This window comes from Naasia sp. SYSU D00948 (assembly GCF_017916515.1).
Classification (GTDB): domain Bacteria; phylum Actinomycetota; class Actinomycetes; order Actinomycetales; family Microbacteriaceae; genus Naasia.
On record NZ_JAFMTA010000001.1, the window covers coordinates 2,545,900 to 2,603,570 of the forward strand.

Below are 57,671 nucleotides of genomic sequence, written 5' to 3' on the forward strand. Positions count from 1 at the left end.
TCGCGGAGTTCCTCGGCTTCGTCGTCTGGCAGCTCTGGTCGATCGTCGTGGTCTCGCTCCCCGCCGCCGGGTTCTCGCTCGACACCGGGCAGATCTTCTGGCTGATCTCGATGCCGGCCCTCGTCGGCGCGACGCTCCGCTTCCCGTACACCTTCCTGGTGCCGAGGTTCGGGGGCCGCAACTGGACGATGATCTCGGCGGCGCTCCTGCTCCTGCCGGCGATCGCGCTCGCGTTCTGCGTCGGCAACCCGGACACCCCCTTCGGCGTGCTGCTGCTCGTCGCGGGCCTCGCCGGACTCGGCGGCGGCAACTTCGCCAGCTCCATGGCGAACATCACGTACTTCTATCCGCAGTCCGAGAAGGGCTGGGCGCTCGGCCTCAACGCCGCAGGCGGCAACCTCGGCGCCTCGGTCGCGCAGCTCGTCGTGCCCGTCGCGGTCACGATCGGCGCGGCGGCGACCGTCAACCTGCCGCTCGCCGGGTGGATCTGGGTCCCGCTGATCCTCGTCGCCATCGTGGGCGCCTACTTCCGGATGGACAACCTCTCGAACGCGAAGGCCGACCTCGCGGCGTCCGTCGCGGCCCTGCGCGAGCCGCACCTCTGGATCCTCGCCGTCCTCTACATCGGCACGTTCGGCTCCTTCATCGGCTTCGCGGGCGTCTTCCCGAAGCTCATCGCCGACTCGTTCCCCGAGTTCTCGGCGTTCGCCGTCGGCACCGCGACGCTGTCCCTCGCCTTCCTGGGCTCCCTCGTGGGCTCGCTCGCCCGGCCGTTCGGCGGCCGGCTCGCCGACCGTTTCGGCGGCACGCGCGTCACCATGGCGGCGTTCGTCGTGATGGGCCTCGGCGCCGTCAGCGTCATCGTGACGCTTCCGCTCGCGAGCTTCCCGGTCTTCCTCGGGTGCTTCCTCGTCCTCTTCGCGGCGAGCGGCATCGGGAACGGCGCGACCTACCGGATGATCCCGACCGTCTTCGCCCTGCGCGGCGGCACCAAGGATGCGCACCGCAACTCGGGGTCCGTCAGCACGCAGCGCTCCACCGCGGCGGCGCTCGGCATCATCTCCGCGATCGGCGCGTACGGCGGCTTCCTCATCCCGCAGCTCCTCGGCTACTCGAAGACGACCTTCGGCGACTACACGACCGCCCTCGGCTGGTTCGTCGCCGCGTACGCCCTGCTGCTCGTGCTCGTCGCGACCGTCTACCTCCGCGCGGGCCGCCGTGCGGGCATCCGCATCTGAGCCGGAGGACACCGTGACCGCCGCCGCCACCCACTGCCCGTACTGCGCACTGCAGTGCGCGATGACCCTGCGCGCCGACGCGTCCCCGTCAGCGGAAGCCGGCGACGGAACGCCGACGAAGGCGGGCGGCGCGAGGGCCGGCGGTCCCGTGACAGTCGAGGGACGGGACTTCCCGACGAATCGTGGCGGGCTGTGCAAGAAGGGCTGGACCTCCGCGGAGCTCCTCACGTCGCCGGAGCGGCTCACCCGCCCGCTCGTCCGTCGGCCGACCGGCGAGTTCGCCGAGGCCTCGTGGGACGAGGCGCTGGACCTCATCGCATCCGCGCTCCGGGACAGTCGGCAGCGGTTCGGCGCGGACTCCGTCGGCGTGTTCGGAGGCGGCGGCCTGACCAACGAGAAGGCGTACCAGCTCGGGAAGTTCGCGCGGGTCGCGCTCGGCACGAGCCGGATCGACTACAACGGCCGGTTCTGCATGTCGTCGGCGGCCGCGGCCGGCAACCGCGCGTTCGGCATCGACCGCGGGCTGCCCTTCCCGGTCGAGGACCTCGACGATGCGGACACCGTCCTTCTGATCGGCTCCAACGTCGCGGAGACGATGCCTCCGTTTCTCGGACACCTGAGCGGGGTGCGGTCGCGCGGGGGACTGATCGTCGTGGACCCCCGCCGGTCGGCCACGGCGCGTCTCACCGAGGACGGCGCCGGATGGCACCTCCAGCCGACGCCCGGCAGCGACCTGGTCCTCCTCCTCGGACTCACCCATCTCGTCCTCGCGGAGGGCCTGGCGGACCTCGACTACCTCGTCGAGCGCACGGAGGGCTTCGACGAGGTCCGGCGCTCGGTCGGCGCCTGGTGGCCGGAGCGGGTGCAGGCGAGGACGGGCGTGCCGGTGGCACGGCTCCGCGAGACGGCTCGCCGCCTGGCGAGCGGGCGCGGCGTCTTCGTGCTCACGGGGCGCGGGGTGGAGCAGCACGTCGACGGCACGGACACCGCGACCGCCGCCATCAATCTCGCGCTCGTGCTCGGGCTGCCGGGACGTCGTGGCTCCGGCTACGGGACGCTGACCGGCCAGGGCAACGGGCAGGGCGGCCGCGAGCACGGCCAGAAGGCCGACCAGCTGCCGGGCTACCGCAAGATCACCGACCCCGCCGCCCGCGCGGCGGTGGCCGACGTGTGGGGCGTGGACCCCGGGACCCTCCCCGGGCCCGGTGTGCCGGCGGTGGAGCTGCTGGGCGAGCTGGGGCAGCCCGGGAAGGTGCGCTGCCTCCTCGTGCACGGCTCGAACCCCGTCGTCTCGGCGCCCGACGCAGGAGCCGTCCGGGCGAATCTCGCGGCGCTCGACCTCCTCGTCGTCGCCGACTTCTTCCTCTCGGAGACCGCGCGTCTCGCGGACGTCGTCCTCCCCGTTCCCCAGTGGGCCGAGGAGGAGGGGACGATGACCTCCCTCGAGGGGCGCGTGCTCCGCCGCCGGAAGGTCCGCGATGCTCCGGGCGACGTGCGCAGCGAGCTCTGGATCTGGGCCGAGCTGGCCCGGCGCCTGGACGCGCCGTCCGAGTGGCCCACCGAGCCCGCCGCGGTGTTCGCCGAGCTCGCCCGGGCGTCCGCGGGCGGCCCCGCCGACTACTCGGGCCTCAGCCACGAGCTGCTCGACACCGGGATCGCGGCACACTGGCCGTTCCCGGCCGGCAGCGCGGGCACGCCGCGCCTCTTCCTGGAGCGCTTCGCGCATCCGGACGGCCGAGCCCGCCTCGTGCCGGTGACCCCGACGGCGACGGAGTCCTCGCCCGCCCGCGGGTCGGCGCTCACCCTGATCACGGGCCGGTACCTCGAGCAGTACCAGTCGGGCACCCAGACGCGCCGCGTCGCCGAGCTCGACGGTGCGAAGCCCGAGGCCCGGCTCCAGATCCACCCCGCCACGGCTGCACGGCTCGGGATCGCGGACGGCGCCGCCGTGCGGGTGACGAGTGCGCGCGGAATCGCGAGGGCGCGCGCGGACGTGACGAGCGGCATCCGCCTCGACACCGTCTTCCTTCCGTTCCACTACGCGGGCGAGCAGTGCGCGAACCTCCTCACCGAGGGCGCTGTCGACCCGATCTCGGGGATGCCGGAGTTCAAGCGGACAGCGGTGACCGTCGAGGCGATCGGAGCGGACCAGTGACCGCGTCGGGGCCGCTCCGCGTTGTCGTGCTCGGCTACGGACCGGTCGGTGCGCGCCTCGTCGAGGAGCTCCTCCCCGCGGTCCGGCGGGGCACGGCCGCGCTCACCGTCGTCGGCGCAGAGGAGGAGGACGCGTACAACCGCGTGCTCCTCGCCGAGTACGCGGTGGGCCGAGCCGCTCGCGAGCGGCTGGACGTCACGGACACGGCGGCCGCGCGCGCGGCAGGAGCCGACATCCGCCTCGGAGCCGCCGCGCTCGGCATCGACCGGGTCCGCCGGGTCGTCCGGCTGGAGGGCGGGGAGTCGCTGCCCTACGACCGGCTCGTGTTCGCGACCGGGTCCCGGGCCAACGTCCCGACGCTGGGCGGCCTCGAGACCGCGCGACGCGCGCGCTCGGCGCCGCCGGCGGGATCCGCGGTCCTCGACCAGGGTCCGGCGCCGCTGCCGCGCGGAGTCGTCGCGCTCCGCGACCTCCGCGACGCCGAAGTGGTCCTCGAGGCCGTCCGCGACCGCCGCCGCATCGTCGTTCTCGGGGCCGGCGTGCTCGGGATGGAGGTCGCCCTCGCGGCTCGAGAGCAGGGCGCGGAGGTGAGCGTCGTGTACCACGGCGACGTCCCGATGGCCCGGAACCTCGACACCGGCGGCGGACGGATGCTCGCGCGGGCCGCCCGCGCGGCGGGAGTCCCCATGGTCGCCCACGCCCGCGCCGAGAGCGTGCTGACGCGCACCGACGACGACGGACGCCAGCGCTTCGCGGCGCTCCTCTGTGCGGACGGCAAGGAGATCGCGGGCGACCTGCTGCTGCTCTCGTGCGGTGTCTCCGGGAGGGCCGAGCTCGCTGCGGCGTCCGGGCTTCCGGTCTCGACCGGAGTCCTCGTCGACGAGGACCTGCGCAGCTGGGGCGACGACCGGGTCTTCGCGATCGGCGACTGCGCGCATGTGGCCTCACCCGGGAGCGCGACACCGGACGGTCGGGTGCCCGGCGGGCCGGCGGGCCTCATCGGCCCCGGCTGGCGACAGGCCGACCGGCTCGCCCGTCGGCTCATCGGAGAGGCGGAGGACCGGACGGCGTCCGCCGTGCCCCTGCTTCCGGACGAGCGGCCGGCGGTTGTGATGCTCAAGGCGGAGAGCGTCGACGTCGTCGCCGGCGGAGCGGTGACGGCCGAGCCGTGGGACGATCCGGATCCGGAGCCGACGAGTCACGCGGCCGGCTGCCCGGCGCGACATGAGCGGCAGGTGGCCGTGTGGTCGGACCCGGCTCATGGCGGCTACCTGAAGATGGTGACGCGTGACGGCGTGCTCGAGGGCTTCGTCGCCGTCGGCCTGCCGCGCGCGGCGGCCGAGCTCACTCTCCTGTTCGAGCGCGGCGACGAGCTGCCGGCGGACCGGACCGCGCTGCTGCGGCTGGACGCGCCGGACGCGCAGTCGATCTCGACCTCGGACCCGTTCGCGCCGGAGTCCACCGTGTGCTGGTGCAACGGCGTGACGGCGGCCGCGATCGGGGACGCGGTCTCGGCTGGCAGCACAACGGTCGAGTGCGTCGGCGCGGCGACTCGCGCCGGCACGGGGTGTGGCGGCTGCAAGGGCCGCATCGCGGAGCTCCTCGCGCGCCTGGGGCCGGCGGTGCCCACCGGGTGAGGTGCCTCGGGCCGGGGGGCGGCCGGCGCCCGCGTGTTGCATCCAAGGTCGCCCTCTGCAACCGCACACCGTTGTGTCCGTCCGGTTGCGAGACGGCGGCGCGCAGGGTCGGGGCAGCTCGATCAGGGCCCGAGGCGTGAGGCCGCCGCTGACTGTGCACGGCCGGATGCGCTTGCTTTCGGGCGGCGCAGTGGCAGGATCACCCGGTATGGGACGAGCAGCGCGACTGACGGGGATCCTGGCCGTCGCGGGACTCCTGCTGACGGGGTGCGCTGCGGCCGCCCAGGGAGCAGGCACGGAGCTGCAGGGGGAGTGGCGGCTCACCTCCGCCTCGGACGGTCAGGGTGAGATGGATCTCAAGGGGTCCTCGGTCACGCTGGCGATCGAGCAGGACCGGGCGCGGGGCGACGGCCCCTGCAACATCGTCGAGCTCGAGATCACGGGCGGCCCCGGTCCGGTCGACGTGACGGTCGGTGCGATGACGGAGCGGGCCTGCCTCGACCAGGACCTCATGGTGATCGAGAGCCGCTACATCGAGACCCTCTCCGGCGTGACGACGGCCGAGGTGGACGACGGAACCCTGACCCTGAGCGGCGACGCGGGCACCCTCACGTACACCCGCCTCTGACGCCCTTCAGGACGCGCTCACACCCGCCGAAATGCCACCTGGTGCTCCCATCGCGCACGGATGACAGCACCAGGTGGCATCTCGACGAGGGGAATCAGCTGCCCCAGACGACGAGGAAGCATCCGCTGAGAGTCAGGAGGCTGAGGACGCCGACGGTCGCGGCAGCAAGGGCTCGTCTCATCCCGCGACCCTAATGCGGACGCCGCTCAGCCGGCACCGGGTTGCGATCCGCGCCCGCGACCCGTGCCTGCATCGCCCTGCGAGGCCGCGCCCGCTGCTGCCCGTGGCCCTCGAGACGGAACGAGGCCCCGGGGAGGAGCCGACTGTTCACCCCTTCTTCACCGACGGGGCGCACAATCGGTCCATGTCGATGGCCGAACCCCTGATGCCTCATCCGGACGCCGCGGACGAGTCCACTGTCGCCGCCGAGCCGGGCCCCGCGGGCCCTCCCCCGCGCTTCCCGGAGGAGCCCGACGTGCTGCCGCCCGGTCCCGCCGAGATCCAGGACGCAGCCGCGGCGGACGAGACCACCCCCGTGTTCCGCAGGCCGACGCCCGGCGAGCGGCTGCACCCGGACGAGCTCGCGGCCGAGCTGGGCGCCGAGGACCGCGACGGCGCCTGACCCGCCCGGGGTCCTCCCGGCACCGGCGCTCTCACGCGCTCGAACATCCGCCGAAATGCCACTTGGTGCTGTCAGCGGGCCCGAATGAGAGCACCAAGTGGCATCTCGACGGGTCAGGGCAACCCGAGTACGCCGACGCACGAACGAGGGCACCCGGAAACGCGGAAAGGGCCGCGACCCGTAGGTCGCGGCCCTCCTGTCGATCGCGTCGATCAGACCCCGTAGTACAGCTCGTACTCGAAGGGGTGCGGACGAGCGGCGAGCGGCTTGAGCTCCTTCTCGCGCTTGTAGTCGATCCACGTGTCGATGAGGTCCTCGGTGAACACGCCACCCGCAGTGAGGAACTCGTGGTCCGCCTCGAGCGCGTCGAGGACGAGGTCCAGCGAGCCCGGAACCTGCGGGATGAGCTTCGCCTCCTCGGGCGGGAGCTCGTAGAGGTCCTTGTCGACCGGCTCGTGCGGCTCGATGCGGTTGCGGATGCCGTCGAGGCCCGCCATGAGCTGCGCCGCGAACGCGAGGTACGGGTTGCCGGAGGCGTCGGGCGCGCGGAACTCGATGCGCTTGGCCTTCGGGTTGGTGCCCGTGATCGGGATGCGGATCGCGGCCGAGCGGTTGCCCGCCGAGTAGACCAGGTTCACCGGCGCCTCGAAGCCCGGCACGAGACGGTGGTAGCTGTTCGTGGTCGGGTTCGTGAACGCGAGGATCGACGGCGCGTGGCGGAGCAGGCCGCCGATGTACCAGCGCGCGAGGTCCGAGAGCCCGCCGTAGCCGGCCTCGTCGTAGAACAGCGGCCGGCCCTCGCTCCAGAGCGACTGGTGCGTGTGCATGCCCGAGCCGTTGTCGCCGAAGAGGGGCTTCGGCATGAACGTCGCGGTCTTGCCCCAGAGGTGCGCCGTGTTCTTGACGATGTACTTGAACTTCAGGATGTCGTCCGCGGCGTGGACCATGGTGTCGAACTTGTAGTTGATCTCGCCCTGGCCGGCGGTGCCCACCTCGTGGTGGCTGCGCTCGACCTCGAGGCCCGCCTCGATCAGCTTGAGCACGATGTCGTCGCGGAGGTCCGCGTGCTGGTCGACCGGGCTGACCGGGAAGTAGCCGCCCTTGTAGGGCGTCTTGTTGGCGAGGTTGCCGCCCTCCTCCTCGCGGCCGCTGTTCCACGCGGCCTCGGAGGAGTCGACCTTGTAGAAGGACGAGCCCTGGTTCACCTCGTAGCGGACGTCGTCGAAGATGTAGAACTCGGCCTCGGGCGCGAAGAACGCGGTGTCGGCGATGCCGGTCGAGGCCAGGTACTTCTCCGCCTTCTTGGCGACCTGGCGCGGGTCCTTCGAGTAGATCTCCCCGTTGCGCGGGTTGTAGATGTCGAAGACGCAGATGAGGGTCCGCTCGCTCCGGAACGGGTCCAGGTACGCCGTCGAGATGTCCGGGATGAGCTGCATGTCGGACTCGTGGATGCTCGCGAAACCGCGGATCGACGAGCCGTCGAAGAGCTGACCCACGGAGAAGAAGTCCTCGTCGACCGTCGCGGCCGGGATGTTGAAGTGCTGCTGCACCCCGGGGAGGTCGGTGAAGCGGATGTCGAGGAACTTGACGTCCGTGTCCTTGATGAACTTGATCACCTCGGAGGAGTCACTGAACTTGGGATGCGACATAGGGGGATGGAACTCCAAACAGCGGGTCGATGGGCTGAGTGCTCAGCCTCATCGACCCTAGGTGGGGGCAGTTTCGACCCAGTGACGGGTTTGTTTCGAGCGTGTTACGGCGGGCCGCATAGTCTTTGGGAGTGCCGAACGCGACCGCATCGCCTGCCGGGCGGTGGCCGGGCGACCGCATGGGCAGGCCCCAGTCCGGACCCGGGTCCATCGCTCGGCCGGGGGTCCGGATCGCCGCCCTCGCCATCGACTTCGCCGTCTGCTTCGTGGTCTACGCCCTCTTCTTCTACGGCAGCTCCTGGGCGAGCCTCGTCATCTTCATCGTCCTGCAGCTGGCCTTCCTCATCCCCTTCGGTGGAAGCATCGGGCATCTGGTGATGGGGATCCGGCTCGTGAACCTGCAGAACCGGTGGGCGGGCGTGTGGCGGCCGATCGTGCGCACGCTGCTGCTCGCCCTGCTCATCCCCGCACTCATCTGGAACGCGGATCAGCGCGGACTGCACGACGTGTTCGCCGGGACGGTGCTGGTCCGCGTCCGCTGACCGTCGTCAGGGCTCGGCGGGGACCTCGACGGTCACGCCGCGCAGGTTCTGCACGAACTCCGTGCGGAAGCCGTCCTGGATGGTGACGACCAGGACGACGATCACCGCGAGGACGAGGAAGACGAGGAACGTCGACCACGCGCCGCGCACGGGCTCCGTCCGCACGATCCGGACCGGCCCCGCCGCGACCTGGGGCGACCCGGCCGGCATCGATCCGCGGGCCGCCACGAGCACATCCCGCGCGTCGCGCAGCTCCGCGAACCGGATGCCGGCCGCGTGCCGCTCCTCGTCGGTGGCCTCGGCCATCAGGTCCGGGTGGCTCAGCCGCGCGTGACGCGCGAACGCGTGCTGGATGTCCGGGATGCTCGCATCGGTCGCCACGCCGAGCAGCTTCGCGGCGTCGGCGGGAGACATGGGCTCAGCGCATCCTCTGCGGGCGCACGCGCAGCGGGTCGATGCCCTTGGGGATCGGCAGCTTGTTGGTCGAGAGCGAGTCGAGGCGGTTGCTGACGGCCAGGACCTCGGCCCGCGTCAGCGTCTTCTTCAGCCCGCCGAGGCGCTTGTTGATCTGGTGCAGCTTGACGGAGTCCTTGTCGGGCCCGACCTGAAGCGACGACACGGGGACGTTCGGAAGGACGCGCGCGACCTTGCGCTTCTCGTCCTCCAGCATCCGGCTGGTGCGGCCCTTCGGACCCTCGGCGATGAGGACGACGCCCGCACGACCGACGGCCCGGTAGATCGCGTCCTGGGTCTTCGCGTTGACGGCGACCGGCATCTCGCTGCCGCGCCAGCCCCGCCGGAGCGAGCTGCGCAGGATGGCGCCGACGGCCCCGGGCTGGCCCTCGATCTGTGAGTACGCGGCGCGCTCAGCCCGGCGACCGAGCACGATCAGGAAGAGGAGCAGGCCGAGCAGCACTCCGGAGATGATCCAGAGGGCGATCGTGAAGCCGTTGCCCTCTCCGACGACGACGCCGAGCACGATGCCGAGGACGATCGGCAGCGCGAAGGCGGCGAGCATGTACCAGATCGCCCGCTTGTCGAGCCGGCGGGTCATCTGGAAGACCTGCCAGAGCTGCTTCATGCGCCCCGGCTCTTTCGACTTCGGGCGGGTCTCTCTGGCCATGCGATCAGGATACCGCCGGTGCCGCACCCATCCCTCCCCAGGGGCGGGTCGCTCGGCCCCTCTTCACCGAGGTGCGATCCCCGAACCGGGCACGTGGACGGGAGCGCGAGGGTGGCGGCGTGGAGCGAGGCGGATACCGGCTGATCCGGATGCTGAGCAGCGCCGAGGGCGACGAGGTGTCGCTCTGCGCGGGCCCCGATGACGAGCCGGTCGTCCTCCGCATCGTCCGCGAGGGTCCGGCCGACGCCGCGGTGGCCGCGTCCGCCGCCGCGTCGCCCCATCTCGCGCAGCTCCTCGATCTCTTCTCCCTGCCGGAGGATCGATTCGGTCTCGTCTACCCCCGGATCGCCGGCGGGACCCTCGCCCGGGTGCTCGCGCGGCGCTCGTTCCTCGAGCCGGGGGAGGCGAGCACCATCCTCGTCTCGGTCGTGCGCGCCCTGGCCGCACTGCATGCCGCAGGCTGCGCACATGGGGCGCTCATCCCGTCCGGGGTCCTGTTCGACGCCGCCGGCACGCCGGTCCTCGCGGACCTCACCGCCTGTGTTCCTGCGACGGAGGTGAGCCGGTCTGCGGATCTGCGCGCCTTCGCCGTGCTCGCCGCGGCCGTGCTGTCCCGGGTTCGCGACTCGGAGCCGCTCCTGACGCGCATTACGGCGTCCGAGGCGACGCTCGAGGACATCGAGGCGGCGCTGTTCGATGCCGCAGAGCCCCGTCCCGTCGAGCTTCCGGCCGCCGAGGCGCCGACCATCGAGCAGCTCCTGCCGTCCCGGAGTCCTCCTCCGGCCGACCCGGCGCCGCCTTCCGCGGAGAGCCCCGGCCGGCGGAGAATCCGCGCCGCCGTCGCGCGGATCGCGGAGGCGGCGAGGGCGCTGCGGACGGTGCGTCGACGGGTCTGGGTGCCCGCGGTGCTCGTCGCGGCAGGACTCGTCGCCGCGCTGCTTCTGGTTCCGGGCGGCGGCACCGAGGCGCCGGGGGAGGTGCCGCCGCCGACGCCGTCGGAGTCGGCGCAGGTCGCGCCGCCGCCCGATCCCGCCGTCGCCGCCGACGACCCGGTGGCCGCCGCGGTCGCCCTCGCGGTCGCTCGTGACGCCTGCCTCGTGTCCACCGCTTCCGGCTGCCTCGAGAGGGTGGATCAGCCGGGATCGGCGCTCCTCGAGGAGGACCTGGCGGGTGTGGGACCGCCGCCGCCGACGCTCCCGGATCCCGGCGCATCGGCCACCGTGCAGCGCACCGGGGACGCGGCACTCGTCACGGTGGGCGACGTCCGCCTCTTGCTCGTACGAGTGGACAAAGAGTGGCGGCTCCGCGACGTGTTCGCCGCGGAGCCGCCGAGTCCCTGATGCCGGACGCCGGAACCGGACCTAGATGCCGAGCTGGCCCTCGAAGGCGCCCTGCTCGAGGCGGGTCTTCACCTGGACGAGGAAGCGGGCCGCGTCCGCACCGTCGACGATCCGGTGGTCGTAGCTCAGCGCGAGGTAGACCATCGACCGGATCGCGATCGCCTCCGAGACTCCGTCGCTCACGACGACCGGGCGCTTGACGACGATGCCCGTGCCGAGGATGGCGACCTGCGGGAGGAACACGAGCGGGGTGTCGAAGAGCGCGCCCCGGGACCCGGTGTTGGTCACCGTGAAGGTGCCGCCGGCAAGCTCGTCCGGCTTGAGCTTGTTGCTCCGGGTGCGGCCGGCGAGGTCCGCGATCTGCTGCGCGAGCTGAGCGACGTTCAGATCGCCGGCGTTGCGCACGACCGGGGTGAGCAGGCCGCGCTCGGTGTCGACCGCGATGCTGATGTTCTCGGTGTCGGGGTAGACGATCGTGTCGCCCTCGACCTGCGCGTTGATGATCGGGTAGGTGCGCAGCGCCTCGGCGGCGGCCACCGCGAAGAAGGGCAGGAAGGAGAGCTTCGTCCCCGTCTTCTCGAGGAACTGGCCCTTCACCCGGTCGCGGAGCTGAGCGAGCTTGGTGACGTCCACCTCGACCACGGTCGTGAGCTGGGCCGTCGACTGCATCGAGACGACCGCGCGCTCGGCCACGACCTTGCGCAGCCGGGACATCTTGACGGTCGTGCCGCGCAGCGGGGAGATCTCGACCTGTGCCGGCTGAGCCGGGGCCGCGGCCGCCGGGGCGGCGGCGGGAGCAGGCGCTGCGGCCTTCCGCTCGGCGGCGGCGAGGACGTCCTCCTTGCGGATGCGGCCGCCGACGCCCGTGCCGGTGAGCGACGCGAGGTCCACGCCGCGCTCGTTGGCGAGCTTCCGCACGATCGGCGTGATGTAGCCGGGCGCCGACTCGGCGGACTCCGCGGCGGGCTCGGGAGCCGGCGTCGCGGCCTCCGCGGGCGAGACCGCCAGGTGGTCGGGCTCCGGCTGCGGCGGAGCCGAGTCGGTCAGGGTCTCGGGAGCGGGCGCCGGAACCGGGGGAGTCTGGCCGCGGTCGGAGCGCTCCTCCTGGCCGGGCTCGACCTCGGGCGAGGGCACCGCGTCCTGAGCGAGCGAGGGCTCGGCGGCGGGCTGCTCGGGCGTGGGCTGCGGCTCGGGCTGCGCCTGGGCGGCGGGTGCCTGCTGCGCAGGCACCGGGGCCGGCGCCTGCGGGGCGGGAGCCTCCTGCGTCGGCGCGGGCTGCGGGGCCGCCTGCTCCTCGGCGACGGTCTCGGTGGCCTGGGCGGTGTTGTTCGCCTCCTGCTCGGGGAGAGCGGGAGCCGCGCCGTCACCGCCGGCGCCGGACCCGTCGCCGATGCGGACGAGCGCGGTGCCGACGTCCACGGTCTCGTCCTCCTGGACGAGGATCTCCTCGATCACGCCGGCGATGGGAGACGGGATCTCCGTGTCGACCTTGTCGGTCGACACCTCGAGCAGCGGCTCGTCAACCTCGACGGTGTCCCCGACGCTCTTCAGCCAACGCGTCACCGTTCCCTCCGTGACACTCTCGCCGAGTGCGGGGAGGTTGACGGACTCGCTCATTCGGTTGTCTCCTTCAAAACTGCGGTCTGATCAGAAGTCTAGGCGCGGGGGTCGGCCAGGTCAGAGGGCGTGCAGGGGCTTGCCTGCCAGGGCGAGGAACGCCTCGCCGAGAGCCTCGTACTGCGTCGGGTGGCCGTGGAGAAGCGGCGCGAGGTCATCGGGGTACGCCTCCCAGTTCACGACGAGCTGCGCCTCGCCGATGAGCTCGCCCACGCGGGAGCCGATCATGCTGAGTCCGACGATCGGGCCGTCCGCGACGCGTACGACCTTGACGGAGCCGGAGGTGCCGATGATCTCGCTGCGGGCGTTGCCGGCCAGCGAGTAGTCGTAGGTGACGACCTTCTCCTTGCCGTACTTCTCGACGGCGCGCGCCTCCGAGAGGCCGATGGAGGCGACCTCGGGCTCCGAGTAGGTGATCTTCGGGATGTTGACGTCCTCGATCACGACGGGCTTCAGCCCCGCGATCTCCTCCGCCACGAAGAAGCCGTGCTGGAAGCTGCGGTGCGCGAGCTGCAGGCCGGGGACGATGTCGCCGATCGCGTAGACGTTCGGCAGGTTGGTCGCGAGGCGCTCGTTGGTGATCACGAACCCGCGGTCCATGGTCACGCCGGCCTCCTCCAGGCCGATCCCCTGGGTGGCGGGCCCGCGGCCGACCGCGACGAGGAGCAGGTCCGCGTCGATCGTCTCGCCGCTCTCGAGGGAGATCGAGACGCCCTGGTCGCTCTGCGTCACTCCAGAGAAGCGCACCCCCAGCTTGTACTCGATGCCGCGCTTGCGGAACGCGCGCTCGAGGGCCTTGCTGATGACCTCCTCCTCGTTCGGGACGAGGTGGGGGAGGGCCTCGATGATCGTCACCTCGGCGCCGAAGGAGCGCCACACGCTCGCGAACTCGACGCCGATGACGCCGCCGCCGAGGACCGCGACCTTGCGGGGCACGAAGTCGAGGGCGAGCGCCTGCTCGCTGGTGATCACGCGGCCGCCGAGCTCGAGGCCCGGGAGCGACCGGGAGTAGGAGCCCGTAGCGAGGACGACGCTCTTGCCGGTGTAGCGGTCCTCGCCGACCTGCACCGTGGTGCCGCCGACGAAGCGGCCCTCACCGGCGATGGTGGTGACGCCGCGGGCCTTGACGAGCGACTGGAGGCCCTTGAACTTCTTCGCGACGATCCCCTCGCGGTACGAGGTCACGGCCGCGATGTCGACGCCCTCGAAGCTCGCGCGGATGCCGAAGTGAGCCGAATCCTTCGCGGCGTCCGCGACCTCGGCCGCGTGGAGCAGCGCCTTGGTGGGGATGCAGCCGCGGTGGAGGCAGGTGCCGCCGACCTTGTCCTTCTCGATCATCGCGACGGACATGCCGAGCTCGGCGGCGCGCAGAGCGGTGGCGTACCCTCCGCTTCCCCCGCCCAGGACGACGACGTCAAAGTTCTGTTCAGGCACCCGTTGCTCCTCGAGGTCGTGCGGAGGCGGCCACGGATGCGAGTCCCGGCCGCCTTGTCGACCCTACTACGGAGGCGTCCTCCGCCGGGGGCGTCAGGCCGGGGTCGCGAAGCCCTCGACGAAGGCGATCAGGGCACGTACGGTGACGCCCGTCGGTCCGGTCCCGACGAAGCCGAAACCGCCGCCGTCGTTGTTCGCGGCGCCCGCGATGTCGAGGTGCGCCCAGGGGATGGTCGACCCGTCCTCGCCCTTGCCGATGAACTCCTTGAGGAAGACCGCCGCGAGCAGCATGGGAGCGGCGGTGTTGCCGGGCTTGGCGTTGACGAGGTCGGCGATCTCCGAGTTGAGGATCGCCCGCAGCTCGCCGGGCAGCGGCATCCGCCACACGAGCTCCCCGGCGCGGTCCGCTCCGGCGATCATCCGCTCGACCGGCTCGTCGTCTCCCATGACGCCCACGTAGCGGGTGCCGAGCGCGGTCTTGGCGGCACCGGTCAGCGTGGCGACGTCGACGATCACGTCGGGCTGCTCCTCGCTCGCCGCGACGAGCCCGTCGGCGAGCACGAGCCGGCCCTCGGCGTCGGTGTTGAGCACCTCGACGGTCTTGCCGCCGCGGATCCGGAGCACGTCGTTCGGACGGGTCGCGTTGCCCGACGGCATGTTCTCCGCGATGCAGAGCCACGCCGTGACACGGACCGGCAGCTCGAGGCGGGCCGCGGCGAGCGCGACGGCGAGAACGGTGGCGGCGCCCGTCATGTCGTACTTCATGCCGACCATCGACTGCGCGGGCTTCAGCGAGAGGCCGCCGCTGTCGAAGGTGATGCCCTTGCCGACCAGGGCCACGTGGGCGGACGCGCCCTCGGGAGCCCAGACGACCTTGACGAGCCGCGGAGGCCGCACCGACCCGCGGCCGACGCCGAGGATGCCGCCGAAGCCGTCCCGGGCGAGCGCCTCCCCGTCCCAGACGGTGATGTCGACGCCCGACCCCTGGGCGAGCTCCTGCGCGCGGCTGGTGAGCGTCTCGGGGTAGAGGTCCGACGGCGGCGTGTTGACGAGATCCCGGACGGTGGCGACCGCTTCCGCTGCCGCGAGGGCGCGCTCCACGAGGCGGTCGGGATCCGCGACGTCGGCGAGCACCGTGACCTCCGCGGCCGGCGCCTTCGCGGCCGGGACCGCCTCCGAGCGGTACTCGTCGAAGGAATAGGCGCCGAGCGCGGCGCCTTCGAGGACGGCGAGCGCCCCCTCCTCGTCGGAGACCGGCAGGGCGAAGACGATGCTGCGCACCCCGCGCACCTGGCGGGTCACCGAGCCCGCGGCGTACCGCAGCGCCTCCGCGGTGACCTCGCCGCCGCCGAGCCCGACGAGCGCGATGCTTCCCGCCTCGACGCCGGTGCCCGGGATGCGGACGACCTGGTCCCGTCGCCCGCTCACGCCGAGCTCGGTGAGGCCGATGCCGAGGTCCTCGAGTCCCTCGGGGGCGAACGCGTCCGGGGTGTCGCCGTTCTGCCGCACCCCGATGACGAGGACGTCGGCGGGCGTCTCGGCGGCGAGCTGCGAGGACAGGCGGAGCGTGGGAAGCGGCATCCCGTCAGCCTAACGAGGGCCACCCTCCCGGCTCAGCGGGGCGGTCGGCTCCCCACCGGAGGGACCGCCTCCGCCTGGCTCCGCCCTTCCATCCTGAGCGAGCCGCACAGCTGCTGCGCTTCCGGACGTGCCCCCGAGCGGCATGGGCCGGGGGAGGGTCGGGGGCGGCGAATACGATGGGGGGATGCGGAACCCGGAGGAGCTCTTCGAGCTGACGCCGGCGGTCGACGAGCTTCCGGCCGGACTTCCGCTCGTCGCGGGACTGACCGGATTCGCCGACGCCGGAGCGGCGGTGACCCAGCTCAACCGGTACCTGCTCGACACGATCCCCACGACCGAGGTCGCGGTCTTCGACAACGACGCCCTGCTCGACTACCGGGCGCGCCGGCCGACGATCCTGTTCGACCAGGACCATCTCGCGGATTACGAGCCGCCCCGTCTCGTCCTGTCCCTCGCGCGGGACGAGCTGAACAAGCCGTTCCTCCTGCTGACGGGCTACGAGCCGGACTTCCAGTGGGACCGTTTCGCCGACGCCCTGCTCGGGCTGATGGGCCGGTTCGAGGTGAGCTCGACGACGTGGGTGCACGCGATCCCGATGCCCGTCCCGCACACCCGCCCGATCAAAGTGACGGTGAGCGGCAACCGCTCCGACCTGGTCGAATCCATGTCGGCGTGGAAGCCGCGCACGCAGGCGCCCGCGAACCTCCTCCACCTGATCGAGTACCGGCTCGCGAGCCGTGGCGAGAGCGTCGCCGGGTTCGTGCTCCTCGTCCCGCACTACCTGTCCGACACGGAGTTCCCGCTCGCGGCCGTGACGGCGCTCGAGAGCGTGAGTGCCGCGACGGGGCTCATCTTCCCGACCGACCGGCTCCGCGAGGAGGGCCGGGAGTTCGTCGCGAAGATCGACGAGCAGGTCACCGGCAGCGAGGAGCTCGCCCGGCTGGTCGGCACGCTCGAAGAGCGCCACGACACGTACATGCAGGGCAACCCGCTCCCGTCTCCGCTGGTGGACGAGGACGGCTCGGTCCCGACAGCGGACGAGATCGCGGCCGAGCTGGAGAAGTTCCTCGCGGCGCGGCGCCGCGCCGACGAGGACCAGGGCTGACGCCTCCCGCGTCTCCGGGTCGAGCCTGCAGAAGGATCGGGCTGCCGGCGACAACCGGACGACCCGGATCGCCCGGGGCTACCAGACGACGCGGGTCAGCTGCCCGGCGAGGCGCCAGAGCCGAGGCGCGACGACGTCCTCGTTGCGGATCCGCGGCGGCGTGACCGGGACGGCCTCCACGGTGCCTCCGCGGCGGCGGGGCGCGAGGAGCTCGCCGCCGGACAGGTCCGGGTCGGTGACGGCCGCGACGATCGGCACGGCCGCGGCCGCGTAGTCGCGCGTGCGCCCAGCCGCGCCGAGCGGACCGGAAAGCCCGTCGAGCGCGACGCCGAGCCCGGGGTGGACCGCCACGGAGAGGACCCCGAGGTCGTCCCGCTCCGAGCGCCGCTGCAGCTCCCGGGCGAAGAGCAGGTTCGCCCGCATGCTGGCCGCGTAGGCGCGGAAGGGCCGGTAGCCGTGGTCGAAGCGCAGGTCGTGGAAGACGATCCGCCCGAAGCGCGCGGCCGGCGACGTGACGGTCACCACGCGAGCGGCCGGTGCGGCGAAGGGGAGCAGGAGTCCGGTCAGCGCGAAGTGGGCGAGCGAGTTCACGCCGAGGTGCAGCTCGAACCCGTCGGAGGTGAGCCGACGCGTGGGCGCCATGGTGACTCCGGCGTTCGCGACGAGCGCCCGCCACCCGGGGAAGCGCTGCGCGTACTCGGCCGAGAACTCGAGCACGGAGGTGAGGTCGGCGAGGTCCAGCCGGAGAACGTCGACGCGGGCGCCGGGGTTGAGGGAGAGGACCTCGTCCTGCACCTCGTTCCCCCGCTCGACGCTGCGCACACCGAGGACGAGCGGCAGCCCGTGGGCGGCGAGCTGGAGCGCGGCGGCCCGGCCGAGCGCCGAGGAGCCGCTGGTCAGCACGACCGGCGAGTCGCTCCCGCCCCGTCCGCCGCTCACCGCTCGATCGTAGCCCCGGCCGTTGCGGCTTCCCGGGGGCGAGGAGGGGCGCCAGTACGCTGAAGGAAGTGAACTCGCGGCGATCCTGGATCATCTTCTCCGCGGGCGTCTTCGCCTACCTCGTCGCGATCACTCAGCGCTCCAGTCTCGGCGTCGCGGCCGTGGACGCCAGCGAGCGCTTCGGATCCAGCGCGGCGGCGCTGTCCACCCTGGGCGTCCTCCAGCTCCTCGTCTACGCGGGGATGCAGGTGCCCGTCGGCATCCTCATCGATCGGCTGGGGCCCAAGCCGCTCATGCTCGCCGGCCTGGCCCTGATGACCGTGGGACAGACCGTCGTCGCGTTCGCGCCCGCCCTCGAGCTCGCCGTCGTCGGGCGCGTGCTGGTCGGTGCCGGGGACGCGGCGATCTTCCCGAGCGTGCTCCGGCTCACCAATGCCTGGTTCAGCGGACGGAAGGTACCCCAGCTCAACCAGTGGGTGGGCAACCTCGGTCAGTTCGGGCAGGTGCTCTCGGCGATCCCGTTCGCGGCCGTGCTCCACGAGGCGGGCTGGGTCCCCGCGTTCCTCAGCGCGGCGGCGCTGTCGGTGCTGTCGCTCGTCGTCTGCATCGCGGTCGTCTCGAGCGGCGACGCGTCATCGCCGCACGCCCAGCGCGCCGCCAGCCTGAAGGAGGCGCTCCGCCTGTTCCGGGCGAGCCTGCGGCGCCCCGGGACATGGCTCGGGTTCTGGGCGCACTTCGTGACGCAGTCGCCCGGCGTCGTCTTCGCGCTCATGTGGGGCTATCCGTTCATGGTGTTCGGCGTCGGGCTCGATCCCGCCTTCGCCTCGGCGATGCTCACCCTGATGGTCCTGACCGGCCTCGTCGTCGGTCCGATCCTCGGCCTGCTCACGGTCCGGCACCCGCTCCGCCGCTCGAACCTCGCGCTGGGCGTGCTCGTGCTGATGACGATCGCCTGGGGTGCGGTCCTGCTGTGGCCCGGACCGGTGCCGGCGTGGCTCGTCGTGATCCTGGTGATCTCGCTCGGCATCGGCGGTCCGGCGTCCCAAATCGGGTTCGACTTCGCCCGCACGTTCAACCCTCCCCGGCGCCTCGGGTCGGCGAACGGCATCGTGAACGTCGGAGGGTTCACCGCGAGCTTCACGATCATGCTGCTCATCGGTCTCGTCCTCGACGCGCAGAGCAGGGGAGGCGCGCTCTACTCCTTCGAGGCCTTCCGCGTGGCCGAGCTCGTCCAGATCCCCGTCCTGGCCATCGGAGTGGTCGGGCTCCTCCTCGCGCGTCACCGGACGCGGCGCCTCCTCGAGGAGGAGGAGGGAATACAGGTGGGCCCCCTGTGGGTTGCACTCGCCAGAGCATGGGGACGACGGAGGGCACGGCGAACCGCCGGAGGGCAGGCGGGAGCCGCCTCATAGTTCGCGTGCAATAATTGGATCGGACCCGTTCAACTCCTGTGCAGGACGGTAGCGCCCTCGGCGCAACCGGCCGAAGGACTTGACATGGGTCCAAGTGTTGCCCGCACCACTGCGCGAGATGCGATCCTCCCGAGCCGTCCGCCCTCTGTACCGACCACCCCGGTAGGAAAGGTGTATCAATGACTTCCCGCAAATCGGCCACGCTGGCCGACCCGGACACCGAAACGGCGACCGACGGCGCGCCCACGAAGACCGCGAAGCGTCCCGCTGCGAAGCCGGCCGCGAAGAGCGCCGGCAAGAGCCGCGCCAAGGGCGGCACCACGAAGGCCGCCGCGCCCGCCGACGCTGAGCTCGAGGACGACGTCGCTGACGTCGACGACGACCTCGACGCGGTCGAGCCCGCGGCCGACGCCATCGAGGACGACGACACCGCCGAGGCCGGCGACGACACGGAGACCACCGAGGACCCCGAGGTCGCCGCCGAGGACACCGAGGCTGAGGACAGCGACGCGGACGAGGAGGTCGCGGCTGTCGCCGCCGCTCCGGAGGCCGCCGAGGAGAAGCTCCCGCAGGACGCGATCGTGCTCTCCCTCGTCGACGACGAGGACGAGGTCCCGGTCTACTCGACCGCGATCACCGGCGCCACCGCCGACCCGGTCAAGGACTACCTGAAGCAGATCGGCAAGGTCCCGCTGCTGAACGCGGCCGAAGAGGTCGAGCTCGCCATGCGGATCGAGGCCGGCCTGTTCGCCGAGGACAAGCTCGCCCGCGAGGGCGACAAGATGTCCAAGGAGCTGATCCGCGAGCTGAAGTGGGTCGCGAAGGACGGTCAGCGCGCGAAGAGCCACCTGCTCGGCGCGAACCTCCGCCTCGTCGTCTCGCTGGCCAAGCGCTACACCGGCCGCGGCATGCAGTTCCTGGACCTGATCCAGGAGGGCAACCTGGGCCTGATCCGTGCGGTCGAGAAGTTCGACTACACGAAGGGCTTCAAGTTCTCCACGTACGCCACCTGGTGGATCCGGCAGGCGATCACCCGCGCCATGGCCGACCAGGCCCGCACCATCCGCATCCCGGTGCACATGGTCGAGGTCATCAACAAGCTGGCCCGCGTGCAGCGGCAGATGCTGCAGGACCTCGGTCGCGAACCCACCCCGGAGGAGCTGAGCCGTGAGCTCGACATGACCCCGGAGAAGGTCATCGAGGTGCAGAAGTACGGCCGCGAGCCGATCTCGCTCCACACGCCGCTCGGTGAGGACGGCGACAGCGAGTTCGGCGACCTCATCGAGGACACCGAGGCGGTCGTCCCGGCGGACGCGGTCGGCTTCACCATGCTGCAGAAGCAGCTGGAGAGCCTGCTCGACTCCCTCTCGGAGCGCGAAGCGGGCGTCATCCGGATGCGCTTCGGCCTCGGCGACGGCATGCCGAAGACCCTCGACCAGATCGGCGACACGTTCGGCGTGACCCGCGAGCGGATCCGCCAGATCGAGAGCAAGACGATGGCGAAGCTGCGCCACCCGTCCCGCTCGCAGTCGCTGCGCGACTACCTCGAGTGATTTGAACCCTCCGCGGAAAGGGCCGGCGCCTTCGGGCGCCGGCCCTTTCCCATTCCCGACGCATATCCCGCTTCCCCCGCTTCCCGCGTTCTCCGGCCACCTGCGCGGATCAGGAGAATGCGCGCCGGTCAGGCAACGCGCTCGTTCTTGGACGCCGATCAGGACGACACGCCGGGCGGCGGCGGAGGAATCCTGATCCGCGCAGCCCCCGGGAAAGCGGCCACGCAGCACGGCGTCCACCCGGCGGCCGCACCAGCCGGTGACGCGCCGCCGGGAGGCGGGCGGCAGAGGAGCCGTCTGGGAGACTGGACGGGATGACGACTCGACCGCCGGGCTTCCACTGGGCTCCTGCCGTCCTGGTCGGGCGTGCCGCGCGCGTGGCCGCTCGCCTGCGCAAGCGCGGAGGAGGATCGGCCGTGCCGGGGCTGATCGTCAACAAGGTCGCCCCCGGGTTCCTCGGTTCGGTGCTGTCGAACTTCCCCGAGGGACTGGTCGTCGTGTCCGGCTCGTCGGGCAAGTCGACGACGACGAAGATGCTCGTCACCGTGCTCGAGGCGCACGGCAAGCGGATCTTCACGAATCCCTCGACGGCGAACATCAGCCAGGGCCTCACGTCGGCCCTGCTGGAGCGGGCGTCGCTGACCGGGACGATCGACGCCGACCTCGCCGTCCTCGAGATGGACGAGGGCCACGGGGCGCTCCTGTCCCCGAAGTTCCGGGCGCGCATGGCCGTGCTCACCAACGTGATGACGGACCAGATCGACCGGTTCCACGACAGCGAGAAGGTGCTCGGCTACCTCTCGCGCATCGCGTCGCGCGCCACCGAGACCCTCGTCCTCAATGCGGACGACGCCCTTCTCATGCGCCTCGCCGACGAGATCGTTCCTCCGGCCGCCCCGTCGACGGAGGCCGGGTCGGGTCCGACGGCGTCCTCACCGATCGACGCGCCGGCTTCGAGGGCGCAGGAGTCCGGCGAAGTCGACGCCGACGACCCCATGTCGGCGCTGTTCGCCGCCGCCCACCAGCCGCTCGCCTCGAACCGCCAGGAGGATCCGGCGGGACCGCACGTCGAGCTCTTCGGGGTCTCCGCCGCCGTCCTGGCGGCGCTCCCGCGCGGCCTCGGCTACGCCGAGACGACGCCCGCCCGCTTCGGCGGCGGCACCATGGTGACCGGCGTCTCGGGGCGGTCGGCCTCGATCGCCTTCGACGGGGTCATCCACGAGGTCGGACTCCCGGCGCGGGGCATCCACTACGCGGTCGACGCCGCGGCCGCCCTCGCCGCGGCCCGCACCCTGCTCGGTGCCGAGTTCGACGCCGCCACGGCCGTCGCCGCGATCTCCGCGATGCCGGCGGTCTTCGGGCGCGGCGAGATCGTGACGGTCCGCGGCAAGGAGGTCGAGTTCGTGCTCGTGCAGAACCCGACAAGCTTCCAGCTGAATGTGGACGAGCTGGAACCTGGCCTCGACCAGGTGATGGTCGCGATGGGCTCGGACGTCGCCGACCCCTCCTACTTCTGGCCGGTGGACGCCTCCCGCATCGGCCGCGCTCGCATCGTCTCCGGGTCGAAGGCGCACGACATGGCACTCCAGCTCGTGCACCAGGGCGTCCAGGTCGACGAGATCGAGCCGGATCTGCCGGCCGCGCTCGACCGGTTCCTGGACCTGCCGGAGCCCGCCACGGGCGTCAAGACGATCGTCTTCACCGCGGATCCGATGCGCCGCACCCGCAGCCACCTGGGGCTCGCGCAGTGACGCACCGCATCCTGCAGCTGTTCCCCGAGCTCACGAACGTGAACGGGGACGCCGAGAACGCCCGTGTCCTCGCCCGGCGACTGGAGTGGGCGGGTGCCGACGCGGAGGTCGTGCCGCTGACGGCGGGCGAGCCCGCGCCGTCGTTCCGGCCGGACGCGGTCGTGCTCGGGTCGGGGGTCGATTCCGTCTTGGCCCGCACGCGCGAGGCGCTCGAGCCTCTCGCCGCCGCGCTCGGCGACTGGGTGTCGCAGGGCGTTCCCGTCCTCGCGGTCGGCACGGGCATGGAGCTCCTCGGGCACGAGATCCCGCTCGACGGCGGAACCCTGCAGGGACTCGGGATCCTTCCCGGCATGGCGACCGCCCTCCCGGCGCGCGTCGCGGGCGAGATCGCCGTGAGGAGCGACTGGGGAGTCCTCGTCGGCTACGAGAACCACGCCCGGGGATACCGCACGTATGCCGCGCGGCCCATGGGTCAGGTGCTGCACGGCACCGGCAACGGCGACGGGGCCGAGGGCATCCGCTACGGCTCCGTGTTCGGGACGCATCTGCACGGGCCGGTCCTCGCCCGGAATCCCTCGCTGGCGATGGCGTTCGTGGCCGCGACCGTGGGGGACACCATCGACGCCTACGCGCCGGGGCGAGCGGATGGGATCGCCGAGGCCATCAACGCGGCGGCCCTCCGCCGGCTCGGCGTCGGCTGAGTCCGTCCCCAGGACCTCGCGCTCAAGGGGCGGGCCGTCTGAGCCTCGCGCTCAACAGGCGGACGTCTCGCGACCCTCGCGCTCAACGGGCGAGCACCGCCTCCAACAGCAGGACACGCCGACGACGCACCTGTCTCAGACAAAAATGCCTGTTGAGGGACAGGGAGGTCGCGCCGATCCTGCCTGTCGGGCGCGAGGAACCTCGCGTCTCATGCGTCGGGGGCGGCCGGTGTTCCCGACCGCCCCCGACGTGCAGACTCACGCCTCCGCTTCGTGCCGTCCCGGAAGCTTCAGCGCGTGCTTGATCTTCTCCGTGAGCCGCTCCGGGTGCTCCTCCGCGTCCCGGCCGGCGGGCAGGTGCCGAGCCGCCTCCGACGCGGTGCCGATCTGGATCTTGCGGGGCTTCGCGGCCTCCGCGACCGGGATCGTGATGCTCAGCACGCCGTTGTCGTAGCTCGCGTCGATCCTGTCCGCGTCGATGCCGTTCCCCAGCGTGAACTGGCGGAGGTACGAGGCGTCAGGTCGCTCGCGGGTGAGCCACTGGACGCCCTCGCCGGCGCCCACCGTGCGTTCGGCACGGATCGTAAGGGTCTGTCCATCGACGGACACGTCGACACTGCCGGGATCGACTCCCGGAAGGTCCGCGGTGAGCACGAAGTGATCCCCTTCGCGGTAGAGGTCGACCGGCATCAGAGCCGATCCAGCGCTCCGGAACAGAGCGCCGGTCGCCCGGTCCAGCTCCTGGAAGGGATCGAAGAACATCGCCATCAACATCCTCCTTGTCGCTTCTCGAACCGTCTGGGTGGTGCTTCCTTGTGTTCGTGACCTTTCCTCAGCTGCATCGGGAGTGACATCCGAGGACCCGGATTTATTCCCGCTGGCGACCGGATCTTCCGCGATCGTCGCGCCCCCGACACGCCCGTCAGCCTGCCGGACCGCGAAGGGTCTCCAGCCGGGCGCGGGCCCGCTCGACGATCGCCTCCAGCCGCCGGCTGTGCGCGCCGCGCCAGTACACCCGGCCGCACCCCGAGCAGCGCGAGAACTGCTGGTACGTGCGCTGGGTCCCGGGCTCGACGTCCCCGGCGACCTCCTCGGTCGCCGCGGGCGTGAGCACGTCGCCGCAGACCAGGCACCGGGTCCACGGGGCGAGGGTGGGGCCGAACCGCTCCAGGAAGTCGTCCTCCTGGTCGTCGGTGCCGTCGAACCGGACGAATGCGCCGTCCGGAATCACGGCGCGGAAGAGGAGCCCTCGGTCCCGCGTGAGCAGCACGCGGTCCTCGGCGGCCGACCGGACGGCGAGCACGTCGTCATCCGCCTGCGGATCGTAGGCGGCGTCGATGCCGAGCAGGCGGAGGCGCCGCGTGAGGGATCCGAGGTGCACGTCGAGAAGGAAGCGGCCCGTATGCGGCTGCGGGCGATCGCGGGGCCCGATCCGGATCAGGCTGCCGGGGGAGAGCGGCGTGTTCCGCCGCACCTTCCGCTCGACGGGGACGCCGTCGACGGTCATCCTGCCCACCTCGGTGAGCGGGATGCCGAGCACCTGCACCACGTGCCCTGCCGTGTCCGTCTCGCCGACGTCGAGCTCGACCCGCAGACCGCGACGCCGCCGGTGCATGAGGAACCGGAGCGCCCTGTCCACCTCCGCGACGACCCACACGGTCACTCCCCGCGCGGTGGGAGGAGCGAGCGCCGGTACGCGCCCGGCGTGACGCCGGCGACGTCGCGGAAGTCGCGGATGAGGTGCGCCTGATCGGTGTAGCCGAGCTCCGCCGCGAGGACGGCGAGATCGGCATCGGGCTCCACGGCCAGGACCCGCGCGACCTCCTGGAGGCGGATCCGCCTGCTCACCCACTTCGGGCCCCTGCCGAGGGTCGTCTGCAGCGCCCGCTGGACGCTGCGCTCGGAGACGCCGAACAGCTCGGCGAGTGCGGGACCGGTACGGGATCGGACGCGGCGCGTGAGCTCGTCGACCACCGCGTTCGCGAGCAGGAGCTCGTCGGGCACCGTCCGTTCCGCGAGTCGGCGCGCGAGCGCGTGGTCCGCGGTGGCCGCGAGGTCATCAGGGGATCCGGCAGCGGCGATCTCCGTGGCGAGGGCGTGCAGCGCGGGGTCGAGGTCGGGCGTCAGGGGGAGGGTCCGGTCCGACACCTGCTGCGGGGAGAGGGAGCCGAGCAGTGCGAGTCCCGCGGGTCGGAGCCGGATGCCGAAGGCCGAGCCGGTGTCCCGGATCTCGCGGGTCCAGGCGCGCTGCTGCGGTCCAGTCACGATCAGGGGAGCGGGCACGGCGCCGGTTTCGATGGACAGCGTCACCGCCGGAGCGTCGATGATGCGCTGAGGGATGACGTCGCCGGGCGGGAGCCGCCAGCGCACGTGCCAGTACCGCTCGACCACCGTGGAGACCGCGGGTGAGGGCTCGAACCAGCGCGCGCCGTACCGCTCGAGGTTGTCGGGCTCCAGCACGCCGGTCCGCTCGTCGCGGCGCAACGGGCGGTCGGCGGCGCTGCCGGCGGGGGAGGCGGCGCTGCTCACGGGACAAGTGTGCCCGCCGTCGCCTTTCTGCAATACCGGCCGCTGCTGCGCGGGGAGGATGGGCTCTCCCGCGGAGGGCACGAGCAGCAGGAGGAACCGTGAGCACGACCAACTACGTCGACACCTTCATCGAGGTGGCGGAGGACTGCCCGGTCACCGAGGCGGAGGTCCCTCCCACGAAGGGCGGGACGAAGACCGTGGCGGCGCTGCAGCACGAGCTGATCGCGGGGCACCCGTACGTGTTCACCTCCGACGACGTGATCTTCGAGGTGTACGCGGAGCGGGCAGGGATCCCGCCGGAGGAGCGTCCGGCCGAGCGGGAGCGGTTCTTCTCGAAGGGGCAGCCGTGCCTGCGCTCCTCGCCCCTCGGCAAGCGGTACGGGTGGGGCACGCATCACGACGCCGAGGGACGCGTGGCCGCGTACCCGCTCGGCTCCGACGAATACCGGCGTCTGCAGAGCGACCCGTCGCTCGCGCACACCCGGGCGATGCGCTCACGGCGGGGCTAGGGCCCTAGACCAGGTCGCCCGACGTGCGGCGGCCGCGCGCGCCGCAGATCCCGTCTCCGCAGCTCCCTCAGTCTCCGGAGAGAGTCCACTCGCGGCTCACGGCTCGTGCCACCGCCCGCGCCCGCTCCGACCGGAAGACGTCCTCGAGCAGCATCGGCCTCTGGTCGGGGCCGGACAGCGGGATCTTCCAGTTCGGATACTGGCTGTCGTCCGTGCCCGGCTGGTTCTGGGTTCGCCGATCGCCGACGGCGTCGACAAGGGCGACGCCGAGGAGCCGGGAGGGCGCGAGGGCCAGGTACGTGTGCAGCGCGGCGATCGTCTCGTCGATCCCCGCGCCCGCGTCGAGCATGCCCCGGCCGCGGAGCTCGTCGAGCCAGCGGTTGCGGTCGGCCTCGTCGGCCTCGGCCTCCTCCTCGACGGACCGGGTGAGGAGCCCGAGGCGTCCGCGCAGCTCGACGTGCTCGCCCGCGAGGTAGCCCGCGGTCGGGGGCAGGTCGTGCGTGTTGACCGAGGCGAGGCAGAGTTCGCGCCACTGCTCGGCGGGGATCGGCGCACCGGACCCGTCGCGCTCGAACCAGAGGATCGAGGTGCCGAGGATGCCGCGCTCGCGCAGGTAGTCCCGGGCGAACGGCGGCACGACGCCGAGGTCCTCGCCGACGACGACCGCGCCCGCGCGCTGGGCCTCGAGCGCGAGGATGCCGACCAGGGCCTCGTGGTCGTACTCGACGTAGGTGCCCTCGGTCGCGGGCCGGTCGGCGGGGACCCACCACAGCCGGAACAGCCCCATGATGTGGTCGATGCGGACGCCGCCCGCGTGCTTCAGCACGTCCGCGATCAGCTCGCGGAAGGGGCGGTAGGCGAGCTCCTGGAGCTTGTCCGGCCGCCACGGCGGCTGGTTCCAGTCCTGGCCGACCTGGCTGTAGGGGTCCGGCGGGGCGCCGACGTGGATGCCCGTCGCATAGACGTCGCGGTTCCGCCACGCGTCCGCCCCGCCCGGATGCACCCCGACGGCGAGGTCGTGCATGACGCCGAGGGCCATGCCGGCGCCGACCGCCTTGGCCTGGGCGCGCTGCAGCTGCTCGTCGAGCACCCACTGCAGCCACATCTCGAAGTCGAGATCGGCCTCGTGCGCCTCCACGTAGCGGGCGACCTCAGGGCTGTGCACGTCTTGAAGGGGAGCGGGCCAGCTGCGGTAGTCGTTCCCGTGCTCGATCGCGATGACGTTCCAGGCGGCGAACCGGCGCAGCGCCTCGCCCTGCCGCCGCTTGTACGCCCGGAAGTCGACCTCGCGCCCGGCGCGTCGGCGGACCTGGTGGATGGCCCACAGGGCGGCGCGCTTCGCGGTCCACGCGGTGTCCCGGTCGATGAGGTCCTTGCCGGCCAGCTCCTCGCGGACGGCACGGGCCAGCTTGTCCACCCGGGCGCGGGTGTCCTGGTCGAGCTGGGCGTACTCCGGCACCTCCTCGACCCGCAGGTAGAGAGGGTTGAAGAACCGCCGCGACGACGGCAGGTACGGCGACGGCTCCAGGGGCGCGACGGGCTCGGCGGCGTGCAGCGGGTTGACGAGCACGTAGCCGGCTCCGAGCTCGGCGCCCGACCACACGGCGAGGTCCGTCAGGTCGGCGACGTCGCCGACGCCCCAGGACTGCTGGGAGCGCACGCTGTAGAGCTGCGTGGCGAAGCCCCACACCGAGCGGTCGCCGAGGCGCTCGGGCAGGCCGAGCCAGCGGGGTGTGACGATGATCGTGCTCTCCGCGGTCCGGTCGCCGGCACGCGCCGAGAGCGTGTGGTAGCCGAGCGGCAGGTCCGGGGGCAGCGGGACCTCGACGTCGCCCAGCCGGCCGGCGCCGGACTCCGGGACCTCCGGGGGCAGAAGGCGCTGCGTGCCGCCCGTCTCGAGCGTGAGGGTGAGATCGAACTGCTCGCCCTGCTGCAGCCGCACCAGGACGCTGACCGTCTGCCCTTCGCGCAGGACGACGCACGGCGGCAGCAGCCGGGACCGCGTCCGGCGCTCGCGCTCCTCGAGGGCGGCTGCGGGATCATCCGCGTCGACCCCCATCGCGGTGAGGACGGCGCGGATGGTCTCCGCCGAGATCTCGAGGTCGCGTCCCTGCCAATCCGTGAAGGAGGTGGCGATGGCGAAGGTGCGGGCGAGTTCGAGGAGCGCGGGCTCGGGCGAGGTCACCCGTCGATCCTTGCCGACGCGAACCGGAGTGCGGGAGGGGGTTGAGGTGGACCAGGCGGCGGGTCCCCTGCCCTGACGCCGGGGAGCGGGCGCCCGAGCGTCTGATCTGTGCCGGTCAGCGCAGGCGGATCAGGCGGTCCTGTCCCTCGGTGCGCACCTCGACCAGGCTGTTCCGGGACTTCGCGAAGTCCGTGAAGCTCCTGTAGCCGAGGGTGCGCTCGCTGAACGCGGGATCCAGCCTCCGGATCTGAGCCTTCACCGCGGCGGCGTCCTGCCACTCCTCGTCGTCCTTCGCCTGCAGCAGCTCGAGCGCACGGACGAGGAGCCGGGTTGCCGCACGCGCCGACACGGGCGGTCCGCTGTTCTCGACGGGCTCCTCCTCGGGGTCGTCGTTCCGCCCGCCGTCCCGCCGGTCCATGGAGGACGGGGGAACGACCGGCGCCGCGAAGACCGGCAGCGTGGGGCTGCGCACCTCGATCTCGGCCGGCCGGACGGCTGCGGCCACCGCGGGCTCGTCTGTCGCCTCGTCCGCATCGTCGCCGCCCTGAGGGATGGCGTCGTACATCTCGAAGTGGTCGCAGGCGGCGATCAGGGCAGGGCTCGTGCGGCCCGAGACACCGATGCCGAGCACGAACCGGCCGAGCCGCTTGCAGCGCTGGGCGAGGGCGATGTAGTCGGAGTCGCCGGCGACGATCACGACGTGGGTGAGGTCCGGGAGGCGGAAGAGATCCTCGAGCACGTCCACCGAGAGCCGGATGTCAGCGCCGTTCTTGAACGCCTTCGTCGTCGGGAAGAGCTGGGTCAGGTCGACCGCCCGGTTCACCAGCTGGCGGCGGTAGCTCGCGTTCACCGGGATGGACCAGTCCGCGTAGGCGCGGCTGAGCGCGACAGTGCCGAAGGAGGACGCGTAGTCGAGGATGGCGCCCACGTCGATCTCCGCGGCGGCCAGCTTCGCCGCCACCGTGTCCCTGCCACCCGCCCGAGCGGGAGCGACCAGCCGGGCGTCGTCGCGGCGCCACGCGCCGTTCCCGTTCAGCTGGTCGTAGCGGGAGATGACGATGTTGTCGAAATCGATGTAGACCGCGACGCGGCCTTCCTGCTCTGCCATGCGGCTCCGTCCTCGCGGCCATTCGGCCCCCTCAACGGTAGTCCCGGTTCCCGCTCCCTCTCGCACGGCCGCGGGAACTGGGCGCCCTCGCACCCGCGAGATGCGACACTGAATCCTCCACTTGTCGACCGAGAAGGCGGACGCACATGCACGGCGAACCCGGCGAGCCGCACGAGCTCGCACGCCAGGACGGCGACGAGGACTTCGAGCCCCGCCGGCGGCGCTGGGTGCGGCCTGTCGCCTGGGTGGCGGTGGTCGCGCTCGTGCTCGGCGCCGGCTTCTCCTCGGCGCTCGCGCTCCTCGGCGGGTCGTCCGCGCCCCGCGCCCTCGACCGGGAGGCCGAGGTCGTGTCCGACCCGATCCAGGAGCGGGGGATCGGCTCCGGAACCGTCGCCATCGAGGCGCCGCCCGAGGGAGCGACCGGGGTGGCCGTCCGCTTCACCTGCCTGAGCGCCGGCGAGTTCTCCTGGGGCACGGACCCCGTCGAGCAGACGAGCTCGAGCTGCACCGAGGCGGGTGTCGGCTCCGAGGTCTGGAACGAGTTCGCCCTGCCCGAGTCCCCGAAGCTCTACATCACCGCCGAGCGCGACGCCGAGTGGTCCATGGTCGTCGTCTACGTGAGCAGGAGCGGCGGCGAGGGCGTCTGAGCGGCGCCGAGCCCCGACGCAGAACGCGCCCCTGACCCCGTCGCGGGTTCGGGGCGCGTCCTGCTTTCAGGCGGCTCTGCTCAGCGGATCAGCGCAGCACGCCGCAGACGGCGGGGTCCGTCGCCTCCGCGGGCAGGGATCCGTCGAGCTCGCTGACGCCCTCCTCGCTGAGGCTGTACTCGCCGTTGCCGTCGTAGTCGACTCCGTGGATGACGACGACGCCCTCACCGTCGCGGATGGCGTCCGCGATCTGCTTGGCAGTGCCGGTGCCGCCCGCGTAGCCGGTGCCGGCCACGTCCGTGAACTCGATGTTGTCGCGGCTGTAGTGGATCTCGCCGTTCTCCGCGACGGGGAAGCGGCCGACGTCCAGGAAGCTGCCCGGCGTCGTGTCGCCGAAGGTCGTGAGGGAGACCACGACCGGGCCGTAGGCCGGGACGCCTTCGACCGTGTTGAGACGGCCGTCCCCGTTCGCGTCCTGGGCGAGGGTCGGGCACTCGTTGAGGGCCTGCTCGCCGTAGTGGATGTGCTGCGCGTGCGGCGCATCCGGGCTGAGGCCGTGGGCGTGCACCTCGATGTGCTGGATCTTCTGGTTGCGGACGACTGCGGTCGCGGTGCCCGACGCCCCCGACCCGTTCAGCTCGGTGAGCTGGGCCTCGAGGGTCACCGTCTTCGCAGCACCGCGAGTGTCGGCGGAGTTGTTCGCGGATGCAGGGCCTGCCCCGAGGATCCCGGTGGCGGCCAGTGCGAGGGCCGAGGCCCCCATCGCCACGAGCGGATACCGTTTCATGGTCTTCTCCTTGCTCGATGAGCAGCCGAAGGTCGGCCGTCTCCCTTCCCTTCGGCGCGGAGGGGCCGGTCGCTCGGTCCGCGCCCCCGTCCGTCCTCGTCGCCTCGTGCAAGGAAGAGCGCAGGGGACGGGTTGCGAGCGAGGAAGGAAGAGCGCATCGGACGCCAAGCCAGACCGAGTGCACTCTCGACTGAGGCTGAGTCATAGCGAGGCCTGGCGACATCGCGAGGCCCTCGCGGAAGAAGGTCGGCTTCCTCACGACGTATGTGACTTCAAGCAGAGACCATCCCTTCCCCGATGGCCTCCAGCACCCGCACGGCCGCCTTACGCACGACGCGCGAAGGATGCGCAAGGCTCAGGTCCCGAACTTTGACGAGGTGTGCGCCGATATCGGCCGTCGACTGAGCGCCGAGGAGTGAGTGAAATCCGTGTAACGCGGACAGAGGCAGACTCACGGTGCCGGAAGCGAGGAGCTCCTCCACCTCGTGACTCACGAGCTGATGTAGGGCGCTCGGTGCCGTGCTCGTGAGCGCGAGGGCCCGAGCCGACTCGGCTCGCACTCCCAAATGACTGTCACGACTGAGCTGAAGTAGAACGGCATGGCCCCACTCGCCTACTCTCGTTGCTCGCATTGCAAACGGCACAGTTCTTGCCGCCTCAATCCGCGCTCGCTGCAGCGAGTCGCCCGACAGTCGCATGACTCCGGCGAGCAATTCCGCATCGCTGTAAGTGCCCAACAAAGCGCCCAGTCGGAGCGCCTCCGGGAAGGCCGGCAACTTCTGTTCGCTTAGGAAGCTCTGGCTGCGGGTGCCCTTCTCGATCCCCCCCCAAGCGGCACGCAACCGATCGAGTAACGTTTCCGGTAGCCCTTCAAAATCACGCGAGAGGCGGTCCATCGCTCTCGCCTTCGCGTCCGTGCTGACTGCGGTGTCAGCTAGGAAGTCCCCGATCTCCTCCCACAGCTGTCCGTGATTCAACTTGACAGCTAGTGCTGCCGCTAGGTCGCCGGCGTCATAGCCGGAGAACGTGCGGTAACTCCCCCGAGCTTCCTCACGTAGCTTGGTGAGCGAGGCGAGGACGCTCTGAACGCCGTCGTTCATCAGAGCCTTGGATACGGAAGCACGCGCCCTGCTCTGATCCAGCAGGAAGGCCACCAAACGATCGCCACCCGGAGGGCCGAACACTCTTAGAGCTACGTCAGGTTCGATGGCGACTAGAATGGAAAACCCGTGATCCCGCAACTCCTCATCCTGCCGTAGATCGGCTGCCCAGGAAATCCAGGAAGATTTCGTGCGAGAGGAGACGGTGCCCCAGTCGATCTGCGATGTCACAGATAGTGCGGCGCCGACGATGATGACGTGCGGGCCAGCATCTTCCTTCAGATAACGGAGTAAGCGGAAGGCCACCGGCTCTTGCTCGGACTTCTCTATTGCCGGAATCAGCGCGCCGATTGTCTGCAGAGCAAGCTGACGGGCGCTCCACGGCCGAAGAGGATCGTCATTCGCTCGCTCTAGAAAATTCCACAACCCTTGAATCGCGTGGTTCGCCTCGTCCTCGGTGAGTAGATCCGTGGCGTTCTTCAGAACACGGATGTCAAATTCGTTCGAACGCGTAAGGAATGAGGACCGCCTGATAATCGCCTCAGTGGACCTGAGCAACGCTTCGACAGGCCATGTGCCACGGGCGAGCTCCATGGCCGTGTCTAATCCTTCCTTGCTCCGCCCCTGCCGAAGAAGCCGGATCGATTCCACCGCGTTGAAGAGGTCTCCGGCCCCCCGCTCCCGTCGGAGGATCCGGATCTTGCCGAGAGATTCTCGGTTCCGGAGAATCTCGTTGATGTCTCCGCCGAGTTCCGAGAGAAGGAGAGACTCCAAGCCGCTCTCAATTCCTGGCTCCCTAGAGCGGAACCGAATGCGGCGGGTGGCCCAGAGCGACAGGCTCTCGACTGTTTCATCGACTACCTCGCGATCTCTTCGCGATTCTGCCCAATCGATCCGCACGTCGGCCCACTGCGGGCGTGCCCGAACCACCTTGACCCAGCTCTCTCCCTCGAAAGACTCGGACCGAGCCCTAAGAGCGAGACCGCGAGCCCTCAAGGCGCCGCGGATATCCTGTTGGACCCGCCGCGATTTCCAAGAAATTCCGTCGGATACCGCGAAGTCTTCCAATTCTGGCGCGTTCGAGCGGGCAAGTGCTCGTTCCAGCGAGTCGAGTTCCGAGAGCGTCTCGTTCAGGCGGTCAAGTTCGTAGAGCCGGACGGCGAGTTGTAGATTCAGCGTGGCCTCGAGGAGTCGCCCGCTGCCCGATCCTGTACCGGAGGACGCCCCAATCGCATCGCGCAGATGGCGGATCTGTTCGATGGCGAACTCGTGGTTATCTTGCTCCACTGTCGCGACGGTAGCGAAGAGCGCACTAGCGACGCGAGCTCCTCGTGGAACCGCGGACGCCGACGCTAGTCGCCAAAGCGTATGCGCCGCCGCTTCTTGAGTGTTGTCGAACAGGGAATCTTTGGCCGCCGTTATCAGTTCCCGCTCCCAATGCTCAGCAGCATCCAAGCCGGGTGAGTGGCGCTCCAGGTCGTCCAATCGGTACTCGGTTACGAGTGCGAGAATCCGGAACGGTTGAACATATGATTCGGAGAAGTTCGGGTGGGGAGACACCGCCCATGGCGCGAGTACTGAAGCAGTCCAACCGAAATCCGCTACTGGTCCCATAAGTGGTCCCCATCGATCTGATGTGTTCCTAGGAATTGCCCGTTCGAACCGATGCCGCTGGCGCCCCTCGCCGCATACTCGGCGTAGCGGCCCGACGCGCGCAGGACCGTTGAAAGCAAAGCATTCAGGACTGCAGTCATCTCGTCAGGGCTTGTTAGGCGGTAGTGGTGCCGCGAGGCAGAAGCTGGAGGAAGCTGATCGAGAAGCTGCGCGACGTCCTGTTCGCGGACTTTGGGTCGAGCTCGGTCACACGCTAGAAGAGCGAGTCGAGTGCTTTCCAAGGCAGGTAGGCTGGGGAGCGCGCGAGCGAAGCCGCCGTCAGTCAAGCTGTTATGAGCTGACGCTGCATAGGACGCTATGTAGACATCCGCTCGCCCCGTGACCTCCGGCGCCACGAAAGCGCGAGACGGATCAAGTGCGTCAAGTGCCCAGTAGTACTTGTCCTCCCAATGTGACCCTAAGCTCCGCACTTGTACCCATCGAAATAGCAGCGGTTCAGTCAACTGCTTCCTCGAAAACGAGCAGTGAGACCGCTCCTCGGGGGATCGCCACTGTGATTTCTTGGCTCGAGCCGCATTCTTCGGCCCTCACTGTAGCTTGTAACCACTCATCTGTCTCGTATAACTCGCTGCCGCCTATGCTTGCAACGAATCTGTGTTCTATGCCTGGACAGATGCTGCTAAGTGCAGCGAAATCCTCGGACAACCAGACCTCAGCGACGAAGTCGTTCTGAGAGCCGGTGAAAGCGATCCACCCGCTCACTGCGAGCGAAGCAAGTGCCAGCGCCCCAAACGTCGCCCCCACCACGGTGTGCCGGTGTATTGCGCGCAGGAGTCGCTTCCTGTTGTCGGTTTTTTGCTCGTTCGGTCGAGGCCTCTTCGTGACCAAAGCCGCATAGCCGGTGAACGCTACTGCGGCGAGCAGGGCGACGAAGGCGATCGCGCTCCACACCAGGGCCGCCGCAGGCAACAGTCCCCGCGCCGACGAGAAGACGAGACCGCCTATAAGCGCTGCCGCCCCCGCGCCGCTCATGCCCGCCAAGGACCAGGCGCGAGCCCGGTGACGCTCGGTCGTCGCGAGGCCCTGGTTGGCTGAGCTGCTCCCCTCGGCCGGAGCGGTCATTGCCACATCTTAGGACTCGTGAGTGCCGCGGAGGGAGATCGGCGCGTCGGTTCGAGGCGCATGTTGGACGCTAGACGGTCAGCCGGCGAGCGTCTTCTCGAAGCAGAGGGAGTGCGGCATCGTCTCGATGTAGGGCTCGTAGACGGGGATCGGGGACCAGCCGAGCTTCCGGTACAGGGCTACCGCCTCGGGCTGCTTCTCGCCCGCCTGCAGTATGAGGCGGGCGGCGCCGCCCTCCCGGGCGACCCGCTCGACCTCCGCGAGCAGTGCCTGCGCGATCCCCGTGCGCCGGGCGGCCGGAGTGACGAGCAGTCGCTTCACCTCCCACTCGTCCCCGAGCATCCGCAGGGCGATGTGGCCGATCGGCGTCCCGTCCGGGAGCAGCGCGAGGAAGACCGCCCGGATCTGGGAGCGGGACACGGCGAGAGCCCGAGCGCGCTTCGCCGTGAGCTCGGCGGGCTCTCGGCCCGGTCCGACGCCGTAGCGCTCGCGCATGTCGAGGTCCATGAGGTGCCGCAGCTCGACCGCTCGGGGATCCTCCCAGGCGACCGGCTCGATGCGGACCTCACCCATAGAGCGAGGCGATCCGATCCGCGAAGTGCTCGAGCACGACCGGACGCCGCACCTTCAGCGACGCCGACAGCTCGCCCTGCTCCTCGGTGAGCGTCCGGGGGAGGACGGCGTAGGCACGGATCGACTCCGCGCGGGACACCGACTCGTTCACCTCCGACACCGCCTTGTCCAGCTCACCCCGGACCGCGGGATGCTCCGCCGCCTCCTCGAGGCTCAGCTCGGGGAGGCCCTTGCTCTTCAGCCAGCCCGGGAGCATCGCCGGGTCCAGTGCGATGAGGGCGGCGATGAACGGCTTGTCGTCGCCCACGACGACGACCTCCGAGATGATCGGGTGCGCGCGGAGGGCGTTCTCGAGCGCGGCCGGCTGCACGTTCTTGCCGCCGGCCGTGACGATGATCTCCTTCTTGCGGCCGATGATGTGCAGGTAGCCGTCCTCGTCGAGCCGGCCGTAGTCGCCGGTCAGGAACCAGCCGTTCCGGATCGAGGCGGCAGTGCCGTCGGGGTCGTTGCGGTACCCGCGGAACACGTTCGGTCCCTGGACGAGGATCTCGCCGTCGTCCTCGATGCGGACGGACGTCCCGGGATAGGGCGCGCCGACGCTGCCGATCTTGATGAGGCCCGGCCGGTTCACGGCCGTCGGAGCGGACAGCTCCGTGAGCCCGTACCCCTCCATGACGGTCACGCCGAGGCCGCGGAAGAAGTGGCCGAGCCAGACGGCGAGCGGCGCTCCTCCTGAGATGGCGTAGCTCACCTGCCCGCCCATGACGCCACGGATCCGTCGGAACACCAGCCGGTCGGCGAGAGCGCGCTGCGCCCGGAGGAGGGGAGACGTGCGGCCCGTGTCCAGGGACCGCGAGTAGGCCTGCGCGACCCCGGCGGCCCAGCGGAACAGCTTCTGCTTGACGCCCTGACCCGCCATCGTGTCGGCCGTGTTGTAGAAGGTCTCGAACACCCTCGGCACGGCGAGTAGCCAGGTCGGGCGGAACGCCTGCAGGTCCTGGACGAGCGTCTTCGTGTCGGGCGCGTACCCGAGGATGGTCCCGGAGTAGACGCAGAGGAGCGCGATGAAGCGGCCGAAGACGTGGGAGAGCGGCAGGAACAGGAGGGTCCGGGTGGCCTGACCGGAGACCACCGGGCCGAGGTTCGGGTCGTCGGCGCCGTTGACGATGTGCACCACGAAGTTGCCGTGCGTCAGCTCGACGCCCTTCGGCCGTCCCGTCGTCCCTGACGTGTAGACGATCGTGGCGAGGGTGTCGAGCCGGGCGGCCTCCGCCCGGCGCACGATCACGGCTTCCAGCACCGGAGCTCCCGCGGCCGCCAGGGCGCCGAGTGCTCCCTCCTCGAGGGCCAGCACCAGCTGGAGCCCGCCCTGCCCGATCAGGGGACGGGCCGTTGCCGCCATGGCCGACGTCTCCGCCACGAGCACCTTCAGTCCTGCATCCTCGACGATCCAGCGGACCTGCGCCGGAGACGACGTCTGGTAGATCGGGACGGACACGCCACCCGCGTAGAGGACCGCGAAGTCGAGGACCGACCACTCGTAGCGGGTCGCGCCCATGATGCCGACCCGGTCGCCCGGCAGGACGCCGAGGGCCGCGAGGCCGCGGGCGGCGGACAGCACGTCCCGCTCGAACTGCGCCGCGGTGACCGGCTCGAAGGTCCCGTCGCCGGTCCGGCGCTCGGCGTAGATGCTGTCCGGCTGGGTGGCGGCGCGCCGCCGGAGCAGGGCAGGGATCGACATGTCGGGCGTGGTGCGGCCGTGGGCCGGCGTGCTCGCCTGGCGGAGTTCCTGGGGCATCGTCTCGCTTTCCTCCGCCACACTAACGGCCGGGCGCCGGCCCCCCGCTACGTCGCGTTGACACCGCGCATCGCGGCCAGTACGACTGCAAGTGCGGCGTGCGAGCTTTCTGTCGCACAGCGTGGGCCGGGGGAGGAGGAGCGACATGAGGGTGCTTCTCGCGGGCGCGTCCGGAACGCTCGGCCGCGCCCTGGTGCCGCAGCTCCTTGCGGCGGGTCACGAGGTGGTCGGCATCACGCGATCGAAGCCGAGCGCCGATCGGCTCCGCGCCCGCGGCGCCGAGGCGATCGTCGCCGACGTCCTCGACCGCGACGCGCTGCTCGCGGCGGTGCGGGGGCAGCGAGCGGATGCCGTGATGAATCAGCTGACCGCGCTGTCCACCCCGCCGCTGCGATACGAGTCGATGCGGATGACGAACCGGCTGCGCGAGGAGGGGACGGCCAACCTGCTCGAGGCGGCGTCCCTCGTCGGCGCTCGACGGGCGCTGACGCAGTCGATCGTGTTCGGCTACGGCTACCGCCGGCATCACTCGGGCCCGGTCGACGAGACGGCGCCGTTCGGCGTGCCGGAGCAGCTGCCCGTCGACCCCATCCACGCGGCCCTGGCGTCGACCGAGCGACAGGTGTTCTCCACGCCCGGGATCGAGGGCATCGCCCTCCGCTACGGCCTGTTCTACGGACTCGACGGGCGTGAGATGCAGCGGATGCTGCGCCGCCGCATGCTCCCCGTCAGCACCTGGGAGGGCGTCGTCCCTCTCGTGCACCACGAGGACGCCGCATCCGCCACTGTCGCGGCGCTCGAGCGGGGAGTCCCGGGCCACGCCTACAACGTCGCGGCCGCCCCCGCCAGCTGGCGGCACCACCTCGAGACCGCCGCGCGCGCTCTGGGGGCGCCCGCTCCGCTCGTCCTGCCTCCGTGGCTGCTCCGGATCGCGCTTCCGTACCCCGCCGAGCTCATGACCCGGATGGACCTCCGGGTGTCGACCGAGCGCGCTGCTCGCGAGCTGGGGTGGACGCCGCGCTATCCGACGGTCGAGGAGGGCTGGGCGGCGGCGGCGGGACGCTGACCCGGCGTACTCCGGGTTCAGGAGCGCAGGGCCTCCAGCAACTGCTCCTTGGACTTCGTCGAGTAGCCCGGGACGCCCCGCTCCTTGGCTGCGGCTCGAAGTCGCGCGTGGCTCCAGCCGATGTTCGGCTCCTCAGGAGTGGCGTGTGGGAGCGGAGGCGTCAGGGCGGCCGCGTCGGGGACAGGGGAGTCGCCGTCCGTTGTCCGAGCGCCTGCAGCAGCCGGACCCGCGGGCGAGGTCGTCTGCGTCGCCTCGCTGGCCCCCGAGGGCCCGGCCTCAGGCTCGGGAGAGGAGGGCGCCGACGGCGATGTCGCCTCGGTTGCCCCGTCCGGACTCACCGCCTCGGGGACCACCACCCCTCCCAGTGCAGAGCCCGAGGTCGCCGTGGACGAGACGCCGTCCTGCACCGGCAGCGGGACGGCGTAGTCGGGTCCGGCGGTGTTCGCGTCCGATCCCGGCTCGGCGGGCGACGGCGAGGTGGGGGTGCCGGACTCAGCGCCCACCGAGCCCGCGCCGGAGCCCTCCCCGCGAGCGCCGGAATCTCCGCGTGGGCCATCCGCCTCCGTGCGGGCCTTCTCGGCTCGCTTCTCCGCCTTGCGGATCGCCTGCTGAGCCTTCGCGATCCGTGCCTGCGCCTTCTTGCGGACCTTCTCGAGGGTAGCCGCGAGCTCCGCGGCGCGCTTCTCGGCCTTCTTGCGGGCCTTGCCGCCGCCGCCGGACGCTGCGGCCGGTGCGGTCTGCTGCGCGGTCCTGTCCGCCTTCTTCTTCGACTTCTTCGCCATGGACGACCCTCCCCAGGAAGCTGAGGTCGCTCATTCTGGCGCAACCGGGTGAACGGGCACGAGAGCCGGGACGAGAACGGTCAGCTCGAGCGGGCGGACTCCAGCGCGCGACGGCTCCGCCGGTACAGAAGCCATCCGCCGACGATGAGGAGAACCCCGAACGCGAGGAAGCCGATGTCCCACTCGAGCGGCCCGCCGAGATCGTCGCGCACGTGGTGGACACCCAGCAGCTGGTGGTCGATGAGGCCCTCGACGACGTTGAAGAGGCCCCAGCCAGCGAGCAGCAGCCCGATGTGGAAGCCCCAGCTCGGAGCGAGCCGGCCCTGCCGCCACTGCACGATCGTCAGCGTCGACCCGGCGATCGTGAACAGCCACGAGAGCACGTGGAAGAGGCCGTCGGCGAGCGTGTTGACCTCGAGGCCGGCGACGGTGGTGACCGGGAACTCCTCCACGTGGCTCACCATGTGGTGCCACTGCAGGATCTGATGCAGCACGATCCCGTCGACGAATCCGCCCAGTCCGATGCCGAGCAGGAGGCTGCCCGTCGGGGACGGCGGGCGGGGCCTGCGATCGCTCCTGGACGTCATGCGTCGACGCTACGCCGGGTGCGCCGAGCGACACGCGGGTCGGGGGCGGCGGCGCGGTGAACGGCGCCTCCTGCCGAACTGAGACCCGCGTGGCAGCACCGGCGGATGCGTCGGAACGGCTGACCACGGACGCCGAGGATTCACTTCGAGCAGCAGTTGAAGGGTGGTGGCCAAAAGCGTCGTTCGAGAGGGGGAGTGTCAGTGGTGCAGGGTTGGATGATGCCGTGGAAAGGCCCACCGACTCTCTCGCAGCCCGATCGGCAGCGCTCGCAGCGGCCGTGCGGGAGGCGGACTGGGCCGGCGATCGCGCATCTCTCGCCGAGGTGGTCGAGGGGATGACCGATGCGACGCTGCTCGAGTGCCTCGAGCAGCTCGGGGCGCTCGCGAATCTCGTCGGCGCGGTCGGGGCACGGCTGGCCGGCGAGTTCGCGGCACGGAGTCAGCAGGACGTGGCGGAGCCTCTGGCCAAGCGGCTCGGGAACCGGACTGCTCCTGTCGGTGTCGCCGCCATCGCCCACGTCTCAGCGGGCGCCGCGGCCGACTGGTGCCGAGTCGGTGAGCAGCTGCGGGTCCGCCGCACGCTCACCGGCGACGTCCTGCCGGAACAGCACCCCGCGGTCGCCGCGGCGGTCGACTCGGGCTCTGTCTGCACGGAGGGCGCCGCTCTGATCCTGAGCACCCTCCAGGCCGTCGCGGACAAGGCCGGGGATCCCGAGCGTCTGACGGCGTGGGAGGAGTTCCTGGTCCAGGAGGCCCTCGCGGAGTCGGTCGCAGGACTTCGGCAGGCCTGCCGCGCGCTGCTCGTGCATGCCGATCCGGGCGGCGTCGAGCCCCGCGAGCAGGAGTTGCGCGCGAAGGCGGAGACGCGGGTGATCAAGCGACGCGACGGCATGACCGCGATCCTCACCGAAGCCGACCCGGAGAGCGCCGGATGGATCCTCACCGCTCTCGACGCCCGCACCGCGCCTCGTCGGGAGGTCCGCTTCGACGACGGAGACGACGTCGACTCAGCCGTGCAGGACACGCGCACGGCCGGGCAGAAGCGGCTCGACGCCCTCGTCTCGATGGCTCGGGACTCGCTCAAGCACGATGCGGGCGACATGTCCGGCACCGCGGTGACGCTGCTCGTCACCGTCAACCACGACGCACTCGTCTCGGGTGTCGGATCGGCGATGATCTCGGGCATCGACGAGCCGATCAGCGCCGTCACCGCCCGGCGGCTCGCCTGCGAGGCGAGGATCCTGCCGGTCGTCCTGGGCGGCGCGTCCCAGCCCCTGGACCTCGGCGAGGGGCGGCGCCTCTTCTCCGAGGCGCAGCGCTACGCCATGGCCGTCCGCGATGGCGGCTGCATCTGGCCTGGCTGCGGTGAACCGCCCGGCAGATGCGAGGCCGCCCACCTGAAGGCGTGGCACCAGGGGGCGGGCGACTCACGCGGTCCCACGAACCTGGACAATGGCGTCCTCCTCTGCCGCTTCCACCACCGGAGGCTGGACAACGACGGTTGGGCGGTCGAGGTCCGCGGGGGCACTCCCTACCTGATACCGCCGCCCTGGATCGATCCCACTCGCACGCCTCGACGGGCCGGTCGGCCGCGCCTCGACGGCGCCGCCTGACGCTGGAGCGGGAGCGCAGTCCGTCCGCACGCCGTCGTCACACCGAGGAAGCCGGCCCGCCGGGTGAGCGGCGGGGGGCCAGTCCGTCCGCACGGCTGCGACGCCAGCCAGGAGCAACGCCTCGCCGGTGAGCGGCGCCGGGAGCCAGCCTTCTCGCTGCCGCCGCAGGATTAGCCTGGAGCGGGATCCGGCGCAGGTCGGACCGTGAGGAGCATCGGCATGGGCGCCACGACGCAACGACGGCCCGTCATCCGGCTGAGGGCGGACGCCACGGCACCCGTCACGGCGGAGGTGGCGCCGAACGGCACCCAGGCCGTCCTGCACCGCCACGACCGCCCGGACGTCCTCGCGGTCGAGGAGCCGCTCGAGATCCGCGTCGGCGGCGAGCAGTTCGCGGTCACCATGCGCTCTCCCGGGGACGACTTCGACCTCGTGGCGGGGTTCCTCGTGTCGGAGGGGATGGTCTTCGAGAAGGACCACCTCGTCGCGATGCGCTACTGCGCCGGGCGCGACGCCGACGGGCACCAGACGTACAACGTGATCGACGCCGGCATCCGCGCGGACGTGCCCCGGCCGCTGCACGCGACCGCCCGGAACGTCTACACGACGAGCTCGTGCGGGCTCTGCGGGACGGCGTCCATCGAGGCCGTGACCCGCGCATCCCACCACCCGATCGCGGACACGGGCGGGACGGTGTCCTACGAGCTCCTGTCGGAGCTGCCGGACCGCCTGCGCGCCGGGCAGGCCGCGTTCGACCGCACCGGCGGCGTGCACGCCGCGGGGCTGTTCACCATGGCGGGCGAGCTGCTGTGCCTCCGCGAGGACGTGGGGCGGCACAACGCCGTCGACAAAGTGGTCGGCTGGGCCCTCCGCGAGGGACGGCTCCCGCTGCGGGACACCGTCCTCCAGGTCTCGGGGCGGGCGTCCTTCGAGCTCGCGCAGAAGGCGAGCATGGCGGGCATCCCGGTGCTCGCGGCGGTGAGCGCGCCGAGCTCGCTCGCGGTGGACCTCGCCGCCGAGACGGGCCTCACGCTGGTCGGATTCAGCCGGGGCACCGGGATGAACGTGTACGCGCACCCGGCGAGGATCAGCGGCCTGCCGGCGCGCCGCTGAGCCGACGGCGAAACCTGACCGCCGGGGAGCTATCCCGTCCGGCGGACCGCTTCAGCCGCCGACGACCGCGGGCTGACCGGCCGGCACCGCCGCCGGCTCCAGCCGGATGACCACCGACTTCGAGGTGGGTGTCCCACTCACGTCGGCCGTGGAGTCCAGTGGAACGAGGACGTTCGTCTCCGGGTAATAGGCCGCGGCGTTCCCGCGCGGGGTCGGGTAGGCGACGGTCCGGAACCGCTCCGCCCGGCGCTCCACCCCGTCCGAGAACTCGGACACGAGGTCGACGAGCGCGCCCTCCGGAAGCCCGAAGGCCTCGAGGTCCTCCGAGTTCACGAGGACGACGCGCCTGCCGCCGTGGATGCCGCGGTAGCGGTCGTCCTTGCCGTAGATGGTCGTGTTGTACTGGTCGTGGGACCGGATGGTCTGCAGGATCAGGCGGCCCTCGGGGATCCGGGGGTATTCGAGCCGGTTGCCGGTGAAGCGGGCCTTCCCCGTGGCGGTGGCGAACCGGCGGGCATCCCGCGGGCCGTTCGGCAGCACGAAGCCGTTTCCGGGCTCGATGCGCTCCTCGAAGTCGTCGAAGCCGGGCACCACCTTCCCGATGTGGCGGCGGATGAGCGAGTAGTCGTCCATGAGCGCCGTCCAGTCCGCTCGCGGCCGGTTGCCGTCAGCGGCGTCGCCGAAGACCTCGAGCGCCAGTCGGCAGATGATCGCGACCTCGGACAGCAGGCCCTCCGAGGGCGGCCGGAGACGCCCCCTCGAGGCGTGCACCGCGCTCATCGAGTCCTCGACGGTGACGACCTGCTCGCCCGAGCCGCGGCGGTCGCGGTCGGTCCGGCCGAGCGTCGGCAGGATGATCGCGCGCCGCCCCGTCACGAGGTGGGAGCGGTTGAGCTTGGTGGACGCCTGCACGGTGAGGCGGGTGCGGGTGAGCGCCTTCTCGGTGACGGCGGTGTCCGGCGTGGCCCGGGCGAAGTTGCCGCCCATCGCCATGAAGACCCTGACCTTGCCGTCGCGCATGGCGCGGATGGCCGAGACGGTGTCGTAGCCGTGCTTCCGGGGGGAGCGGAAGCCGAACTCGGCATCCAGCGCGTCGTGGAAGCGGTCCGGCATCCGCTCGAAGATGCCCATCGTCCGGTCGCCCTGCACGTTGGAGTGGCCGCGGACCGGGCAGACGCCCGCTCCCGGCTTGCCGACGTTCCCCTGCAGCAGGAGGACGTTCACGACGTCCCGGAGGGTGGCGACCGCGTGCTTGTGCTGGGTGAGACCCATCGCCCAGCAGACGATGGTGGCCTTCGACGCCGCGAGCCGGTCTGCGGTCCGGCGGATCTGCTCGAGCGGCAGGCCGGTCGCGACCACGACCTCCTCCCAGTCGAGAGCGCGCACCTGCTCGCGGTACTCGTCGAGCCCGCTGGTGTGCTCCTCGAGGAAGGCCGAGTCGAGGACGCCTCCCTCGCGGTCCTCCTTCTCGAGCAGCGCCTTGCCGAGAGCCTGGAAGAGGGCCTGGTCGCCGCCGAGCCGGATCTGCAGGTGCTCCTCGGCGAGGGCGGTGCCGCCGAGCAGCATCCCCTGCACCGTCTGCGGGTTCTGGAAGCGGATGAGGCCCGCCTCGGGCAGCGGGTTGATCGTGAGGATCGTGGCGCCGTTCTTCTTCGCCTTCTCGAGGGCGCTGAGCATCCGGGGGTGGTTCGTGCCCGGGTTCTGGCCGGCGACGAGGATGAGCTCCGCGGAGTGGATGTCGTCGAGGCTGACGGTCCCCTTTCCGACGCCGAGCGTCTCCGTCAGCGCGGAGCCGCTCGACTCGTGGCACATGTTGGAGCAGTCGGGCAGGTTGTTGGTGCCGAGCCCCCGGACGAAGAGCTGGTAGAGGAACGCCGCCTCGTTGGACGTCCGCCCGGAGGTGTAGAACACCGCCTCGTCGGGCGACTCCATCGCTCGGAGCTCCTCCGCGATGACCCGGAACGCCTCGTCCCAGGACAGCGGCCGGTAGTGGTCGGAGCCCTCGTCGCGGATCATGGGGTGAGTGAGCCGGCCCTGCTGCTCCAGGAAGTAGTCGTCGCGGGCCGACAGGTCCGAGATCGAGTGCTCCGCGAAGAAGTCGGGGCGCACGCGCCGCTGCGTCGCCTCGGCGGCGACCGCCTTCGCGCCGTTCTCGCAGAACTCGGCGGTGTGCCGGTGCTCGCCCTCGGGCCAGGCGCAGCCCATGCAGTCGAAGCCGCCCTTCTGGTTCACCGTGAGCAGCGTCTGCGCGCTGCGCACGGGTCCCATCTGGTCGAGCGACATCCGCAGGGCCGCGACGACACCGGGGATCCCGACCGCGCTCGTCTTCGGTGGGCCGATCTCCAGCTCGGACTCGTCGATCCCGTCCTTCGGCGCGCGCTTCGTCATCGGAACCCCATGCTCCGACACCTTAATGCCGTCGGAGCACGGCGTCCCGATCGAGCCTGCAGCACGCCGGGCTCACAGGCGGCCGACCGCCCTGTTGTCGCCGATGCTCGTGACGATGTAGTCCTCGGCGCCGAAGTGCTTGTCCTGTCCCTGGTTCGGCTCGAACTGCTTGATGCAGAGGAGCCCGTCATCGTTCGCGTCCTCCATCGCGATGCGCGCCTCGTACTCCGGCCGCTCCTCCGGCGGGGCGAACCGCCAGTCCACGGCGTCGATGGTCTCCTGCACCGTGACCAGGGTCTGCGAGCCGCATCCTCCCGACGGGAGGTCCGCGGCGGCCGCCGGCTGTGCGGCGCCGACCGCCAGCGCGAGCGTTCCGAGCACCAGCCCCGTGCCGTACAACCGCTTCCGTCTCATCGGATCTCCTGCCTCCCGTGAACGTCGGCGGTGCTCGGGCCGCGCCGCCTGAACGCCCACAGGGTAGGACCGCCCGGCAGCACCGGATAGGGGAACGTCCCCCTGGCCGCCCCCTCCCACCGGTGGGGGCAGGATGAGGGGAATGGACCCCTCCGAGCCGTGTCCCTGCGGCAGCCGGCGCCCCTACACGGGCTGCTGCCTCCCGTTGCATGAGGGGGCGCCGGCTCCCACTGCGCTCGAGCTCATGCGCTCCCGGTTCAGCGCCTACGCCCTCGGCCTCGCAGATCACGTCATCCGGACGTGGGACCCGGAGACGCGGCCCGCGGGCCTCGATCTCGACGACGGCGTCGTGTGGCGGAGGCTCCAGATCGTCGACACCGCGCGGGGCGGCGAGGGGGACGAGGAGGGTGTCGTCGAGTTCCGAGCCTCGTACCGCACGGCCGAGGGAGCCGGGATCCTGCACGAGCGCTCCCGCTTCCGGCGGCACGAGGGCCGGTGGGTGTACGTGGACGGCGACACCTCTGGAAACTGAGGCTTCTTCTAGCCATTCCTAACGATGAGGTCAAGGTCTGCGGAAGGGGGTCGCCTAGCCCGCTGACCTGAGCGCAGACTGTCAGCCACGTGAGAAGGCGGCGCGAATCGCGTGCCGACGCCGACCGTTAGGGGACCGCGATGGGCGCCATCCAGGGATCACCTGTGACCGGAGGAACACCGACCAAGCACCACGAGCTGAAGAGGGTGCTCGGGCCGAAGCTGCTGCTGCTCTTCATCATCGGCGACATCCTCGGCACCGGCATCTACGCCCTCACGGGCCAGGTGGCCGCCGAGGTGGGCGGCGCGGCGTGGCTGCCCTTCCTCATCGCGTTCGCGGTCGCCCTCGTCACGGCGTGCTCCTACCTCGAGCTCGTGACGAAGTACCCACAGGCCGCCGGCGCAGCGCTGTACGCGCACAAGGCGTTCGGCATCCACTTCGTGACGTTCCTCGTCGCCTTCACGGTGATGTCCTCCGGGATCACCTCGTCCTCGGCGGCGTCCGGGGCGTTCGCGAGCAACTTCACGATCGCCTTCGGGCTCGGGGAGTCCCAGCCCGTGCGGCTGATCATCGCCCTGCTGTTCATCCTGATGATCGCCGCGGTCAACCTCCGCGGGGTCGCGGAGAGCGTCGGCCTCAACGTCGTGCTGACGACGATCGAGCTGTCCGGCCTGCTCATGGTGATCTTCATCGGGATGTTCGCGATCTTCGGCGGTCAGGCGGACTTCTCCCGGGTGGTCGCCTTCGAGACGCAGGAGGAGAAGAACGTGATCCTCGCGGTCAGCGCCGCGACCTCGCTCGCGTTCTTCGCCATGGTCGGCTTCGAGGACTCCGTCAACATGGCGGAGGAGACGAAGGACCCGAGCCGGATCTTCCCGCGCATCATGCTGACGGGCCTCGGGATCACGGCCACCGTCTACGTCCTCGTGTCCATCGTCGCGGTGGCGATCGTGCCGGTGGGGGAGCTGGCGGGCAACGACACCCCGCTGGTCACCGTGGTCCAGACGGCGGCGCCGGACTTCCCGATCACGGCCCTGCTGCCGTTCATCTCGATGTTCGCCGTGGCGAACACCGCCCTCCTCAACGTGATGATGGCGAGCCGCCTCATCTACGGCATGAGCAGGCAGGCCGTGCTTCCCCCGTTCCTGTCCAAGGTCCTTCCCGGCCGGCGGACGCCGTGGGCGTCGATCGTGTTCGTCGCGGCGATCGCGCTCTGCCTGATCAGCTACATCTCCCTCGACCCTCAGGGTCCGATCGCGCTCCTGCTCGGCGGCACGACGTCCCTCCTCCTGCTCACCGTCTTCGCCGTCGTGAACGCGGCAGTGCTCGTCCTGCGCAAGCAGCCGGTCGACCACAAGCACTTCAAGACGCCGACGTTCCTCCCGGTGATCGGCGTGATCGCCTGCCTCTACCTGGTGCTGCCGGGGACGTCGGGCCGGCCGATCGAGCAGTACATGATCGCGCTGGTCCTGCTCGCGCTCGGGATCGTCCTGTGGGGCATCACCTTCCTGCATCGCCGCCGCAGCGGATACCACATGAACGCGCCCATCGAGGTGCCCGAGCGCGTGGAGTGAGGTCCGGGACACGGACGAAGAAGCGGCCCGCCGGAGTTCCGGCGGGCCGCTTTCCTGTCTGCTGCGGGGGTCAGGCGGTGGCCGCCGGCTCGGTGCCGTCGGAGCGCTCGGAGAAGATCATCTGATCCATGCGCGAGGCGATCGCGTCCCAGTCGTTGCGCTGCAGGATCCGCCGCACGCGCTCGCTGGCGACCGTGCCGGCACGGCCCCGGAGCCGGTCGAAGGCGGCCGCGAACCCCGCGGCGTCGTCCTGCAGGTCCACGACCCCGGGGAAGTCGGCGACGACGTCCGGAACGCGGGTGGAGACGACGGGCAGGCCGGACGCCAGGTACTCGAGCGTCTTCGTCGGGCTGATCGACTTCGTCGCCTCGTTGAGCGCGAAGGGCATGATCGCCACGTCGAAGCTCGCCATGTGACGCGGCAGCTCCGCATAGGGCGCCATCCCCAGGTAGGAGATGTTGGGGGCCTGAGGGAGGTCCGCCGGATCGATCTTCGCGACCGGACCGACCATCCTGATGTCCCAGTCGGGCGCCGCCTCGGCCACCTGGCCGAGGAGGTCGATGTCGAGGCGCTCGTCGAGGACCCCGACGAAGCCCGCCACCGGCCGTGCGTTGCGCGCCCTGTGGTGGGAGGCGACGGCGTAGTCCGCGATCGAGACGCCGCTCGGCACGAGGATCGCGTCCGTGCGGCCCTGCCGCACGACCGACCGGTGCAGCGAGCGGCCGCCGGCGAAGACGACGTCCGCCCTGCGCAGGGCCTGCCGCTGGCGGACGACGAGCTCCGGTGCTGCGCCCTTGAAGGCGGCGAGGTCGTCCATCACGTCGTAGACGAGGGTGGTCGGCTCGAGGGCGAGCGCTGCCTCGAGGGCGAGCGGGGTGTAGATCCAGACCACGCGCTCGCAGGCGCGCGGGCCGATCAGCTCGGGGAGCTGCTCGATGTAGTCGGGGATGACCTCGTCGGCGAAGCCGACGTGGTGGCCGGGGTCGGGGATCTCGAGCCAGGCGCGTGTGAGTCCGTCGACCTCTTCCGACACGAGCCGGTTCTGCTGCACCTCATGATCTCGAGGCGTCATCGGCTCCTCCACGAACCAGGTTCGTCGACCGGCAGCGGTGCTCAGCCGCGAGACGAGCTGCTGCGGACGCTGCCAGACCCAGTCCCAGCGGAGGTGGGAGAGGACGATCAGTTCACTGCGCATCGACGATCCTCAATTCCATGGTTGTCGTGATTCGAGGGAGGTTGCGGGCGCGGGGCTCCTCCGGAGGAGGGCTCCACTCCCAGTGGGAGGTCTGCGGCAGGTAGCCGCGGAACCAGGTCGCCACGGGCTCGGCGAGCTCGAAGGCGGGCAGGTCCACCGCCGGCACCCCGGCGGCGGCTGCGGCGTACGACGTGGTCATGACCGACGCGCGGCGGTCGAGCTCCTCGTCGAGCCAGTACACCCCGACCGGATCGATGTGCCCCTCGCAGCGGAAGAGCAGCGAGTTCCAGTCGGTGGAGTCGATGAAGGGGAACCAGCACAGGCCGTCGATCGGGATGCCGCGGTCCCGAGCGATCTCGCACTGCTCCAGCACGTACTTGAGCCACGTCGCGCGATCGAAGGTGTGGCCCCGGATGTTCGTCTCGGTGACCAGGCACGGCAGCCCGTAGCGCTCCCAGTACTCCTGGATCAGGTCGGCGAACGGCGTGGGGTCGGGGTTCGTGGTCGTGCCGCCCTCGATGCTGAAGGTCCACTGGTTGTGGGCGTAGTAGTCGAGACCGAGGACGTCGACGGAGCCGCCCTCGATGCCGAGGAGCCGCTCGCCGCCGGACTCGTGGAGCAGCCTCCCGAACGGGCCCTCCGTGTCGTAGGGCCGACCCAGGAAGGCGTCGAGGACCGCGAACCGCCGCTCGTTGGCGAGGTCGGCGTAGGACTGGCCCGACGCGTCCGTGCCGATATGGCGCTCACAGGAGTCGTTCCACACGTGCCGGGCGGACGGCAGCAGCTCCCGGTAGAGCCGGCTCGCCTCCGCGACGGGCGGGAGGACGTTCACCAGCAGGTCGACGAAGCTCTCGAGGCCGGATCGGTACGGCGGCCAGATCGCCTCGTGCCCGCAGAGGAAGAGGGTGGCGAACGGCTCGTTGAAGAGCGTGTACTCCTCGACCCAGGGATACCTGCGGGCGAACGCCTCGGCGTACCGGAGGTAGGCGGGACCGAAGCGCTCGTCGGCGAAGCCGTCGGTGAGCCAGGCCGGGTAGCTGGTGTGGTGCACGAGGTCGACGATCGGGCGCAGGCCGAGGTCGCGCATGTGCTCAAGGATCTCGTCCGTCTCCGACCAGTCGAAGACGCCCTCGACCTCTTCGATCCGGTGCCAGCGGATCGGGTAGCGCAGCCGGGTGATCCCCATGTCCGTCACGAGCAGCAGATCCTCGCGCCACCGCTTGTCGTGCTCGGTGGTCTCGATCACGTCCCGGTCATGGGCCGGCATGAACGTGCTCTCGAAGGACCCGAGGATCTCGATCGGTTCGTGGCGTACTCGTCCCACCTCGGCTCCTTCCTGCGTCTACTTCGTGAATCTCCTGACAGGGCTCTGTGCACTGAGGACAGAGGGACACTCTATTGGGCGTTCACTCGTCCTGTCGCGGTGCTTGCCAGAAGGCCTGGCCCCCGCTAGGGGGGCGCGACTGGGGCGTCGCAGGGGATGCGTTTTCCCCGCTCGCGGCTAAGGTTCGACCCGCGAAGCCGGAGTTCTGCGAGGGTGTCGATTCCGGGCGATCCCGTTCGTCTAGAGGGTGAGAGCCGGCGAGGACCGGCACCGACACCGAGGAGAAGACCATGACGCACTACCTGCTCAGCCTCTATCAGCCCGACGGGATCGTCCCGCCGCCGGAGCTTCTCGAGCCGGTCATGCAGCGACTCGACGAGGTCAACCGGGAGATCCAGGCCGCGGGCTCGTGGATGTTCACGGGCGGCCTGCACCAGCCCGACACCGCCACGGTGGTCCGCCCGCGGGACGCCGCCGACCCGCTGCTGACCGACGGACCCTACGTGGAGTCCAAGGAGCACGTGGGCGGCTTCTGGATCATCCGGGCGGAGGACCTGGACGCCGCACTCGGCTGGGGGCGGCGCGTCGCCCAGGCGACCGGGCTGCCGGTCGAGGTGCGGCCGTTCGCCTTCTCGTCGGCGGAATGACCGCCGGGGAGGCCGTTCCGGCTGGGGGAGCGCGCAGGGACGCGCGATCCCAGCCGGGACGCGCCTCCGTCGAGGCGGTGTTCCGCGCCGAGTACGGTCGCGCGGTGGCCGTGCTCGCCCGCGTGTTCCGGGACCTGGACCTCGCCGAGGACGCGGTCCAGGATGCCTTCACGATCGCTCTGCAGCGCTGGCCGCGCGACGGCCGTCCCCCGAGTCCCGCGGGCTGGATCCTCACGACCGCGCGCAACCGCGGCATCGACCGGCTCCGCCGCGAGGCGGCACGGGCCGGGAAGCACGCCGAGGCCGAGCTGCTGCGGGGGATCGACGAGCTCCCCGAGGAGGGTGCCGTGCCCGACGAGCGGCTGCGCCTGCTGTTCACCTGCTGCCACCCCGCCCTCGCGCGCGCCTCGCAGGTGGCGCTCACCCTGAAGCTCCTCGGCGGCCTCTCGACCCCCGAGATCGCGCGGGCCTTCCTGGTGCCGGAGTCCACGATGGCGCAGCGGATCGTGCGGGCGAAGGCGAAGATCCGCGACGCCCGCATCCCGTACCGGGTCCCCGAGGACTCGGACCTGCCGGAGCGCCTCGCCTCCGTGCTGGCGGTGATCTACCTCATCTTCAACGAGGGCTACCTGGCGACGGCCGGCGAGCGGCTCGTGCGCGACGACCTGTGCTCGGAGGCGATCCGGCTGGCCCGGGTGCTCGTGGCGCTGATGCCGGACGAGCCCGAAGCGGAGGGGCTGCTCGCGCTGCTGCTCCTCACCGAGGCGCGCCGCCCCGCCCGCATGGCCGCGGACGGCTCCCTCGTCCTGCTCGCCGATCAGGACCGGCGACTCTGGGATGGCGCCCTGATCGCGGAGGGACAGGCGAGCGTCCGCCGGTGCCTGCGCCGCAACCGGCCGGGCCCGTACCAGCTGCAGGCGGCGATCGCCGCGGTGCACAGCGACGCGGCCACCGCAGCCGACACGGACTGGGCGCAGATCGTCGTGCTCTACGACCAGTTGCGTGTGGTCGCCCCGAGTCCGGTCGTCGAGCTGAACAGGGCCGTCGCGGTGGCCGAGGTAGAGGGTCCGGCGGCGGCCCTCGACCTGCTCGACGCCGCTCCGCTGCCGGCGTACGGTCCGTACCATGCCGTCCGCGCCGACCTGCTGCGGCGGCTGGGACGACGATCGGAGGCGGTGGCCGCCTACGAGGCCGCGCTCTCCCTCACCGACAACGAGGCCGAGCGCGAGTTCCTCACCGGCAGGATCCGGCGGATCGCGGGTGCAGCCGGGTGAGGTTCCCGGTTAAACGCGTCGAGCCGCCCGCATCGTGCGGACGGCTCGAGCGAAGTCTCGGATTCAGGCCTTGTTGTCGGTGAGGCGGCTCGACTCGTCGTGCCAGCTGCGCGCGACGCTCGAGAGCTTCTCCTGGTACTTCTTGCCGTGGTGAGCGCAGAAGAGCAGCTCACCCTTGCCCAGCTCGACCCGGATGTACGCCTGCGCGCCGCAGCTGTCGCAGCGGTCGAGCGCGGTCAGCTCATACGGGGGAGCGTCAAGGGCGTCTGAAGTGATGTTCGACATGTGCTGCTCCTCGTGGTGTCCGGTGCGTCACTGAGTTCAACAATGAAAGCACGCCCTTGTTCCGCTCTTGCTTCAAGCCTGGCACCGTTTCGCTGTGCGCGTAGCCGATCGTTACGAGATTGACTTCTCGCTGCCACCGCTGATGCTCCCACCCGCGTCGCGCCGCGGACAGGCCCGCGTTGGGGGCACGAAACGGGGGCCTGAGCGGGGGCGTCGGCCGTCCTGCTTTCCTCGCGGCGCGCCCCCGGCCTCCCGGGCGCCGTCGGACCCGCCGTTTACCCTTGCCGGGTGGCTGCTCAGGATTACTCTGCCCGGCATCTCTCGGTGCTCGAGGGACTGGAGGCCGTCCGCAAGCGTCCCGGCATGTACATCGGGTCCACGGACTCCCGCGGTCTCATGCACTGCCTGTGGGAGATCATCGACAACTCCGTCGATGAGGCGCTCGCCGGGCACGGCGACTCGATCGACGTCGTCCTGCACCGCGACGGCTCCGTCGAGGTCCGCGACCGCGCGCGGGGCATCCCGGTGGACATCGAGCCGAAGACGGGCCTGACGGGCGTCGAGGTCGTCTTCACCAAGCTGCACGCCGGCGGCAAGTTCGGCAGCGGCTCCTACGCCGCCTCCGGCGGCCTGCACGGTGTCGGCGCGAGCGTCGTCAACGCGCTCTCCGAGCGGCTCGACGTCGAGGTCGACCGCAACGGCAGGACGTACGCCATGTCCTTCCACCGCGGCGAGCCCGGAGTCTTCACGGACAAGGGCCTGCCGTCGCCGGACGCGCCCTTCACCCCGTTCATCTCGGGCAGCGAGCTCCGGGTCGTGGGCAAGGTCGCGAAGGGCGTGACCGGCACGCGGGTGCGCTACTGGGCGGACCGGCAGATCTTCTCCCGGGAGGCGGCGTTCTCCCTCGAGGACCTGGTCGCGCGGGCACGGCAGACGGCGTTCCTGGTGCCGGGTCTCGGCATCTCGATCGTCGACGAGCGCGCGGACGTCCCGACGATCGAGAGCTTCCGCTACGAGGGCGGCATCGGCGAGTTCGTCGACTTCCTGGCGACGGACGGCGCGGTGACGGACACCTGGCGCATCACGGGCACCGGCGGCTTCACCGAGACGGTCCCGGTCCTGCAGGAGAACGGGCACATGGTGCCCACCGAGGTCCAGCGCGAGTGCGTGGTCGACCTCGCCCTGCGCTGGGGCATCGGCTACGACACCAACTTCCGCAGCTTCGTCAACATCATCGCGACGCCGAAGGGCGGCTCCCACCAGGCCGGGTTCGAGCAGGGTCTGCTCAAGGCCCTCCGCTCGCAGGTCGAGGCGAACGCACGCCGGCTCAAGGTGGGCGCCAACGAGAAGATCGAGAAGGACGACGTGCTCGCTGGCCTCACGGCCGTGCTCACCGTCCGCCTGCCCGAGCCGCAGTTCGAGGGTCAGACCAAGGAGGTGCTCGGCACGCCGGCGGTGCGCGGCATCGTCTCCTCGGTCGTGACGAAGGCGCTGAGCGAGAAGTTCGCGTCGAGCAAGCGCGAGGACAAGACGCAGGCGTCGATGCTCCTCGACAAGGTCGTCTCGGAGATGAAGGCGCGCATCTCCGCGCGGACGCACAAGGAGACGCAGCGTCGAAAGAACGCGCTCGAGTCCTCGTCGCTGCCCGCGAAGCTCGTCGACTGCCGCAGCAACGACGTCGGCAACAGCGAGCTGTTCATCGTCGAGGGCGACTCCGCTCTCGGCACGGCGAAGCTCGCGCGCGACAGCGAATACCAGGCCCTCCTGCCGATCCGGGGCAAGATCCTCAACGTCCAGAAGGCATCCGTCAGCGACATGCTGGGCAACAGCGAGTGCGCCTCGATCATCCAGGTGATCGGCGCCGGATCGGGACGGACGTTCGACCTCGACCTCGCCCGGTACGGCAAGGTCATCCTGATGAGCGACGCCGACGTCGACGGCGCGCACATCCGGACCCTGCTGCTGACCCTGTTCTTCCGCTACATGAGACCCCTCATCGAGGAGGGCCGCGTCTTCGCCGCCGTGCCGCCGCTGCACCGCGTGGTCGTCAAGAACCCGGGCAGCAAGCCGAACGACACCCTGTACACCTACTCGGAGCAGGAGCTCCAGGGCCTGCTCGCCCAGCTCAAGCGCGAGAAGCGGAGCTACGTCGACCCGATCCAGCGCTACAAGGGGCTCGGCGAGATGGACGCGGATCAGCTCGCGCTCACGACCATGGACAAGAAGCACCGGATGCTGCGCCGGGTGCGCGTCTCGGACGCGGCCGCCGCGGAGAGCGTGTTCGAGCTGCTGATGGGCAACGACGTGGCGCCGCGCAAGGAGTTCATCATCGACGGCTCGCGCGACCTGGACCGCGACAAGATCGACGCCTGACCTCGCTGTCCAGCCGGTCGCCGCAGCCCCCGGGTCTTTCCTAGAATCCGGGCATCGGCACCACCCGCGTGGGAGGCAGGCAGTGAACGGCGACACGAGTTCGGACGAGCGGCGTCCGCCTGAGGGGCGAGAGGGCGAGCAGCCGGACCCCCAGGGGCGGCCCTGGCGGACCGAGGGGCTGGCGCAGGGAGACCGGACGCCGCCGAAGCGTCCCAACTGGTGGGTCGTCGCGCTGTGGTCGGGGCTGGCCTACTTCCTCACCTTCGGGCTCTTCACAGCACAGGACTCCATGGCCGGCGCGCCGCCGATCCCGTACACCGAGTTCACGCGTCAGGTGGAGCGGAACAACGTCGAGGAGGTGTTCTCCCGCGGCGACTCCATCCAGGGCATCCTTCGCAGCGAGGCCCCCCTGCCGGGCGAGGGCGAGGGCACCTACACGCGATTCACCACCGAGAGGCCGACGTTCGCCCAGGACGACCTGCTCGCCCAGCTCGAGGCCAACGGCGCCAGCGTGCTCGCGACCCCGGTCGTCCAGGAGCGCGGCCTGCTCTGGAACCTGCTGCTCTCGCTGGGCCCGATCCTCCTGCTCATCGCGTTCTACTGGTGGATCTTCCGCCGGCAGCAGCAGGGGATGGGCATGCTGTTCGGCGGCGGGAACAAGCGCAAGCCGGTCGATCCGGAGAGCGTCCGCGTGACGTTCGACGACGTCGCCGGCATCGACGAGGTCGAGGCCGAGATCACCGAGGTCGTGGACTTCCTGAAGGATCCGGACAAGTACCGCCGGCTCGGCGCCCGCGCGCCCAAGGGCGTCCTGCTCGCCGGCCCTCCTGGCACCGGCAAGACCCTGCTCGCCCGCGCCACCGCCGGCGAGGCGGGGGTGCCGTTCTTCTCGGCGAGCGCATCCGAGTTCATCGAGATGATCGTCGGCGTCGGCGCCAGCCGGGTGCGCGAGCTGTTCTCCGAGGCGCGGAAGGTCGCTCCGGCGATCATCTTCATCGACGAGATCGACACCATCGGCCGGGCCCGCGGTGGCGCGCGCGCCGTCGGCGGCCACGACGAGCGCGAGCAGACGCTCAACCAGATCCTCACCGAGATGGACGGCTTCTCCGGCTCGGAGGGCGTCGTCGTGCTCGCCGCGACCAACCGGGCGGACGTGCTCGACCCCGCGCTCCTGCGCCCGGGACGCTTCGACCGCACGATCACCGTGCACGCTCCCGACCAGAAGGGGCGCGAGCAGATCCTCGCCGTGCACACGCGGGGCAAACCGCTGGCGGCGGATGTGGACCTCGCCCGGCTCGCGAGCGCGACGCCGGGCATGACCGGGGCGGAGCTCGCGAACCTCGTCAACGAGGCGGCCCTGTCCGCCGCCCGGCGTGGGCAGTCCGAGATCCGGCAGCGCGATCTGCTCGACGCCCTCGAGAAGATCCAGCTCGGCACGGCCCGGACCATCGTGATGCCGCAGGAGGAGCGGCGGCGGACGGCCTACCACGAGGGCGGCCACGCCCTGCTGGGCATCCTGCAGCCGGGCGCCGACCCCGTCCGCAAGGTCTCGATCATCCCGCGCGGTCGCGCGCTCGGCGTCACGCTCTCCACTCCGGAGACGGACCGCTACGGCTACGACGAGGCGTACCTCCGCGGTCGCATCATCGGCGCGCTCGGGGGCATGGCGGCCGAGGAGGAGGTGCTGGGGGTCGTGACGACGGGCGCGGAGAACGACCTCGAGAACGCGACGGGGATCGCTCGCGGCATGGTCGGGCGATGGGGCATGTCCGACCGCATCGGCCCGGTCTCGGTGATCCCGCGCGAGGGCGACCCGCGCTCGGCCGGGGTCTCGGACACCATGCTGGCCCGCGTGGACGAGGAGGTCCGGCGCCTCATCGAGGAGTGCTACGGGGAGGCCCGCCGGCTGCTCCGCGAGCACCGGTCGCAGCTCGACGCCATCGCGTCCGCGCTCCTCGAGCACGAGACGCTCGACGAGATCGACGTGTACGCGGCCGCGGGAGTGCCTCGCCGCAGCGGCCCGGAGCCTCAGGCGATTCCCGGCTGACGGGGGAAGAGTGCCCAGCAGGATCTCAAGAAGGAGCTGCTGTGCCGTCCGACCTCACCGCCGTCTGTCTCGTCTGCACCCTCAAGCCGTCCCCGGCGGAGTCGAGCGCCGAGCTGCTCGGCAGCCAGCTCATGGACGCGCTCGAGGCCGTCGGGGTGAGCGGCACCACCATCCGGGTGGTGGACCACGACGTGAAGCCGGGCGTCGAGGCCGACATGGGCGACGGCGACGAGTGGCCCGCGATCCGGGAGCAGATCGTCGCCGCGGACATCCTCGTCATGGCGACCCCGACCTGGATGGGGCACATGACGAGCGTCGCCCAGCGCGTGCTCGAGCGGCTCGACGCCGAGCTGTCCGAGAAGGACGATCTGGGGCGGCCGAACATGTTCGACAAGGTGGCCGTCGCCGCGATCGTGGGCAACGAGGACGGGGCCCATCAGATCACCGCGGAGCTCTTCCAGGCGCTCAACGACATCGGCTTCACCATCCCGGCCCAGGGGGTGACCTACTGGAACGGCGAGGCCATGGGGAGCGTCGACTACAAGGACCTCGAGGAGACCCCGCCCAAGGTCGCGTCGACGACGAAGTCGGTGGCCCGATTCGCCGCCCACCTGGCCGAGGTCCTGCAGTCCGCCCGCTATCCAGTTCCCGTCGAGGGGTAGCGGCAGGGGACCTTGGTCCTGTGGATAACGGGGAGCCCCGGGCGAGCCTGTCATGGCTCAACGACCTGGAGGTTCCTCCCCGTGACCGACACCCGTCCCCTCTTCGCCGACCGCGCCGACGCCGGACGCCGGCTCGCCGAATCGCTCTCCGACCTGCGGAACGACGACACGGTCGTCCTCGGGGTGCCGCTCGGCGGCATCCCCGTTGCGGCCGAGGTCGCGCGAGCCCTGGGCGCGCCGCTCGACGCCCTCGTGGTCCGGAAGCTCGGCGTGCCGCGCTTCCCGGACGGGGCGATGGGGGCGCTCGGGGAGGACGGCACCCGGGTCCTCAACCCCGGGATCTTCCTCCGCGCCCTGGTGACGCCGCTCGACCTCGCGTCGGTCACGCGCCGCGAGCGGGAAATCCTGGCCGACCGCACGGTCCGGCTGCGGGACGGGCGGCCCCGTCTCGACCTGCGCGGCCGGACCGCTGTGGTCGTCGACGACGGCCTCGTGACCGGCGTCAGCGCCGAGGTGGCGTGCACGATGGCGCGCGCGGCGGGTGCGGAGAGGGTGGTCCTCGCCGTGCCGGTGGCCGCGCGCGAGGGGCTCCGGTTCGTCCGGTCGGCCGACGAGATCGTCACCCTCGCCGCTCCCCGGGCCTTCCCCGGCGTCCGGCCGTTCTACCGCGACTACCCGCAGGTGACCGAGGACGAGGTGGCCGCGCTCCTGGACGACGCGGCGCCCGAGCGGGACCTGGACATCGTGTCGGCGCACGGCACGCTGGAGGACGTCGTCATCCGGGCCGACGGCATCG

Annotated in this window: 49 protein-coding genes (2 of these 49 only partly in view); 25 read left to right on the forward strand and 24 right to left on the reverse strand. The window is 71.1% G+C overall.

What is annotated here, in order from left to right:
• From J3P30_RS11960 to J3P30_RS11975, 5 genes are all read left to right on the forward strand, one after another.
• Positions 1–1,238: the 3' portion of an MFS transporter gene (locus tag J3P30_RS11960; protein WP_210481247.1), read on the forward strand. Its footprint begins 205 nt before the window's first position; only the last 1,238 of its 1,443 coding nucleotides appear in the window; its start codon lies beyond the left edge, outside the window; the stop codon is at positions 1,236–1,238.
• 61 nt (positions 1,239–1,299) lie between these two features.
• Positions 1,300–3,393: a molybdopterin oxidoreductase family protein gene (locus J3P30_RS15255; protein ID WP_246853330.1), complete on the forward strand. Its 2,094-nt coding sequence runs from the start codon at positions 1,300–1,302 to the stop codon at positions 3,391–3,393.
• Entirely contained in the window at positions 3,390–5,030 is a 1,641-nt protein-coding gene (locus tag J3P30_RS15260) for an FAD-dependent oxidoreductase (RefSeq protein ID WP_307807490.1), read from the forward strand. The genes J3P30_RS15255 and J3P30_RS15260 overlap by 4 nt, the downstream gene beginning before the upstream one ends.
• 208 nt (positions 5,031–5,238) lie before the next feature.
• Positions 5,239–5,658 carry an META domain-containing protein gene (locus J3P30_RS11970; RefSeq protein ID WP_210481248.1) on the forward strand — a complete coding sequence of 140 codons (420 nt, stop codon included), beginning with the start codon at positions 5,239–5,241 and terminating at the stop codon, positions 5,656–5,658.
• A gap of 364 nt (positions 5,659–6,022) precedes the next feature.
• Positions 6,023–6,280 (forward strand): hypothetical protein, encoded by a 258-nt coding sequence (locus tag J3P30_RS11975; protein ID WP_210481249.1) that lies wholly within the window; start codon positions 6,023–6,025, stop codon positions 6,278–6,280.
• A 212-nt stretch (positions 6,281–6,492) separates the two neighbouring features.
• Here the strand turns inward: J3P30_RS11975 and glnA are convergent, their stop codons facing one another.
• Positions 6,493–7,929: a type I glutamate--ammonia ligase gene (glnA, locus tag J3P30_RS11980; RefSeq protein ID WP_210481250.1), complete on the reverse strand. Its 1,437-nt coding sequence runs from the start codon at positions 7,927–7,929 to the stop codon at positions 6,493–6,495.
• Between the two features lie 131 nt (positions 7,930–8,060).
• On the opposite strand from glnA, the gene J3P30_RS11985 reads away from it, so the two are divergent.
• Positions 8,061–8,471, forward strand: coding sequence for an RDD family protein (locus J3P30_RS11985; protein WP_307807491.1), 411 nt, complete (start codon positions 8,061–8,063; stop codon positions 8,469–8,471).
• Positions 8,472–8,477: 6 nt separating this feature from the next.
• Here J3P30_RS11985 and J3P30_RS11990 read toward each other — a convergent pair whose 3' ends face one another.
• Together J3P30_RS11990 and J3P30_RS11995 are read right to left on the reverse strand one after the other, a co-directional pair.
• On the reverse strand, positions 8,478–8,885 hold the full coding sequence (locus J3P30_RS11990) for a hypothetical protein (protein WP_210481251.1): 408 nt from the start codon (positions 8,883–8,885) through the stop codon (positions 8,478–8,480).
• Positions 8,886–8,889: 4 nt separating this feature from the next.
• Positions 8,890–9,594: a DUF4191 domain-containing protein gene (locus J3P30_RS11995; RefSeq protein WP_210481252.1), complete on the reverse strand. Its 705-nt coding sequence runs from the start codon at positions 9,592–9,594 to the stop codon at positions 8,890–8,892.
• Between the two features lie 119 nt (positions 9,595–9,713).
• Here J3P30_RS11995 and J3P30_RS12000 point away from each other — a divergent pair, with 119 nt between their 5' ends.
• A complete protein-coding gene (locus J3P30_RS12000) occupies positions 9,714–10,934 on the forward strand; it encodes a hypothetical protein (RefSeq protein WP_210481253.1) in 1,221 nt (406 codons plus the stop codon).
• A gap of 21 nt (positions 10,935–10,955) precedes the next feature.
• On the opposite strand, the gene sucB is transcribed toward J3P30_RS12000, so the two are convergent.
• The 3 genes from sucB to J3P30_RS12015 all read right to left on the reverse strand — a co-directional run bounded on the left by sucB (position 10,956) and on the right by J3P30_RS12015 (position 15,566).
• Positions 10,956–12,551 (reverse strand): 2-oxoglutarate dehydrogenase, E2 component, dihydrolipoamide succinyltransferase, encoded by a 1,596-nt coding sequence (gene sucB / locus J3P30_RS12005; RefSeq protein WP_210481254.1) that lies wholly within the window; start codon positions 12,549–12,551, stop codon positions 10,956–10,958.
• Positions 12,552–12,611: 60 nt separating this feature from the next.
• The gene (gene lpdA / locus J3P30_RS12010; protein WP_210481255.1) at positions 12,612–13,985 is read right to left on the reverse strand and encodes a dihydrolipoyl dehydrogenase; all 1,374 of its coding nucleotides are present in this window, start codon (positions 13,983–13,985) and stop codon (positions 12,612–12,614) included.
• Positions 13,986–14,078: 93 nt separating this feature from the next.
• Positions 14,079–15,566 (reverse strand): leucyl aminopeptidase, encoded by a 1,488-nt coding sequence (locus J3P30_RS12015; RefSeq protein ID WP_210481256.1) that lies wholly within the window; start codon positions 15,564–15,566, stop codon positions 14,079–14,081.
• A gap of 184 nt (positions 15,567–15,750) precedes the next feature.
• Between J3P30_RS12015 and J3P30_RS12020 the strand changes: the two genes are divergently transcribed.
• Positions 15,751–16,671 carry a proteasome assembly chaperone family protein gene (locus tag J3P30_RS12020; RefSeq protein ID WP_210481257.1) on the forward strand — a complete coding sequence of 307 codons (921 nt, stop codon included), beginning with the start codon at positions 15,751–15,753 and terminating at the stop codon, positions 16,669–16,671.
• A 78-nt stretch (positions 16,672–16,749) separates the two neighbouring features.
• Here J3P30_RS12020 and J3P30_RS12025 read toward each other — a convergent pair whose 3' ends face one another.
• The gene (locus J3P30_RS12025) at positions 16,750–17,610 is read right to left on the reverse strand and encodes an SDR family NAD(P)-dependent oxidoreductase (protein WP_210481258.1); all 861 of its coding nucleotides are present in this window, start codon (positions 17,608–17,610) and stop codon (positions 16,750–16,752) included.
• Positions 17,611–17,678: 68 nt separating this feature from the next.
• Here J3P30_RS12025 and J3P30_RS12030 point away from each other — a divergent pair, with 68 nt between their 5' ends.
• The 4 genes from J3P30_RS12030 to J3P30_RS12045 all read left to right on the forward strand — a co-directional run bounded on the left by J3P30_RS12030 (position 17,679) and on the right by J3P30_RS12045 (position 23,027).
• Positions 17,679–19,022, forward strand: coding sequence for a nitrate/nitrite transporter (locus tag J3P30_RS12030; RefSeq protein ID WP_210481259.1), 1,344 nt, complete (start codon positions 17,679–17,681; stop codon positions 19,020–19,022).
• Between the two features lie 179 nt (positions 19,023–19,201).
• Positions 19,202–20,575: an RNA polymerase sigma factor gene (locus J3P30_RS12035; protein WP_210481260.1), complete on the forward strand. Its 1,374-nt coding sequence runs from the start codon at positions 19,202–19,204 to the stop codon at positions 20,573–20,575.
• A 314-nt stretch (positions 20,576–20,889) separates the two neighbouring features.
• The gene (locus J3P30_RS12040; RefSeq protein ID WP_210481261.1) at positions 20,890–22,326 is read left to right on the forward strand and encodes a MurT ligase domain-containing protein; all 1,437 of its coding nucleotides are present in this window, start codon (positions 20,890–20,892) and stop codon (positions 22,324–22,326) included.
• Complete coding sequence (locus tag J3P30_RS12045) at positions 22,323–23,027, forward strand: type 1 glutamine amidotransferase (RefSeq protein ID WP_210481262.1); 705 nt, start codon at positions 22,323–22,325, stop codon at positions 23,025–23,027. Before J3P30_RS12040 ends, J3P30_RS12045 begins: the two co-directional genes overlap by 4 nt.
• 258 nt (positions 23,028–23,285) lie before the next feature.
• Here the strand turns inward: J3P30_RS12045 and J3P30_RS12050 are convergent, their stop codons facing one another.
• The 3 genes from J3P30_RS12050 to J3P30_RS12060 form a co-directional block, all read right to left on the reverse strand.
• Complete coding sequence (locus J3P30_RS12050) at positions 23,286–23,795, reverse strand: Hsp20/alpha crystallin family protein (RefSeq protein WP_210481263.1); 510 nt, start codon at positions 23,793–23,795, stop codon at positions 23,286–23,288.
• Between the two features lie 154 nt (positions 23,796–23,949).
• On the reverse strand, positions 23,950–24,684 hold the full coding sequence (locus J3P30_RS12055) for a Mut7-C RNAse domain-containing protein (RefSeq protein WP_210481264.1): 735 nt from the start codon (positions 24,682–24,684) through the stop codon (positions 23,950–23,952).
• Positions 24,685–24,686: 2 nt separating this feature from the next.
• Positions 24,687–25,556 carry a helix-turn-helix domain-containing protein gene (locus tag J3P30_RS12060; RefSeq protein WP_210481265.1) on the reverse strand — a complete coding sequence of 290 codons (870 nt, stop codon included), beginning with the start codon at positions 25,554–25,556 and terminating at the stop codon, positions 24,687–24,689.
• Positions 25,557–25,654: 98 nt separating this feature from the next.
• Between J3P30_RS12060 and J3P30_RS12065 the strand changes: the two genes are divergently transcribed.
• Complete coding sequence (locus J3P30_RS12065; RefSeq protein WP_210481266.1) at positions 25,655–26,065, forward strand: DUF6157 family protein; 411 nt, start codon at positions 25,655–25,657, stop codon at positions 26,063–26,065.
• A 67-nt stretch (positions 26,066–26,132) separates the two neighbouring features.
• Here J3P30_RS12065 and malQ read toward each other — a convergent pair whose 3' ends face one another.
• Positions 26,133–28,250, reverse strand: coding sequence for a 4-alpha-glucanotransferase (gene malQ, locus J3P30_RS12070; RefSeq protein ID WP_210481267.1), 2,118 nt, complete (start codon positions 28,248–28,250; stop codon positions 26,133–26,135).
• 115 nt (positions 28,251–28,365) lie between these two features.
• Entirely contained in the window at positions 28,366–29,358 is a 993-nt protein-coding gene (locus J3P30_RS12075; protein WP_210481268.1) for an NYN domain-containing protein, read from the reverse strand.
• 146 nt (positions 29,359–29,504) lie between these two features.
• Here J3P30_RS12075 and J3P30_RS12080 point away from each other — a divergent pair, with 146 nt between their 5' ends.
• On the forward strand, positions 29,505–30,005 hold the full coding sequence (locus J3P30_RS12080) for a hypothetical protein (RefSeq protein WP_210481269.1): 501 nt from the start codon (positions 29,505–29,507) through the stop codon (positions 30,003–30,005).
• An 88-nt stretch (positions 30,006–30,093) separates the two neighbouring features.
• Here the strand turns inward: J3P30_RS12080 and J3P30_RS12085 are convergent, their stop codons facing one another.
• From J3P30_RS12085 to J3P30_RS12105, 5 genes are all read right to left on the reverse strand, one after another.
• Positions 30,094–30,792: a hypothetical protein gene (locus J3P30_RS12085; protein WP_210481270.1), complete on the reverse strand. Its 699-nt coding sequence runs from the start codon at positions 30,790–30,792 to the stop codon at positions 30,094–30,096.
• Positions 30,793–31,064: 272 nt separating this feature from the next.
• On the reverse strand, positions 31,065–33,377 hold the full coding sequence (locus J3P30_RS12090; protein WP_210481271.1) for a hypothetical protein: 2,313 nt from the start codon (positions 33,375–33,377) through the stop codon (positions 31,065–31,067).
• 624 nt (positions 33,378–34,001) lie between these two features.
• Positions 34,002–34,628: a hypothetical protein gene (locus J3P30_RS12095; protein ID WP_210481272.1), complete on the reverse strand. Its 627-nt coding sequence runs from the start codon at positions 34,626–34,628 to the stop codon at positions 34,002–34,004.
• Between the two features lie 78 nt (positions 34,629–34,706).
• A complete protein-coding gene (locus tag J3P30_RS12100) occupies positions 34,707–35,201 on the reverse strand; it encodes a GNAT family N-acetyltransferase (protein WP_210481273.1) in 495 nt (164 codons plus the stop codon).
• Complete coding sequence (locus J3P30_RS12105) at positions 35,194–36,999, reverse strand: long-chain fatty acid--CoA ligase (protein ID WP_210481274.1); 1,806 nt, start codon at positions 36,997–36,999, stop codon at positions 35,194–35,196. The genes J3P30_RS12100 and J3P30_RS12105 overlap by 8 nt, the downstream gene beginning before the upstream one ends.
• 145 nt (positions 37,000–37,144) lie before the next feature.
• Between J3P30_RS12105 and J3P30_RS12110 the strand changes: the two genes are divergently transcribed.
• Positions 37,145–38,065, forward strand: coding sequence for an NAD(P)-dependent oxidoreductase (locus J3P30_RS12110; protein ID WP_210481275.1), 921 nt, complete (start codon positions 37,145–37,147; stop codon positions 38,063–38,065).
• A 17-nt stretch (positions 38,066–38,082) separates the two neighbouring features.
• Here the strand turns inward: J3P30_RS12110 and J3P30_RS12115 are convergent, their stop codons facing one another.
• Positions 38,083–38,847, reverse strand: a complete 765-nt coding sequence (locus J3P30_RS12115; RefSeq protein ID WP_210481276.1) for a hypothetical protein — start codon at positions 38,845–38,847, stop codon at positions 38,083–38,085.
• An 80-nt stretch (positions 38,848–38,927) separates the two neighbouring features.
• Complete coding sequence (locus J3P30_RS12120) at positions 38,928–39,434, reverse strand: DUF2243 domain-containing protein (RefSeq protein ID WP_210481277.1); 507 nt, start codon at positions 39,432–39,434, stop codon at positions 38,928–38,930.
• Positions 39,435–39,658: 224 nt separating this feature from the next.
• Between J3P30_RS12120 and J3P30_RS12125 the strand changes: the two genes are divergently transcribed.
• A complete protein-coding gene (locus J3P30_RS12125) occupies positions 39,659–41,047 on the forward strand; it encodes an HNH endonuclease signature motif containing protein (protein WP_210481278.1) in 1,389 nt (462 codons plus the stop codon).
• A gap of 219 nt (positions 41,048–41,266) precedes the next feature.
• The gene (fdhD, locus tag J3P30_RS12130) at positions 41,267–42,160 is read left to right on the forward strand and encodes a formate dehydrogenase accessory sulfurtransferase FdhD (RefSeq protein ID WP_210481279.1); all 894 of its coding nucleotides are present in this window, start codon (positions 41,267–41,269) and stop codon (positions 42,158–42,160) included.
• Positions 42,161–42,211: 51 nt separating this feature from the next.
• Here fdhD and J3P30_RS12135 read toward each other — a convergent pair whose 3' ends face one another.
• Positions 42,212–44,548, reverse strand: coding sequence for an FdhF/YdeP family oxidoreductase (locus tag J3P30_RS12135; RefSeq protein ID WP_210481280.1), 2,337 nt, complete (start codon positions 44,546–44,548; stop codon positions 42,212–42,214).
• 72 nt (positions 44,549–44,620) lie between these two features.
• On the reverse strand, positions 44,621–44,962 hold the full coding sequence (locus tag J3P30_RS12140) for a hypothetical protein (RefSeq protein WP_210481281.1): 342 nt from the start codon (positions 44,960–44,962) through the stop codon (positions 44,621–44,623).
• A 142-nt stretch (positions 44,963–45,104) separates the two neighbouring features.
• Here J3P30_RS12140 and J3P30_RS12145 point away from each other — a divergent pair, with 142 nt between their 5' ends.
• Positions 45,105–45,494, forward strand: coding sequence for a YchJ family protein (locus tag J3P30_RS12145; RefSeq protein WP_210481282.1), 390 nt, complete (start codon positions 45,105–45,107; stop codon positions 45,492–45,494).
• 140 nt (positions 45,495–45,634) lie between these two features.
• The gene (locus J3P30_RS12150; protein ID WP_210481283.1) at positions 45,635–47,068 is read left to right on the forward strand and encodes an APC family permease; all 1,434 of its coding nucleotides are present in this window, start codon (positions 45,635–45,637) and stop codon (positions 47,066–47,068) included.
• Positions 47,069–47,138: 70 nt separating this feature from the next.
• On the opposite strand, the gene J3P30_RS12155 is transcribed toward J3P30_RS12150, so the two are convergent.
• Together J3P30_RS12155 and J3P30_RS12160 are read right to left on the reverse strand one after the other, a co-directional pair.
• Positions 47,139–48,263, reverse strand: a complete 1,125-nt coding sequence (locus J3P30_RS12155; RefSeq protein ID WP_210481284.1) for a glycosyltransferase — start codon at positions 48,261–48,263, stop codon at positions 47,139–47,141.
• Complete coding sequence (locus tag J3P30_RS12160) at positions 48,253–49,587, reverse strand: family 1 glycosylhydrolase (RefSeq protein WP_210481285.1); 1,335 nt, start codon at positions 49,585–49,587, stop codon at positions 48,253–48,255. The genes J3P30_RS12155 and J3P30_RS12160 overlap by 11 nt, the downstream gene beginning before the upstream one ends.
• A gap of 290 nt (positions 49,588–49,877) precedes the next feature.
• Between J3P30_RS12160 and J3P30_RS12165 the strand changes: the two genes are divergently transcribed.
• Positions 49,878–50,234: a YciI family protein gene (locus J3P30_RS12165; RefSeq protein WP_210481286.1), complete on the forward strand. Its 357-nt coding sequence runs from the start codon at positions 49,878–49,880 to the stop codon at positions 50,232–50,234.
• The gene (locus J3P30_RS12170; RefSeq protein WP_210481287.1) at positions 50,231–51,508 is read left to right on the forward strand and encodes an RNA polymerase sigma factor; all 1,278 of its coding nucleotides are present in this window, start codon (positions 50,231–50,233) and stop codon (positions 51,506–51,508) included. Before J3P30_RS12165 ends, J3P30_RS12170 begins: the two co-directional genes overlap by 4 nt.
• A gap of 63 nt (positions 51,509–51,571) precedes the next feature.
• Here the strand turns inward: J3P30_RS12170 and J3P30_RS12175 are convergent, their stop codons facing one another.
• Positions 51,572–51,793, reverse strand: a complete 222-nt coding sequence (locus tag J3P30_RS12175) for a hypothetical protein (protein ID WP_210481288.1) — start codon at positions 51,791–51,793, stop codon at positions 51,572–51,574.
• Between the two features lie 288 nt (positions 51,794–52,081).
• Between J3P30_RS12175 and J3P30_RS12180 the strand changes: the two genes are divergently transcribed.
• The 4 genes from J3P30_RS12180 to J3P30_RS12195 form a co-directional block, all read left to right on the forward strand.
• Positions 52,082–54,166: a type IIA DNA topoisomerase subunit B gene (locus J3P30_RS12180; RefSeq protein ID WP_210481289.1), complete on the forward strand. Its 2,085-nt coding sequence runs from the start codon at positions 52,082–52,084 to the stop codon at positions 54,164–54,166.
• Between the two features lie 82 nt (positions 54,167–54,248).
• Positions 54,249–56,213 (forward strand): ATP-dependent zinc metalloprotease FtsH, encoded by a 1,965-nt coding sequence (gene ftsH, locus J3P30_RS12185; RefSeq protein ID WP_210481290.1) that lies wholly within the window; start codon positions 54,249–54,251, stop codon positions 56,211–56,213.
• Between the two features lie 41 nt (positions 56,214–56,254).
• A complete protein-coding gene (locus J3P30_RS12190) occupies positions 56,255–56,875 on the forward strand; it encodes an NAD(P)H-dependent oxidoreductase (RefSeq protein ID WP_210481291.1) in 621 nt (206 codons plus the stop codon).
• A gap of 81 nt (positions 56,876–56,956) precedes the next feature.
• Positions 56,957–57,671, forward strand: partial view of a phosphoribosyltransferase family protein gene (locus J3P30_RS12195; protein WP_210481292.1) — the 5' portion only. The gene runs 623 nt beyond the window's last position; the window shows 715 of its 1,338 coding nt (coding positions 1–715); its start codon is at positions 56,957–56,959; its stop codon lies off the right edge, out of view.

Coding starts and splice junctions, on each gene's coding strand:
- J3P30_RS15255 (WP_246853330.1), top strand. CDS start 1,300: ATGACCCTGCGCGCCGACGCGTCCCCGTCAGCGGAAGCCGGCGACGGA.
- J3P30_RS11970 (WP_210481248.1), top strand. CDS start 5,239: ATGGGACGAGCAGCGCGACTGACGGGGATCCTGGCCGTCGCGGGACTC.
- J3P30_RS11975 (WP_210481249.1), top strand. CDS start 6,023: ATGTCGATGGCCGAACCCCTGATGCCTCATCCGGACGCCGCGGACGAG.
- glnA (WP_210481250.1), bottom strand. CDS start 7,929: ATGTCGCATCCCAAGTTCAGTGACTCCTCCGAGGTGATCAAGTTCATC.
- J3P30_RS11990 (WP_210481251.1), bottom strand. CDS start 8,885: ATGTCTCCCGCCGACGCCGCGAAGCTGCTCGGCGTGGCGACCGATGCG.
- J3P30_RS11995 (WP_210481252.1), bottom strand. CDS start 9,594: ATGGCCAGAGAGACCCGCCCGAAGTCGAAAGAGCCGGGGCGCATGAAG.
- sucB (WP_210481254.1), bottom strand. CDS start 12,551: ATGAGCGAGTCCGTCAACCTCCCCGCACTCGGCGAGAGTGTCACGGAG.
- J3P30_RS12015 (WP_210481256.1), bottom strand. CDS start 15,566: ATGCCGCTTCCCACGCTCCGCCTGTCCTCGCAGCTCGCCGCCGAGACG.
- J3P30_RS12020 (WP_210481257.1), top strand. CDS start 15,751: ATGCGGAACCCGGAGGAGCTCTTCGAGCTGACGCCGGCGGTCGACGAG.
- J3P30_RS12035 (WP_210481260.1), top strand. CDS start 19,202: ATGACTTCCCGCAAATCGGCCACGCTGGCCGACCCGGACACCGAAACG.
- J3P30_RS12040 (WP_210481261.1), top strand. CDS start 20,890: ATGACGACTCGACCGCCGGGCTTCCACTGGGCTCCTGCCGTCCTGGTC.
- J3P30_RS12050 (WP_210481263.1), bottom strand. CDS start 23,795: ATGGCGATGTTCTTCGATCCCTTCCAGGAGCTGGACCGGGCGACCGGC.
- J3P30_RS12075 (WP_210481268.1), bottom strand. CDS start 29,358: ATGGCAGAGCAGGAAGGCCGCGTCGCGGTCTACATCGATTTCGACAAC.
- J3P30_RS12080 (WP_210481269.1), top strand. CDS start 29,505: ATGCACGGCGAACCCGGCGAGCCGCACGAGCTCGCACGCCAGGACGGC.
- J3P30_RS12085 (WP_210481270.1), bottom strand. CDS start 30,792: ATGAAACGGTATCCGCTCGTGGCGATGGGGGCCTCGGCCCTCGCACTG.
- J3P30_RS12095 (WP_210481272.1), bottom strand. CDS start 34,628: ATGACCGCTCCGGCCGAGGGGAGCAGCTCAGCCAACCAGGGCCTCGCG.
- J3P30_RS12100 (WP_210481273.1), bottom strand. CDS start 35,201: ATGGGTGAGGTCCGCATCGAGCCGGTCGCCTGGGAGGATCCCCGAGCG.
- J3P30_RS12105 (WP_210481274.1), bottom strand. CDS start 36,999: ATGCCCCAGGAACTCCGCCAGGCGAGCACGCCGGCCCACGGCCGCACC.
- J3P30_RS12110 (WP_210481275.1), top strand. CDS start 37,145: ATGAGGGTGCTTCTCGCGGGCGCGTCCGGAACGCTCGGCCGCGCCCTG.
- J3P30_RS12115 (WP_210481276.1), bottom strand. CDS start 38,847: ATGGCGAAGAAGTCGAAGAAGAAGGCGGACAGGACCGCGCAGCAGACC.
- J3P30_RS12120 (WP_210481277.1), bottom strand. CDS start 39,434: ATGACGTCCAGGAGCGATCGCAGGCCCCGCCCGCCGTCCCCGACGGGC.
- fdhD (WP_210481279.1), top strand. CDS start 41,267: ATGGGCGCCACGACGCAACGACGGCCCGTCATCCGGCTGAGGGCGGAC.
- J3P30_RS12135 (WP_210481280.1), bottom strand. CDS start 44,548: ATGACGAAGCGCGCGCCGAAGGACGGGATCGACGAGTCCGAGCTGGAG.
- J3P30_RS12140 (WP_210481281.1), bottom strand. CDS start 44,962: ATGAGACGGAAGCGGTTGTACGGCACGGGGCTGGTGCTCGGAACGCTC.
- J3P30_RS12145 (WP_210481282.1), top strand. CDS start 45,105: ATGGACCCCTCCGAGCCGTGTCCCTGCGGCAGCCGGCGCCCCTACACG.
- J3P30_RS12150 (WP_210481283.1), top strand. CDS start 45,635: ATGGGCGCCATCCAGGGATCACCTGTGACCGGAGGAACACCGACCAAG.
- J3P30_RS12155 (WP_210481284.1), bottom strand. CDS start 48,263: ATGCGCAGTGAACTGATCGTCCTCTCCCACCTCCGCTGGGACTGGGTC.
- J3P30_RS12165 (WP_210481286.1), top strand. CDS start 49,878: ATGACGCACTACCTGCTCAGCCTCTATCAGCCCGACGGGATCGTCCCG.
- J3P30_RS12170 (WP_210481287.1), top strand. CDS start 50,231: ATGACCGCCGGGGAGGCCGTTCCGGCTGGGGGAGCGCGCAGGGACGCG.
- J3P30_RS12175 (WP_210481288.1), bottom strand. CDS start 51,793: ATGTCGAACATCACTTCAGACGCCCTTGACGCTCCCCCGTATGAGCTG.